Origin of the sequence: Rhodococcoides fascians A25f (assembly GCF_000760935.2) — a bacterium.
Lineage (GTDB): Bacteria > Actinomycetota > Actinomycetes > Mycobacteriales > Mycobacteriaceae > Rhodococcoides.
In genome coordinates this window covers 4,425,695-4,482,164 of sequence record NZ_CP049744.1, presented here as the reverse complement: position 1 = coordinate 4,482,164, position 56,470 = coordinate 4,425,695, and the positions used below count along the sequence as shown (strand labels likewise).

At 64.6% G+C, this 56,470-nt stretch carries 56 protein-coding genes and 1 pseudogene (2 of these 57 cut by a window edge); 33 read left to right on the top strand and 24 right to left on the bottom strand.

Translation table 11 applies throughout. The features are described from left to right. A protein-coding gene (locus BH93_RS21000; protein WP_037176791.1) for an acyl-ACP desaturase crosses the window boundary here: on the top strand, positions 1 to 608 show its 3' portion. It extends 298 nt beyond the left edge of the window; the window shows 608 of its 906 coding nt (coding positions 299-906); its start codon lies off the left edge, out of view; the stop codon is at positions 606 to 608. Positions 609 to 706: 98 nt separating this feature from the next. Next, positions 707 to 1,567, top strand: a complete 861-nt coding sequence (locus BH93_RS20995; protein ID WP_032377352.1) for a universal stress protein — start codon at positions 707 to 709, stop codon at positions 1,565 to 1,567. Here BH93_RS20995 and BH93_RS20990 read toward each other — a convergent pair. The 3 genes from BH93_RS20990 to BH93_RS20980 are packed head-to-tail and all read right to left on the bottom strand — an operon-like array spanning position 1,560 to position 3,247. After that, positions 1,560 to 1,886: a cupin domain-containing protein gene (locus BH93_RS20990; protein WP_032377351.1), complete on the bottom strand. Its 327-nt coding sequence runs from the start codon at positions 1,884 to 1,886 to the stop codon at positions 1,560 to 1,562. The two genes, BH93_RS20995 and BH93_RS20990, sit on opposite strands and share 8 nt — an antisense overlap. 54 nt (positions 1,887 to 1,940) lie before the next feature. Beyond that, a complete protein-coding gene (locus BH93_RS20985; protein WP_037175476.1) occupies positions 1,941 to 2,450 on the bottom strand; it encodes a dihydrofolate reductase in 510 nt (169 codons plus the stop codon). Next, positions 2,447 to 3,247, bottom strand: a complete 801-nt coding sequence (locus BH93_RS20980) for a thymidylate synthase (RefSeq protein WP_037176789.1) — start codon at positions 3,245 to 3,247, stop codon at positions 2,447 to 2,449. The genes BH93_RS20985 and BH93_RS20980 overlap by 4 nt, the downstream gene beginning before the upstream one ends. Before the next feature lie 29 nt (positions 3,248 to 3,276). Here BH93_RS20980 and BH93_RS20975 point away from each other — a divergent pair, with 29 nt between their 5' ends. After that, positions 3,277 to 4,143, top strand: a complete 867-nt coding sequence (locus tag BH93_RS20975; RefSeq protein ID WP_037175475.1) for a DNA-formamidopyrimidine glycosylase family protein — start codon at positions 3,277 to 3,279, stop codon at positions 4,141 to 4,143. Here BH93_RS20975 and BH93_RS20970 read toward each other — a convergent pair. Next, a complete protein-coding gene (locus BH93_RS20970) occupies positions 4,136 to 5,680 on the bottom strand; it encodes a carboxylesterase/lipase family protein (RefSeq protein WP_037175474.1) in 1,545 nt (514 codons plus the stop codon). The two genes, BH93_RS20975 and BH93_RS20970, sit on opposite strands and share 8 nt — an antisense overlap. Positions 5,681 to 5,754: 74 nt before the next feature. Between BH93_RS20970 and BH93_RS20965 the strand changes: the two genes are divergently transcribed. The 5 genes from BH93_RS20965 (at position 5,755) to BH93_RS20945 (ending at position 11,021) form a co-directional block, all read left to right on the top strand. Continuing rightward, complete coding sequence (locus tag BH93_RS20965) at positions 5,755 to 6,315, top strand: MOSC domain-containing protein (protein WP_037175473.1); 561 nt, start codon at positions 5,755 to 5,757, stop codon at positions 6,313 to 6,315. 151 nt (positions 6,316 to 6,466) lie between these two features. Further along, positions 6,467 to 7,858, top strand: a complete 1,392-nt coding sequence (locus BH93_RS20960; RefSeq protein WP_037175472.1) for a GntP family permease — start codon at positions 6,467 to 6,469, stop codon at positions 7,856 to 7,858. A gap of 11 nt (positions 7,859 to 7,869) precedes the next feature. Then, positions 7,870 to 9,111, top strand: coding sequence for a CaiB/BaiF CoA transferase family protein (locus tag BH93_RS20955; protein WP_037175471.1), 1,242 nt, complete (start codon positions 7,870 to 7,872; stop codon positions 9,109 to 9,111). Further along, on the top strand, positions 9,112 to 10,035 hold the full coding sequence (locus BH93_RS20950) for a hydroxymethylglutaryl-CoA lyase (RefSeq protein WP_037175470.1): 924 nt from the start codon (positions 9,112 to 9,114) through the stop codon (positions 10,033 to 10,035). Further along, positions 10,032 to 11,021 (top strand): 2-hydroxyacid dehydrogenase, encoded by a 990-nt coding sequence (locus tag BH93_RS20945; RefSeq protein ID WP_037175469.1) that lies wholly within the window; start codon positions 10,032 to 10,034, stop codon positions 11,019 to 11,021. Before BH93_RS20950 ends, BH93_RS20945 begins: the two co-directional genes overlap by 4 nt. Here BH93_RS20945 and BH93_RS20940 read toward each other — a convergent pair. Both BH93_RS20940 and BH93_RS20935 read right to left on the bottom strand, forming a co-directional pair. Further along, on the bottom strand, positions 11,009 to 11,788 hold the full coding sequence (locus BH93_RS20940; protein WP_037175468.1) for an IclR family transcriptional regulator: 780 nt from the start codon (positions 11,786 to 11,788) through the stop codon (positions 11,009 to 11,011). The genes BH93_RS20945 and BH93_RS20940 overlap by 13 nt on opposite strands. A gap of 6 nt (positions 11,789 to 11,794) precedes the next feature. After that, entirely contained in the window at positions 11,795 to 12,409 is a 615-nt protein-coding gene (locus BH93_RS20935) for a TMEM175 family protein (RefSeq protein ID WP_052065397.1), read from the bottom strand. Positions 12,410 to 12,447: 38 nt separating this feature from the next. Between BH93_RS20935 and BH93_RS20930 the strand changes: the two genes are divergently transcribed. Continuing rightward, positions 12,448 to 13,854 carry an APC family permease gene (locus BH93_RS20930; protein ID WP_037175467.1) on the top strand — a complete coding sequence of 469 codons (1,407 nt, stop codon included), beginning with the start codon at positions 12,448 to 12,450 and terminating at the stop codon, positions 13,852 to 13,854. Here BH93_RS20930 and BH93_RS20925 read toward each other — a convergent pair. After that, positions 13,848 to 15,290: a dihydrolipoyl dehydrogenase family protein gene (locus BH93_RS20925; protein WP_037175464.1), complete on the bottom strand. Its 1,443-nt coding sequence runs from the start codon at positions 15,288 to 15,290 to the stop codon at positions 13,848 to 13,850. The genes BH93_RS20930 and BH93_RS20925 overlap by 7 nt on opposite strands. A 29-nt stretch (positions 15,291 to 15,319) precedes the next feature. On the opposite strand from BH93_RS20925, the gene BH93_RS20920 reads away from it, so the two are divergent. Further along, positions 15,320 to 16,078, top strand: a complete 759-nt coding sequence (locus tag BH93_RS20920; protein WP_032377338.1) for an SDR family oxidoreductase — start codon at positions 15,320 to 15,322, stop codon at positions 16,076 to 16,078. Between the two features lie 37 nt (positions 16,079 to 16,115). Here BH93_RS20920 and BH93_RS20915 read toward each other — a convergent pair whose 3' ends face one another. Genes BH93_RS20915 through BH93_RS20905 form a run of 3 tightly spaced genes read right to left on the bottom strand, consistent with a single transcriptional unit; the run spans position 16,116 to position 18,389 of the window. Further along, a complete protein-coding gene (locus tag BH93_RS20915; protein WP_032378297.1) occupies positions 16,116 to 16,361 on the bottom strand; it encodes a DUF2630 family protein in 246 nt (81 codons plus the stop codon). A gap of 16 nt (positions 16,362 to 16,377) precedes the next feature. Further along, positions 16,378 to 17,628 (bottom strand): hypothetical protein, encoded by a 1,251-nt coding sequence (locus BH93_RS20910; RefSeq protein ID WP_052065395.1) that lies wholly within the window; start codon positions 17,626 to 17,628, stop codon positions 16,378 to 16,380. Continuing rightward, on the bottom strand, positions 17,625 to 18,389 hold the full coding sequence (locus BH93_RS20905) for a crotonase/enoyl-CoA hydratase family protein (protein WP_037175462.1): 765 nt from the start codon (positions 18,387 to 18,389) through the stop codon (positions 17,625 to 17,627). The genes BH93_RS20910 and BH93_RS20905 overlap by 4 nt, the downstream gene beginning before the upstream one ends. Before the next feature lie 62 nt (positions 18,390 to 18,451). Between BH93_RS20905 and BH93_RS20900 the strand changes: the two genes are divergently transcribed. Together BH93_RS20900 and BH93_RS20895 are read left to right on the top strand one after the other, a co-directional pair. Then, positions 18,452 to 19,054, top strand: coding sequence for a TetR/AcrR family transcriptional regulator (locus tag BH93_RS20900; protein WP_032377336.1), 603 nt, complete (start codon positions 18,452 to 18,454; stop codon positions 19,052 to 19,054). After that, complete coding sequence (locus tag BH93_RS20895; protein WP_037175460.1) at positions 19,041 to 20,657, top strand: acyl-CoA dehydrogenase family protein; 1,617 nt, start codon at positions 19,041 to 19,043, stop codon at positions 20,655 to 20,657. The genes BH93_RS20900 and BH93_RS20895 overlap by 14 nt, the downstream gene beginning before the upstream one ends. A 10-nt stretch (positions 20,658 to 20,667) precedes the next feature. Here BH93_RS20895 and BH93_RS20890 read toward each other — a convergent pair whose 3' ends face one another. Continuing rightward, the gene (locus BH93_RS20890; RefSeq protein WP_052065392.1) at positions 20,668 to 21,678 is read right to left on the bottom strand and encodes a hypothetical protein; all 1,011 of its coding nucleotides are present in this window, start codon (positions 21,676 to 21,678) and stop codon (positions 20,668 to 20,670) included. Between the two features lie 124 nt (positions 21,679 to 21,802). After that, positions 21,803 to 23,452, bottom strand: a complete 1,650-nt coding sequence (pgi, locus tag BH93_RS20885) for a glucose-6-phosphate isomerase (RefSeq protein WP_037176783.1) — start codon at positions 23,450 to 23,452, stop codon at positions 21,803 to 21,805. Positions 23,453 to 23,534: 82 nt separating this feature from the next. Here pgi and BH93_RS20880 point away from each other — a divergent pair, with 82 nt between their 5' ends. After that, positions 23,535 to 24,986: an NAD-dependent succinate-semialdehyde dehydrogenase gene (locus tag BH93_RS20880; RefSeq protein ID WP_032378293.1), complete on the top strand. Its 1,452-nt coding sequence runs from the start codon at positions 23,535 to 23,537 to the stop codon at positions 24,984 to 24,986. A 44-nt stretch (positions 24,987 to 25,030) separates the two neighbouring features. Here BH93_RS20880 and BH93_RS20875 read toward each other — a convergent pair whose 3' ends face one another. Then, a complete protein-coding gene (locus BH93_RS20875) occupies positions 25,031 to 25,321 on the bottom strand; it encodes a chorismate mutase (RefSeq protein WP_032378292.1) in 291 nt (96 codons plus the stop codon). Positions 25,322 to 25,652: 331 nt separating this feature from the next. On the opposite strand from BH93_RS20875, the gene pcrA reads away from it, so the two are divergent. Further along, the gene (pcrA, locus tag BH93_RS20870) at positions 25,653 to 28,142 is read left to right on the top strand and encodes a DNA helicase PcrA (RefSeq protein WP_037175459.1); all 2,490 of its coding nucleotides are present in this window, start codon (positions 25,653 to 25,655) and stop codon (positions 28,140 to 28,142) included. An 85-nt stretch (positions 28,143 to 28,227) separates the two neighbouring features. Here the strand turns inward: pcrA and BH93_RS20865 are convergent, their stop codons facing one another. Further along, positions 28,228 to 29,235, bottom strand: a complete 1,008-nt coding sequence (locus tag BH93_RS20865; protein WP_037175458.1) for a M23 family metallopeptidase — start codon at positions 29,233 to 29,235, stop codon at positions 28,228 to 28,230. 232 nt (positions 29,236 to 29,467) lie between these two features. Between BH93_RS20865 and BH93_RS20860 the strand changes: the two genes are divergently transcribed. The 4 genes from BH93_RS20860 (at position 29,468) to BH93_RS20845 (ending at position 34,067) form a co-directional block, all read left to right on the top strand. Continuing rightward, positions 29,468 to 31,333 (top strand): hypothetical protein, encoded by a 1,866-nt coding sequence (locus BH93_RS20860; protein ID WP_037175457.1) that lies wholly within the window; start codon positions 29,468 to 29,470, stop codon positions 31,331 to 31,333. A 146-nt stretch (positions 31,334 to 31,479) separates the two neighbouring features. Next, complete coding sequence (sucC, locus tag BH93_RS20855) at positions 31,480 to 32,643, top strand: ADP-forming succinate--CoA ligase subunit beta (RefSeq protein ID WP_032377331.1); 1,164 nt, start codon at positions 31,480 to 31,482, stop codon at positions 32,641 to 32,643. 8 nt (positions 32,644 to 32,651) lie between these two features. Beyond that, positions 32,652 to 33,563, top strand: coding sequence for a succinate--CoA ligase subunit alpha (gene sucD, locus BH93_RS20850; RefSeq protein WP_032371251.1), 912 nt, complete (start codon positions 32,652 to 32,654; stop codon positions 33,561 to 33,563). A 162-nt stretch (positions 33,564 to 33,725) separates the two neighbouring features. Beyond that, positions 33,726 to 34,067 carry a DUF2200 domain-containing protein gene (locus BH93_RS20845; RefSeq protein WP_032377330.1) on the top strand — a complete coding sequence of 114 codons (342 nt, stop codon included), beginning with the start codon at positions 33,726 to 33,728 and terminating at the stop codon, positions 34,065 to 34,067. A 6-nt stretch (positions 34,068 to 34,073) separates the two neighbouring features. On the opposite strand, the gene BH93_RS20840 is transcribed toward BH93_RS20845, so the two are convergent. The 3 genes from BH93_RS20840 to BH93_RS20830 form a co-directional block, all read right to left on the bottom strand. Beyond that, positions 34,074 to 34,529: a hypothetical protein gene (locus BH93_RS20840; protein WP_032377329.1), complete on the bottom strand. Its 456-nt coding sequence runs from the start codon at positions 34,527 to 34,529 to the stop codon at positions 34,074 to 34,076. A gap of 403 nt (positions 34,530 to 34,932) precedes the next feature. Next, positions 34,933 to 35,943, bottom strand: coding sequence for a hypothetical protein (locus BH93_RS20835; protein ID WP_037175455.1), 1,011 nt, complete (start codon positions 35,941 to 35,943; stop codon positions 34,933 to 34,935). Positions 35,944 to 35,950: 7 nt separating this feature from the next. Then, a complete protein-coding gene (locus BH93_RS20830; protein WP_032377327.1) occupies positions 35,951 to 36,469 on the bottom strand; it encodes a hypothetical protein in 519 nt (172 codons plus the stop codon). Positions 36,470 to 36,770: 301 nt separating this feature from the next. Here BH93_RS20830 and BH93_RS20825 point away from each other — a divergent pair, with 301 nt between their 5' ends. From BH93_RS20825 to BH93_RS20785, 9 genes are all read left to right on the top strand, one after another. Next, positions 36,771 to 37,994 carry an acyl-CoA dehydrogenase family protein gene (locus BH93_RS20825; RefSeq protein ID WP_052058782.1) on the top strand — a complete coding sequence of 408 codons (1,224 nt, stop codon included), beginning with the start codon at positions 36,771 to 36,773 and terminating at the stop codon, positions 37,992 to 37,994. Positions 37,995 to 38,017: 23 nt separating this feature from the next. After that, a complete protein-coding gene (gene sfnG / locus BH93_RS20820) occupies positions 38,018 to 39,142 on the top strand; it encodes a dimethylsulfone monooxygenase SfnG (RefSeq protein ID WP_037175454.1) in 1,125 nt (374 codons plus the stop codon). Positions 39,143 to 39,237: 95 nt separating this feature from the next. Then, on the top strand, positions 39,238 to 40,431 hold the full coding sequence (locus tag BH93_RS20815) for a DUF5336 domain-containing protein (RefSeq protein WP_141215783.1): 1,194 nt from the start codon (positions 39,238 to 39,240) through the stop codon (positions 40,429 to 40,431). Positions 40,432 to 40,502: 71 nt separating this feature from the next. Continuing rightward, complete coding sequence (locus tag BH93_RS20810) at positions 40,503 to 41,939, top strand: cell division protein PerM (protein ID WP_037175453.1); 1,437 nt, start codon at positions 40,503 to 40,505, stop codon at positions 41,937 to 41,939. A gap of 5 nt (positions 41,940 to 41,944) precedes the next feature. Then, positions 41,945 to 42,637 (top strand): phosphoribosylglycinamide formyltransferase, encoded by a 693-nt coding sequence (purN, locus tag BH93_RS20805; RefSeq protein WP_080739152.1) that lies wholly within the window; start codon positions 41,945 to 41,947, stop codon positions 42,635 to 42,637. Further along, positions 42,634 to 44,184 (top strand): bifunctional phosphoribosylaminoimidazolecarboxamide formyltransferase/IMP cyclohydrolase, encoded by a 1,551-nt coding sequence (purH, locus tag BH93_RS20800; RefSeq protein ID WP_037175451.1) that lies wholly within the window; start codon positions 42,634 to 42,636, stop codon positions 44,182 to 44,184. Before purN ends, purH begins: the two co-directional genes overlap by 4 nt. 150 nt (positions 44,185 to 44,334) lie before the next feature. Further along, entirely contained in the window at positions 44,335 to 45,204 is an 870-nt protein-coding gene (locus tag BH93_RS20795) for a hypothetical protein (RefSeq protein WP_037175445.1), read from the top strand. Between the two features lie 116 nt (positions 45,205 to 45,320). After that, on the top strand, positions 45,321 to 46,706 hold the full coding sequence (locus BH93_RS20790; RefSeq protein ID WP_037175444.1) for an ATP-binding protein: 1,386 nt from the start codon (positions 45,321 to 45,323) through the stop codon (positions 46,704 to 46,706). Next, complete coding sequence (locus BH93_RS20785) at positions 46,706 to 48,652, top strand: vWA domain-containing protein (protein ID WP_037175442.1); 1,947 nt, start codon at positions 46,706 to 46,708, stop codon at positions 48,650 to 48,652. Before BH93_RS20790 ends, BH93_RS20785 begins: the two co-directional genes overlap by 1 nt. A gap of 1 nt (position 48,653) precedes the next feature. Here BH93_RS20785 and BH93_RS20780 read toward each other — a convergent pair whose 3' ends face one another. From BH93_RS20780 to rpmB, 7 genes are all read right to left on the bottom strand, one after another. Continuing rightward, the gene (locus BH93_RS20780; RefSeq protein ID WP_037175441.1) at positions 48,654 to 49,226 is read right to left on the bottom strand and encodes a DUF1707 SHOCT-like domain-containing protein; all 573 of its coding nucleotides are present in this window, start codon (positions 49,224 to 49,226) and stop codon (positions 48,654 to 48,656) included. Positions 49,227 to 49,251: 25 nt separating this feature from the next. Next, positions 49,252 to 49,716 carry a hypothetical protein gene (locus tag BH93_RS20775; RefSeq protein WP_037155123.1) on the bottom strand — a complete coding sequence of 155 codons (465 nt, stop codon included), beginning with the start codon at positions 49,714 to 49,716 and terminating at the stop codon, positions 49,252 to 49,254. 46 nt (positions 49,717 to 49,762) lie between these two features. Further along, positions 49,763 to 50,689, bottom strand: coding sequence for an AEC family transporter (locus BH93_RS20770; RefSeq protein ID WP_037175439.1), 927 nt, complete (start codon positions 50,687 to 50,689; stop codon positions 49,763 to 49,765). Positions 50,690 to 50,771: 82 nt separating this feature from the next. After that, on the bottom strand, positions 50,772 to 51,026 hold the full coding sequence (gene rpsR, locus BH93_RS20765) for a 30S ribosomal protein S18 (protein WP_008719028.1): 255 nt from the start codon (positions 51,024 to 51,026) through the stop codon (positions 50,772 to 50,774). A 14-nt stretch (positions 51,027 to 51,040) separates the two neighbouring features. Beyond that, on the bottom strand, positions 51,041 to 51,346 hold the full coding sequence (rpsN, locus tag BH93_RS20760) for a 30S ribosomal protein S14 (RefSeq protein WP_037175437.1): 306 nt from the start codon (positions 51,344 to 51,346) through the stop codon (positions 51,041 to 51,043). A gap of 2 nt (positions 51,347 to 51,348) precedes the next feature. Further along, a complete protein-coding gene (rpmG, locus tag BH93_RS20755) occupies positions 51,349 to 51,519 on the bottom strand; it encodes a 50S ribosomal protein L33 (protein ID WP_170944568.1) in 171 nt (56 codons plus the stop codon). Continuing rightward, positions 51,516 to 51,752, bottom strand: a complete 237-nt coding sequence (rpmB, locus tag BH93_RS20750) for a 50S ribosomal protein L28 (RefSeq protein WP_032395753.1) — start codon at positions 51,750 to 51,752, stop codon at positions 51,516 to 51,518. Before rpmB ends, rpmG begins: the two co-directional genes overlap by 4 nt. 138 nt (positions 51,753 to 51,890) lie before the next feature. Here rpmB and mrf point away from each other — a divergent pair, with 138 nt between their 5' ends. The 6 genes and pseudogenes from mrf to BH93_RS20720 form a co-directional block, all read left to right on the top strand. Then, a complete protein-coding gene (gene mrf / locus BH93_RS20745; protein ID WP_037176782.1) occupies positions 51,891 to 53,123 on the top strand; it encodes a ribosome hibernation factor-recruiting GTPase MRF in 1,233 nt (410 codons plus the stop codon). Further along, positions 53,120 to 53,380, top strand: coding sequence for a type B 50S ribosomal protein L31 (locus tag BH93_RS20740; RefSeq protein WP_037175431.1), 261 nt, complete (start codon positions 53,120 to 53,122; stop codon positions 53,378 to 53,380). Before mrf ends, BH93_RS20740 begins: the two co-directional genes overlap by 4 nt. A gap of 3 nt (positions 53,381 to 53,383) precedes the next feature. Continuing rightward, complete coding sequence (gene rpmF / locus BH93_RS20735; RefSeq protein ID WP_080739151.1) at positions 53,384 to 53,551, top strand: 50S ribosomal protein L32; 168 nt, start codon at positions 53,384 to 53,386, stop codon at positions 53,549 to 53,551. A 78-nt stretch (positions 53,552 to 53,629) separates the two neighbouring features. Then, a complete protein-coding gene (locus BH93_RS20730; protein ID WP_037175430.1) occupies positions 53,630 to 54,694 on the top strand; it encodes a VIT1/CCC1 transporter family protein in 1,065 nt (354 codons plus the stop codon). A gap of 934 nt (positions 54,695 to 55,628) precedes the next feature. Beyond that, positions 55,629 to 55,754, top strand: a pseudogene (locus tag BH93_RS20725) (RtcB family protein); the annotation flags it as partial. Positions 55,755 to 55,918: 164 nt separating this feature from the next. Continuing rightward, a protein-coding gene (locus BH93_RS20720; protein WP_037175429.1) for a metallophosphoesterase family protein crosses the window boundary here: on the top strand, positions 55,919 to 56,470 show its beginning. Its footprint extends 1,167 nt past the window's final position; the window shows 552 of its 1,719 coding nt (coding positions 1-552); its start codon is at positions 55,919 to 55,921; its stop codon lies off the right edge, out of view.

Here is a 56,470-nt window from a genome sequence, read left to right as displayed (position 1 = left end):
CGGCCGTCACCGATTACCTGGTCGCCACCCGCAGCGTCGATCCGGTCGCCCTCGGACGAGCTCGAGCTCAATGTATGGCGGTGGGATTCGACTCCCCGATGAACGGCGCACACCTGCTCCGGTCACTGGTTCAGGTGGCCCTGGACGAGTCGGTCTCGAGCATCAGTCATCGCAACACCGCCGATCAGTGCCACGATCCGGTAGCAGATCGTCTCCTCGGACGCATCGTCGCCGATCAGGAACTGCACGTCCGATTCTTCGAGAACCTGGTTTCGGCAGCGCTCGCCGTAGCACCCGGCCTGACGGTCACCGCCATCACCGAGGTCGTCATGAACTTCCAGCTACCGGGTACCAACCTGCCGGGTTTCGCCCGCAGTGCGATGCTCATCGCGCGCGACGGTATCTACGACCTCGCTCGCCATCTCGACGAGGTTCTGCGACCCATGTTGGCCCAGTGGCGCATCTTCGAGCGGACAGATCTCGGTGCCGGAGCGCGCAAACGCGATCAACTGGCGGACTACTTGGACCATCTCGATGCCCAGGCCGCCACCATCGAGCGCAGCGCCATGCGAACGCAGGAGTACGCAAACGCATTGCGCGCCAGCTGAGACCACTTACCTCGGCGGGGTCCATCGACTAACCTGAACTTCTACGCTTCTGCACGCTTCACACCTCGTACTCGGGGCAACGACCGGAGGCCCCCATCGTGACAGGCTCTCGACCGATCATCGTCGGTATCGACGGATCCGCCGCGGCGGACAAGGCGGTGATATGGGCGGCCCTCTGCGCGCACAAACGCGATCGGCGGTTGCACATCGTCACTGCCGTCGACATGCCGGGAGTTGTCGACCTGAGCGAATTTGCCGGAGAAGCAACGGAATTCGTTGCGACAGCCAAGTCCAGGTTGGTGGCGGCCGAGACTTTGGCCGCGCTGGTCGTAGACGATCCCGCGTTCGAGGTGACGTCGAGTGCCATCGAGGGCGGTGTCATGGACGTTCTCATCGGCGTCTCGGCGCAGGCCGAGATTCTGGTGATCGGTGCCAGTGAAACCGGCGCTGTCACATTGTCTTTGGCGGCTCACAGCGTATCGCCGGTCGCCGTGGTGCGGGGTCGTGACATCGACGGTCGCCCGGTTGCCGAGGGCCCGGTCGTCGTCGGTATCGATGGATCGGACGTCAATCAGGCTGCCGTCGAGTGGGCGTTCGCCGAAGCGTCGGCGCGTGCGGCCGTGTTGATCGCTGTCCACGTGTGGTCCGATGTGGATCTGACGCAATCGTTCGGCCGCGCGCCCAAGGATTGGCACGCCATCGCGGACGGCGAAGAGGCACTACTGGCCGAGAGTCTCGCCGGCTGGCAGGAGCGATTTCCCGAGGTCGAGGTGCAGCGCATCGTGGCTCAGGACCGACCGGTACGAGTTCTCAGTGGCCTGTCCGAAACCGCGGCTTTGATAGTGGTGGGCAACCGGGGACGCGGCGGATTCGGTGGAATGCTGCTGGGGTCCACGAGTTTCGCACTCGTCAACACCGCGGACTGCCCCGTGCTCGTTGTGAGAAAAGCGCTCACATAGCGACGGTCAGCAAAAAGCTCACGTCTTCGATGGCCTCGACGCTGTGGCGGGCGTCGGGGATGACGAGCAAGTCGCCGGTCGAGCCCTTCCACGATCGCTCGCCGCTGATCAGCTCGAGTTTTCCGCTCAGGACCAGGACGGTGGATTCGCCGGACAGATCGTGTTCGGCCAACTTGTTACCGGCGGCCAGGGCGACGACGGTCTGCCTCAGGTGGCGTCGATGACCGCCGTAGACCGTCTGCGAACTGCGGCCACTCGACGCGCCGACGGCAAGCTTGAGTTGTTGACGGGCAAGGGCGGTGAGTGACTTCTTGTCCATGATCGTCAGTATGACGCACTGCCCGCAGTCCTGACGGGGGAATCCTGAACGCGCTCAGGAAGGTTGGGTAGCCTTTCCGTACTCCACGAAGCGAAACCGGGTCTCGTCCACTCGGCTGGTCTGCCACTCGCCGGCCTGCGCGATCCAGCCCTCCGGAATTTCGGGAGCTCTGGTATCGCCGTCGACGTCGAGATCGACCTCGGTGACTTCGAGGTGGGTCGCGATACTCATTGCACTGCGATAGATTTCGCCGCCGCCGATGATCCAGACCGGGTCGTCGCCCACCCTGGCCACGGCGTCGGCGACACTCGATGCGTTCTCGGCACCGTCTTCGGACCACGAGGAGTTGCGGGTGACCACGATGTTGCGACGGCCCGGCAGCGGACGGAACTTCGCGGGCAGTGAGTCCCAGGTCTTGCGGCCCATGATCACCGGATGCTCCGCCGTCGTGGCTTTGAAGTGTGCCATGTCCTCGGGAACGCGCCAGGGGATGCCACCCCCGTCACCGATGGTTCCGGCCCGGCTCTGAGCCCAGATCAGACCGACGAATCGTTCGGCACTCACACCGCGACCGGGGCCTTGATCGCCGGGTGGTGTCGGTAGTCCACTATCTCGATGTCCTCGAAGGTGTAGTCGAAGATCGAATCCCGTTGTGCCAGTTTCAGAGTGGGGTAAGGATATGCCTCTCGGGAGAGCTGCTCGGCAACCTGCTCGCGGTGGTTGTCGTAGATGTGGCAATCGCCGCCGGTCCACACGAAATCGCCCACCTCGAGCCCGGTCTGCGCCGCCACCATGTGCGTGAGCAGCGCGTAGCTGGCGATGTTGAACGGCACGCCGAGGAACATGTCTGCGCTGCGCTGGTACAGCTGGCACGAGAGCTTGCCGTCGGCCACGTAGAACTGGAAGAACGCGTGGCAAGGCGGCAGTGCCATCCGCGGGATCTCGCCGACGTTCCAGGCCGAGACGATCATCCGACGCGAATCCGGATTCGTCTTCAGAGTCTCGATGACCTGGCTGATCTGGTCGATGTGCTCGCCGGACGGGGTGGGCCACGACCGCCACTGCACTCCGTAGACCGGGCCGAGTTCGCCGTCCGGAGCTGCCCACTCGTCCCAGATGCTCACGCCGCGCTCCTGTAGCCACGTGGCGTTGGAATCGCCCCGCAGGAACCACAGCAACTCGTACACGATCGACTTCAGATGGACCTTCTTGGTGGTGATCAACGGGAAGCCTGCAGCCAGATCGAAGCGCATCTGATGCCCGAACACGCTGGTGGTGCCGGTCCCGGTTCGGTCGGACTTCGCCGTCCCGGTGCCCTGGATGTGGCGCAGCAGATCTTCGTACGGAGTCGGAACCATCACGACGGTCATCGTAGCTGCATACTGGACACATGCCGGAATTACCCGAGGTGGAAGCCCTTGCCGGCTTTCTGCGCGAGCATGCCGTCGGTGCCGTGATCGGACGCATCGACATCGCAGCACTCAGTGTTCTCAAGACGTTCGATCCGCCGCTCACCGAGCTGCAGGGCAAGGACGTCACCGATGCTGCCCGTTTCGGCAAACACCTGGCACTGCGCGCGGGTGACCTCTGGCTGATCACGCACCTTTCGCGCGGCGGGTGGCTGCGGTGGGTGGACAATCCCAGCGCCGCGCCGCCCAAGCCCGGCAAGGGCCCGTTGGCACTGCGCATCCATTTCTTCACCCCCGAGGGAGCCACGCCTGCCATCGACCTGACCGAAGCCGGTACCAAGAAGCGACTGGCGGTCTGGGTGGTCCGTGATCCTCAGCAGGTCGCGAGCATCGCGCGCCTCGGGCCCGATGCGCTGACGGTCACCGAGCTCGAGTTCGCCGAGATTCTCGGAAGTACCACTGCGCGACTGAAGACCTCGTTGGTGGACCAGTCCCTGCTGGCCGGCATCGGCAATGCCTACTCGGACGAGATATTGCACGTCGCGAAGCTCTCGCCGTTCGCGTCGTCGAGCAAGCTCGATCCCGAATCCGTCGCCGCGCTCTACGCGGCGATGCGCTCGGTGCTGTCCGACGCGGTGGCGCGCTCGGCCGGACAGGACGCGGCGCGTCTGAAGGGGGAGAAGCGATCGGGCATGCGGGTGCATGCCAGGACCGGACTGCCGTGCCCGGTGTGCGGCGACCCGGTACGCGAAGTCGCGTACGTCGATCGATCGTTTCAGTACTGCGCCACGTGCCAGACGGCCGGCAAGATCCTCGCCGACCGCCGCATGTCCCGTCTGCTCAAATAACGGGTTCGAGCTTCTGGCTGTCGTAGCCGCGGTAGCCGGCCCACGCCTTGCGCCGGTCGCTCCGCGGATCCTTCTGTACCCGGGTGCGGGTGTCGAAGATCAACGTCTTGCGTTCGGCCTCGTCGTACTCCGGCCACGAGTCCAGCGGTTTTCCGTTGGTGGCGAACGCAATCCACTGTGACTGCACCTGCTCGGTGACGTCGGAGAAGGCCTTTCGCCCGCCGGCGAGCGTGAGCGCCTTGCCGAACAGCGTCTTGCTGATGCCGAACACGGCGAACAACTCGAACCCGTGGGTGGCGTCGAGGCCCAGTACCTTCATCGAGCGCGGGGCGAAGTCGAACCGGTAGAAGTACGTCGATGCGTGACGCGAATGCCCCTCGGCCACTTCCAGTGACGGCTTCCAGAAGGTGAAATCGCCACCGAAGTCGATGGCTGAGCGCTCGTTCGGGTAGCCCCGATAGCCTGAAGTGACAACGGCTTCGGCGTCGGGGTCGGTGAGCGAGAACAGCTTGGTGATGCGCTCGGGGTTGGTGGGCAACGCGTCGAGGAACTTCGGAAACAGTGTTCCCTCACGGGCATTGGTGCCGATGATCAGTGGAACGCGGTGCGCGGTGCCGTTCGCGTAGGCCTCGATCGGGCTGACCGGCAGGAAGTCACCGTCGATGACCGGGCCGAACGGGAGCAGGCCCGGAGTGCGGTGCAACGTGGTGAGACCGAGTTTGGTGCCCGCCCGCCCGAGCCGCAGTACCTCGGCGTTCTCCAGCGTCTCGGCAGCGTTGTCGACCGTGCCGCCGAGGTAGCCGACGAATTCGCGTGCCCACTGATCGGCGCGTTCCTTGGTCGTCGTCATGCCCGGGGCGGAGCTCTCGGAAATGGCCTGAGCAAAAAGGCCTTTCGCAGCGGGAACCGCCAGCAGCGTGGTGACTGCGTTTCCGCCCGCGGACTCGCCGAAGACGGTGACGTTGTTCGGATCGCCGCCGAACTCGGCGATATTGCGCTGTACCCATTCCAGGGCCGCAACTTGATCCCGTAAGCCGAGGTTGGAGTCGAACGGCCGCTCGGGAGTGGAGAACTGGGACATGTCGAGGTAGCCCAGAGCGCCGAGTCGGTAGTTGACCGAGACGTAGATGATGCCGTCGCCGTCCTTCAGCGAGCGGCGAACCAGAGAGCCGCCGCCGTACAGCGGGGTGGCCGACGTACCGAGTGTGTACGCGCCGCCGTGAATGAACACCATGACCGGACGCGGATTCGCGCTCGGTGCGTTCGGTGCCAGCACGTTGAGCGTCAGGCAGTCCTCGCTCGACGGCTGATACTTGCCGATCGCGAGCATCGTGCCCCGCTTGTGCTGAATCGAGGCGTTGCCCCACTCGGTGGCGTCGCGCACGCCCTCCCACGGCTCGGTGGGTTGCGGCGCTCGAAATCGAAGCGGGCCGACGGGCGGGGCGGCGTAGGGAATGCCTCGCCAGGTGGTGAGGTCACCGACGGGCTTGCCCTCGATGATGCCGTCGGAGGTGGTCACGCGTGTCGTCACATCCATGTCGCGAGTGTACTGACCGGTCCTTACTCCCGGGTAAGAACCGGCGGGGTTCGGCACCGGGCAGACTCGAATACATGTCTTTCGAATATCGCGCCGAAATCGTGCAGCTGCTGCGAGCGCCGACGCACGCGTACTTCGGGAGATCCAAGGACGGCCCGGCCGAGGTACCGACCGATCTGCCGTCCAGTGTCGAGATCGTGGCCCACAAGGGCATCCGCGGCGATCGCTTCTTCGGCGTCAAGGCGCACACGGAGGCCGCGGTGAGCCTCCTGGCTGTCGAGGCATGGGAGGCGGTGGGAGATGTGCTCGGTGTCGAGGTACCAGATCCGTCCGTGGCCAGGCGCAACCTCGTGGTTCGCGGGCTCGAACTCGACCCGCTGCGAGGGGAGGAGTTTCAGCTGAACTCCGGCGACGGCTGGATCACGTTCCGCGGCGGCCGGCCGGCTCACCCGTGCGCGTGGATGGACCGCATGGTGGCCGACGGTGCGCGCAAGGCGCTGATCGGTCGCGGTGGGCTTCGTGTCGAACCGCTGTCCGACGGCATTCTGCGGGTCGGAGAGTTGGTGGTGCGCTCCCCGGTCGAGCTGGATGCGGCACGTGCAGCACTGTCGGTCAGGCGCGCGCAGCCGATCTGACCTCCTCGTCGTTGCACCTCCGGCGTCGAAGGCGACCCACCTGCTTGCTCACGAAGCAGATCTGTGCCCATAATATGAGTATTGGTGTGACGGATCACACTGAACCGCGCGCCATGGCGTGGGTCACTGAATCCAGCGGGAAGAATTGCCGATGTCCGATATGTGGATCGTGATCAACACCGTCGTTGCCGTGCTGGCGGTGGTGGTCTTCATCGTTCGTTTTCACTTCAACCCGGTGATCTCGCTCGTACTCGGGGCTGCGTACCTGGGTCTGGCGACGAAGCTCGGAGTCGGGGCCACCGTCGACACCATCACGGGCGGCTTCGGCGAGATCATGGCCGAGGTGGGGCTGCTCATCGCCTTCGGTGTGCTGATGGGGTCGGTGCTGCAGGAGATGAGCGCCATCCAGCGTCTAGTCGGCACCCTGCTGAAAACGTTCGGGCCCAAACGGCTTCCGTATGCGCTGTCGCTGACCATCGCGACCGTGTTGCAGTCCATCTTCCTCGACGTGCTGTTGGTGATCTCCGCGCCGCTCGCTCGGAACCTCGCCCCCAAGATCGGCAAATACGGCACAGCGAGAATGGCTACGGCACTGGCCATCTCGCTCGAATGCGGAATCGTGTTCATGGTCCCTGGTGTCGCGACTCTCGCGCTGGCCGGCCTGCTCGGCGTGCCGCTGGGCAAGATGATGATCTACGGACTGATCCTGATCGTTCCGGTCGTCGTGCTTTCGGTGGCCATCATGTCGTTCGTGTTCCGGCACGGTTGGTGGAACGAGGAGAAGGACGAGCAGCAGATCATCGTGGTTCCGGAGCCCGTGGTTCCGGAGCCTGTCGATTCCGACGACGAGCCCCTCGAAACCGGAGGCGGCGTGGCGCAGAAGGTGCGCACCGAGAAGCAGACGTCGCTGGTGGTGTTGCTCTCGCCGCTGCTGCTCGCGCTCGTCCTCATCGCCATCGGTGCCGTACTCGAAGTGGCCGAAATATCGGTTCCGGTGGTCGAATTCATCGCCAGCCCGGTCATCGCGTTGCTCATCGGCTTGGTCGGGACGTGTCTCATCGGCCGCTACCACGTCGGTCAGGCACGAGTGGAGAAAGCACTGGCTCGTGGATTCGCCGAAAGCGGTCAGATTCTGATTCTCACCGGTGTCGGTGGTTCGCTCGCGGCCGTCATCAACGAGGCTGGTCTCGGCGACATCCTCGGCCAATACTTCACGGCCAGCACCGCGGCTCCGCTGTTGATGGTGTGGGTCATCGCTGCCGCGTTGCACATCGCCGTCGGATCGGTGACGATCTCCGCCATCACCTCGGCCGGAATCCTCGCCCCGGTCGCTCCGCTCATCGGCCTCGACCCGGTGTTCATCGCGTTGGCCGCGGGCGCGGGGTCGCTGTTCGCGGTGCACGTCACCAGCAACACCTTCTGGCTGCTGCAGTCCTTGATGGGCCAGTCGACCAGGGGCACACTCAAGACGTGCTCGGTGGGCGTCTCGCTGGCATCGGTCATCGCCATCGCGTTGATCGTGCCGATGAGCTGGATCCTGTGAGCTTGTCTCCTATGAGTATCGAAAGGAACACGATGGCACTGCCGCTCAGCGGAGTTCGAGTGCTCGAACTCGGCAACTACATAGCCGCACCCACCGCGGCACGCATGCTCGCCGATTTCGGTGCCGAGGTGATCAAGGTCGAACGGCCGGGAACCGGAGACGAACTGCGCAACTGGCGGTTGTACTCGGGCACCACGTCGATGCTCTACCGCACGATCAACCGGAACAAGAAGTCGATCGTGCTCGACCTGCGCACCGAGCAGGGGCGTAAGGATGTCGTCGATCTCGCCGCCGAGTGCGACATCGTGCTCGAGAACTTCCGTCCCGGCACTCTGGAGAAATGGGGCATCTCACCGGAGGTGCTCAGCGCAGCCAACCCCGAACTGATCATCACGCGAATCTCGGCCTTCGGACAGACCGGCCCGATGTCGCAACGACCCGGATTCGCTGCTGTCGCAGAGGCATACGGCGGTTTCCGCAACCTCGTCGGTGATCCGGATCGACCACCCGTCCGAGTGGGGGTCTCGATCGGGGACTCCATCGCCGGGCTGTACGCGGCCTTCGGATGTGTCATGGCCCTGTTTCAGCGACAGACTCTGCGGGCGGCGCAGGCACCGGATCAGCAGACTCCGCTCACGCTGGCGCAACGTTCCATCGATGTCGCACTGAACGAGTCGATTCTGTCGATGATGGAATCGCTGATTCCGGACTACCTCGCCTACGGTGTCGAGCGCGAACGGACGGGCGGCCGGATGGAAGGCATCGCACCGTCGAACGCCTACCCGTGCAACGACGGTCACTCGATCATCATCGCCGGCAACGGCGATGCCATCTTCCAGCGCTACATGGAGACCATCGACCGTCCCGATCTGGGAGCCGATCCGGACCTGGCGTCCAACGCCGGCCGATGGCGTCGACGCGACGAGTTGGACGCCGCCATCTCGGCCTGGACCGGATTGCACTCGCGCGAAGAGGCTTTGAAGATCCTCGACGCCGCCGGAGTGCCGTCGGGACCGATCTACACCGCGGCCGATATCGTCGCCGACGAGCAGTATGCCGCCCGCAACATGATCCAACACTTCCAGGTCGACACCGGCGAGGACGAGCCGACCGACGTCGGATTCGTCGGCGTCGTCCCGGTGATCGGTGACGCCTCTCTGCCGATTCGTTCGGTCGGACCGGATCTGGGCGAACACACCCGAGAAGTACTGTCGACCCTGCTCGGCCGCACCGACGAAGAGATGGGCCTGTAGATGTACCAATTCACCCCCGCCGCGCAGCTGCGCGACGTCACCATGCGCGACGGGCTTCAGCTCACCGGCAAGATGCTCTCCACCGAGCGCAAGCTCGAGATCATCAGAGCGCTCATCGAACTCGGTGTACCGTCGCTCGAGATCGGATCGATGGCGCGGGGCGACAAGGTGCCGCCGATGGCCAACACCCTCGAGGTCATCGGTGAATTGACCGCCGAGGAACTCGCGCGATGCTGGGTGTGGGTCGCCACTCCACGTCACGTCGAGAAAGCCGCCGCCGCCGGGGCTCGAAACTTTCAGTACTGCTTCTCCGCGTCGGACTCACACAATCAGGCCAACATCGGGCGTACCACCGAGGTGTCCCTGGCGGCGATGCCCGACGCCGTCGACATCACACGATCGGTGGACGGTGAGATCGAGCTGTGCATCGCGACGTCCTTCACCTGCCCGTTCGAGGGACAGGTGCCGCCGGATCGGGTCATCGAGATCGCCAACGACGAACGAGCAACGGGGGCAACAGATATCGTGATCTGTGACACCCTGGGGCAGGCGGTGCCGGTGCAGGTGCAGTCGCTGATCTCGCGGGTGCGCGCCGAAACTCCGGATCGCAGAGTGGTGTTCCACGGTCACGACACCTGGGGCCTCGGCGTTGCGAACACACTTGCCGCGATTTCCGCCGGAGCAACTATGGTCGACGGTTCGCTCGGCGGACTGGGCGGTTGTCCTTTCGCCCCCGGTGCCAGTGGTAACACCTCGTCGGAGGACATTCTCTTTGCGACGCGGCCGGACTGGTTCGAGCCGAAAACCCTTGCCACCATGGCGACTCTGTCGGAGGAGTTGCTCACCGAATTGGGCGAGCCCATGAGATCGAAAACAGTTCAGGGTGCGCGGTCCGAAGCACGTGCCTTCGAGTGGGTCGTATGAGCCGCATCCTCGTCACCACCGAGATCCCGGCCCCGGGCATGGATATCCTGCGCGCTGCCGGGGACGTGGACCTACGGGAGGTCGATCACGAGCAGTTGGTCGAGGCCTGCGCATCGGGGAACTACTCCGTGGTCGTCTCCCAGCTACGTGATCGGTTCGACGCGGAGCTGCTGGCCTCGGCGTCGATCACCGGGATATCGAATTACGCCGTCGGATTCGACAACATCGACATTGTCGCCGCAACCGAACGCGGCATCACGGTCGCCAATACCCCCGGGGTGCTGACGGATTCGACGGCAGACATCGCGATGCTGCTCATTCTGTCCACGGCCCGCCGCGCCGTCGAGGCCGACGCGTTCGTCCGCTCCGGCTCGTTCACCGGATGGGAGCCGGAACTGCTTCTCGGCAGCGATGTCTCGGGTCGAGTGCTGGGGCTGGCCGGCTTCGGTCGTATTGCCCGCGCCACCGCTCGCCGGGCACTCGGCTTCGGTATGACGGTCAAGTTCTGTCCCCGTCCACCCGGTGATCGCGAGGTCTCCGATGACGAGCTCGGGGAGTTCGCGGGTCGCGTCGAGCATGCGTCCTGGGACGAGATCGTCACGACCAGCGACTTCCTGTCCCTCCATGTGCCGTTGTCGGATTCCACGCACCATCTGGTGAACGCGCAGGTACTCGCAGCGATGAAACCGTCGGCGATCGTGATCAACACTGCGCGGGGTCCGGTGATCGACGAGGCAGCCCTGGTGACCGCGCTTCGCGAGGGCACCGTTGCCGCAGCAGGTTTGGACGTCTACGAGCGCGAGCCGGCCCTCGAACCGGGGCTGGCGTCGCTACCGAACACGGTGTTGCTCCCACACGTGGGGAGCGCAACGGTGTCGGTGCGTTCGGAGATGGCACGGCTGTGCGCCACCAACGCAGCAGCGATGTTCGGTGGTTCGATGCCACCGCATCCGGTGAATCCCGACGCGTGGGGTCACGCGGGGTAGCGTCCGCCCAGGGTTCTCGTGATCTGCTCGGCGTGGGAGATCAGCAGATCCACCCAGGCCTCGCACTGCAATTGCGGCATTCTCAGTGTCGGGCCACTGATCGTGACGGCACCGACGATGTCCGCAGCCGAGTCGAACACCGGAGCGGACAGGCCCGACGCTCCGGTCTCGCGCTCACCGGTAGTGATCGCGTAGCCGTCGGACCTGGTCTGCGCCAACAACGCTCGCATCGTCTCGGCCTCGGTCACCGTCTGCTCGGTCATCGATTCGAGCTCGCGGGAGAGAACACGCTCGGCCAGTTCCGAATCCCACGCCAGCAGGACGCGGCTGGCCGATCCCGCGCTGAGCGGGATGACCTTGCCTACGTACATGTCTCGTCGCAACGCATGCCGCGTCTCGGCGATCGCGACGCACACGCGATAGTTCTGTTCGGGCCGAAAGAAGCACGCCGTTTCGGTCGTCAGATCGCGCATGTCCTTGAGTATCGGGTTGACGACCGACAGTACGTCGAGGTCCTTGGTCGCCGTCGCGGCCCAGTAGGCCATGCGCACCCCGATGCGAATGCGATCGCCGCTCCGGTCCAGAAATCCCTGCTGCACCAAATTGGTGACCAGGCGCTGGACAGTCGAGGTCGGTAGTCCGGTGGTCTGTTGAATCTCACCGAGCGTCAACGAGGGTCGGTCGAACGAGAAGGCGTCGAGTATCTCGGTGATCTTGCCCAGCACCAGAAGCGGCTGTTGCTTCGACGTGCTCTCGGAACTCACCAGTCCAATCTACTCGGTCGTCCGCTTCACCAGGAGATCGATGGGCTTGGTCAGGAACAGGATCATCAGCGACCACAGTCCGAGCGAGGTGAACGCGACACCGAACGCGATCAGGATCAACACCGAACTGATCGCGCCGTTGCGGACGCGCTCGAGGTGTCTGGAATCGGCGGCGACGATGGACGGGTGCCGCGAGACGATGATGTCGGCGACGAACATGGCGATGACGGACACCGCGATATTGGCGACGTAGAGCGTCGAGGAACTCGAGTCGTAGCCGTTCTTCTCGGCGATCAGCTTGGTGGGGAACGGTAGGAAGACGATCGAGAGCAGCCACACGAAGTTCACCCACATCAATGCTCGCGTGTAGCCGATCAGGTTCCTGAAGACTCGATGGTGGCTGAGCCATTGGGTGTAGATCACCAGAAAGCTCAGCACGAACGCGTAGAACTCGACTCCGTGTTCGCGAAAGACGTCGACGAAGCTTTCGCTCTGGCCCGGCTCGGCCAACTCCACGAGCGGAAGCACCAGAAGCGTCGCGGCAATGGCGACCACGGCATCACTGAAGTTGACCAGTCTGTCGAAACCGCGTTGGTATTCTATGTCAGCTCGATCGGTTTGCATGTCAGCATTCTGCTCCCTCTGCGAGTAGCGTCCGGACGATGTCCGATCGACGTACTCTCACCACCGGTCGAGTTGTGTTTCTCGTTGTCGCCGCCGCGGCACCGATGGCGGCCATGATCGGCAACGTACCGTTGGCTCTGATACGCGGAAACGGTGCCGGACTGCCGGCTGCCTATGCGATCAGTGCCGTTGTGCTGCTGTGCTTCTCGGTGGGATTCGCGGCGATCAGTCAGCAGGTGTACAGCACCGGTGCGTTCTACACCTACATCGGTCTGGCGCTGGGGAAGCCGCCCGGTGTTGCTGCCGCATATGTCGCAGTTGTCGCGTATACCTCGCTGGCGTGCGGGCTTTCGGGCGCATTCGGATATTTCACGCATCTGGTATTCGCCGATTCCGGTATCGACATTCCGTGGTACGTCTTCACAGCAGCCGCTGTCGTGATTGTCGCTTTCCTCGGCTTCCGAAATGCCGACCTGTCGGCCAAGGTGTTGGGAACGCTGATGGTGCTCGAGTTCGCTTTTCTGACGGTGTTCAACGTTCTGGTGGTGAGTGACAAGGGAACCGCGGCGGTGCCGTTGGAGTCGTTCACCCCGACGCAGGTGTTCTCCGGATCGCTGGGGATAGCGATGATGTTCGCCTTCTCGAGTTTCATCGGATTCGAGTCTGCGGCACTGTACGGCGAGGAAACCAAGGATCCCAGGCGCAGCATCCCGCGCGCGACGTTCATCGCGGTCACGCTCATCGCCGTCTTCTACGTGCTGACCAGTTGGATCATCGTCGGGGCCGCAGGCGGAGTCGACGCACCGGTGCTGGCCCAGACCGAACTGGGCAATCTTCTGTTCACGCTGGCGCAGCAGTACGGAGGAACCGTGCTGTACGACGGTACCGCGGTGCTGCTGTGCACCAGTGTGCTCGCGTCGTATCTCGCTGTGCACAACGCGGCCAGTCGATATCTGTTCGCCCTCGGGCGCGAGCGCGTACTTCCCGTGCGACTGGGCCGAATTCACCCGCGACACTCGAGCCCGCACATCGGCAGCGTCACCGCCTCGGTCGTTGCTGCCGTGTCGCTGATCGCGTTCGCGGTGACCGGTGCAGACCCGTACCTGATCTACGCCGCCGGTGCCATCGGCCTCGGCACCCTCGGAGTGATTGCCCTCCAAGCCGCTGCGGCGCTGTCGGTGGTGGTGTTCTTCATCGGCCATCCGGATCGCTCCCTGTGGCGCACCGGCATTGCCCCCGGCATCGGCTTCGCCGGGTTCATGACCGGATTGGTACTGGCCGGAACGCATTACAGCATCCTGACCGGTTCCGATTCTGCGGTCGTCAACGCGATCCCAGTGGTGCTGATCCTCGCCGCGATCCTCGGGGTCCTTGTGGCACTGCGCATCAGGCGCGCCGACCCCAAGACCTACGAGGGCATCGCCGCGGCCTACATGCGTCAGTGATCGGTTGTTCGACGAGTCTCGAGGAGCCTGAGCCAGATCTCGCTGACCGTCGGATACGACGGCACCGCGTGCCACAGATCGTCGAGCGAGACCTTACCGACCACCGCGACAGTGGCGGCATGAACGAGCTCGGCGACGCCCGGCCCGACGAACGTCGCGCCTACTATGGTGTCGGTGCCGCGGTCGATCACCAGCTGCGCCCGGCCCGAGTAATCGTCCTGCTGCAGAGACGATCCCGCAACGGCGATGTCCTGCGCCACGATCTCGACGTCGATGCCTTCTTGTCGGGCCTTGGCCTCGGTCAGTCCGACCGACGCCACCTCGACCGGCGTGAACACGACCTGAGGGATCTGTCCGTGGTCCGCCGTCGCGCGGAATCGCTTCTGGTCCAACGGCTTTCCTTCGGCCCTGGCGGCAATGACGTCGCCGGCCACCCGGCCCTGGTACTTCCCCATGTGCGTCAGCGGCGCACGGCCGTTGACGTCACCCACTGCGTACAGCCAGTCGTGACCCGGAACCGACAGGTGATCGTCGACGTCGATGTAGTGGCCCTCGTCGAGTCCGAGGCTCGACAGGCCGAGGTCAGAGCTCGCCGGAGTACGTCCTGCAGCGACGAGAACCTCGTCGGCGACTATCTCGCTACCGTCGACGACGAGGGTGACCGGGCCGCCGTGGATTCGTCCGATGCCGGTGTCGGCAGTGTTCTCTCGTGACACCGACTCGAGGGAGGCGTCGAGCATGATCGCCCCGCCGCGCGTCTTCAGAGCCTCGGCGACCAGTTCGCCGGCGAACGGTTCGGAACCGGCCAGTAGCGACGATCCGCGCACGATCATCGTCACTTTCGCTCCGAGAGAGAGCAACCAGGTGGCCGCCTCCGTCGCGACGACGCCACCGCCGATCACCGCGATGTGCCCGGGCGTCTCGTGAATGTTGGTGGCATCGCGGGAGATCCACGGCTGGGCGTCGCGCAGACCGGGGGTGTTCGGTACCGATGCGGTGGTTCCGGTGGCGAGGACAACGGCGTGACGGGCAGTGAGTGTGCGGCCGTCGACCTCGACGGTCTTGGTCCCGGTGAGTCGCCCATGGCCACGGATCACCGAGATGCCCGCCGACTCGGCCCACGTCACCTGCGAGGAGTCGTCCAGGCTGTGGGTGTAGGACTCGCGTCGGGCCAGAACCGCGTCGGCATCGAGGGGCTGATCACCGACCAATTCTTTGACTCCCGGCATGTTTCGCGCGGTGTCGAGAACCTCGCTCGGACGTAGCAGTGCCTTGCTGGGCATGCAGGCCCAATAGGAGCATTCACCGCCGAGCAGTTCGTGCTCGACGATCACTGCGGTGCGATCGCTGCCCTGTATTGCGTACTGTGCGGCGTTCTCGCCGACCGGGCCACCGCCGATAACGATGACATCGAATTCCGAGCTCTCTGGGGCCATCACTCCACAGTGACATAGGCTCGCCGTTTATGGCGACCACTCGGAACAAGATTCTGATCACCGGAGCGAGCTCGGGGCTCGGTGAGGAAATGGCCCGACGGTTCGCCGCCATGGGCCGCGATCTGGCGCTGTGTGCCAGGCGGGTGGAGCGACTCGACGAACTTCGCGTCGAGTTGATGCACCAGAACCCGAACATCACCGTCTCGGTCCGTGCCCTCGACGTCACCGATCACGACGCAGTGGGCGAGGTGTTCGGTACGTTGCGAGACGAACTGGGCGGACTCGATCGCGTCATCGTCAATGCCGGGCTCGGCAAGGGCGCGAAGATCGGCACCGGGCGGGCCGAGGCCAACCTGGAGACCGCGCGCACCAACTTCGTCGGGGCCCTGTCGCAGGCCGAGGCCGCACTCTCGATCTTCCGAGAGCAGAAGCGCGGGCACCTGGTGTTCGTCTCGTCCATCAGCGCAGACCGGGGACTGCCGGGAGCCAAAGCGGCCTACTCGGCGAGCAAGGCTGCCGTGGCCTCGCTGGGCGAATCGCTGGCGACCGAACTGGCGCGAACCGACATTGCCGTCACCACGTTGCTGCCGGGCTTCATCGCCACCGACATGTCTGCCAAGGCGGGCGACAGTGCCGCTCTCACAGCCACTCTGGACCAGGGGGTGACCGCCATGGTCGACGCGATCGAGAGCGAAACCCGCCGCGCCGCGCTGCCCGGCCTCAAGTGGCGAGGCATCGACGCGGCGCTGCGGTTCCTGCCGAACGTGCTGACGGATCGAATGGTGTAATTACTGGCGGGAGTGGAGCCTGCAGGAACGACCAGATCTATTGCAGGTAGCCCTCGACCTGGTTGACGCTGTTGGCGGTTGCGGTATCGGGATCCTTACCGGCGTCGATGCGTGCGCGGCGCTGGCGCAGCAGGTCCCAGCACTGATCGAGGGCGTGCTCGAGGGAGGCCAATTCGGCCTTCTCGGTAGTCGGGTCGATGTCGCCGGCCTGGGTCTCGCTGCGGAGCTTGTGCTCGGTGGCGATGAGCTGCTGGATCTTGGTGTGAATATCGTGCTCGTTCATGGCGACCACGGTAGACCTACCAGGGTTTACCGGCCAGGTTTCGCGTGGCGAGAGCTCGTTGTACCGCTGAGGTGAGCTCGGCCGACGAACCGACCAGGGCGTCGTCGGTGCACACGAGAGAGAGTGTGTAGTTGCCGTTCATTCGAGAGATGTAGGTCGACATTCTGATGGTGGACACCGCGCCCGACGGATTCGGGTGGATCGCACGGGTGGCCAGCCCACCCGATCGGTGGGGTCCGAGGGTGGTGACGGCACTCGGGATGTCGCCGATGTTGGAGCACAACACTTCTCCGCGTCCCGGTGTCGATGTCAGTTTCGCGGCGATGCGGTGGGGGAGCAGCTGAACGATCTCCGGTGGATAGCCGGCCGGCGCTCCGACGGGAGCTCCGAATGCGGCCTTGCAGGCGATTCGGATGTCCGCAGGCGAGTCGTTTCCACGGACGGCGACGGTGGCCATCCCGATCGAGTTGGCATCACCGGATCCGGTGCGGAAGGGGATGTCGACGGTGACGGCGGGTGAGCCGAGTTCGCTCATCGTGGCGGCCACAACGGAGACGAACAAGGAATTGGCCGAACCGCCGACACGCTCTGCCGTCGAATCCCATTCTGCGGCATCGATATCGACGATCACCGCGTGCATCTGCCGCGCCCGGTGCGGTGTGACGCCACCGGTGTCGGCGGTGGTGAACGCACGCAGTTCGGCTCGGGCCTTCTTGCTGACCCACAACCTCGCCGTCGCTGCGATGGATCGAGCGAGGACGGTCAGGATCATCGCGATCGCGTCTCGGGCGTCCGAGCCCGGATGCGGGACGGGCACGGGCCTTGTGTCACCGGAGAATGCCTGTGCGGCAGCATCTATGAGACCCCGCGCATCGGCCAACGCGTGTGAGCAGACCAACGACACCACGGTGCCGCCGTGTGTGAGGGGAGCGGCCGTCAATCGCCAACCGGGACCGTACTGCGGGTCGAGTGGAACGTCGGCCTGGGTATCGGCCCATCCGATGACGTCGTCGACGGCATCGGTGCCGTACTCGAGCGGCAGCGACTCAGGTGAGATGTCCCAGCGGAGTCGGGCACCGGGTATCCGGGGCTTGCCGACTCTGCGGCCGAGTTGCCCGACGGCCAATTCTTGATGTACCCGGCCGAGTTCTTGCCTCGTCACCGTCTCGGTGGTACGCCAGATGCCCTGCAGTGCAATCGGAATGCCATATCCGCGATGGGTGCGGAGGAAGATCTCGTCGATCACCGACAGGCGCGTCGAGATCACGGACTCGGGGTGCCGTGGCGTCCCGCGCCCGAGACGAACTTGCTCGCGCCGGAGAGCGCGTCGGCGGTGATCGAGATGGCACCGTGTCGAAACTCGTTCTTCAGCGCGGACTCCTCGTCGAGGCCGTCCTGCTCGAGAACGGACAATCGATCCTCACGCATGCACGTCTGGGGTAGCAGAGCGAGTTCGGCGGCCAAGGCCTCCGCTTCGGAGCGGGCACGCCCGACCGGAACGACTCGGGTGATCAGTCCGATGTTCAGAGCTTCCTGGGCATCGACGGCGCGACCGGTGAGGATCATGTCCATCGCTCGACCGGTACCGATGATGCGCGGCAATCGCACTGTGCCGCCGTCGATCAACGGAACGCCCCACCGGCGGCAGAACACGCCGAACGTGGCGTCGTCCTCGGCGATGCGTAGGTCGCACCACAGTGCCAGCTCGAGTCCGCCCGCGACGGCGTACCCGGAGACCGCCGCGATGACCGGCTTGGACAACCGCATTCGCGTCGGACCCATCGGGCCGTCACCGTGTTCGGTCGCGTGGTTCGAGCGGGATGTGCCGAGCGCCTCGAGGTCGGCTCCCGAGCAGAACGTGCCACCCTCGCCCCACAGCACCGCCACCGATGCGGCCTCGTCGGCGTCGAACTCTTCGAATGCCTGAGTCAGCTCTTGGGCCGTGGGGCCGTCGACGGCGTTCCGCACCTCCGGGCGCGACAGAACGATCGTGGTGACGGGGCCTGATCGTTCGATCCGTACCGGCATGTCTGTGAACCCTACTCGAGTTCTCTTGCGTGAAGCAATGAATCAGTGCTTCAATCCTTGGCATGCCCTATCGCCGAACCCCCGCGGTGCAAGCCAGGCTCGACGCCGGCCGCGAGAAGCTGTTCGCTGCCGCCATCGAGGTGCTCTCGACGCAGGGTTACGCAGGACTGTCGATCGCCTCGGTCGCCGCGGCCGCGGGAGTGTCCGCGGGCAGCGTCTACACCCACTTCGAGGGCAAGGCGGACCTGGTGGTCGCCATCTTCCGCGAGGTCTGCGGCCGCGAGGTTGCCGCTGTGGTCGCCGTTGCCGGGCACGGAAGCACCGCCGAGCGGGTGACGGCAGTGGTGGAGACCTTCGCCGGACGAGCCCTGAAGAACCGAACGATGGCGTACGCGCTGCTCGCCGAACCGGTGGACCCCGCCGTCGACGCCGAGCGGTTGGTCTTCCGGCGAAAATTCACCGAGGCATTCGCCGACGCGATCGCGGCAGGCATCGCAGCCGGAGAGATTCCCGAGCAGGACGCGGCGATTTCGGCAGCAGGTCTGGTCGGTGCCGTCGGCGAAGTGCTGGTCGGTCCGTTGTCTTCACACGAATCCAAGGATCCGGTGCCGGGTCTGGTGGCATTGTCATTGCGCGCGTTAGGAGTTCGAGATGGACACGCATGAGGTATTCAATCAGTCGGTCGACCTGAGTCCGTACGACACATCCGCGGACGGGTCGTTGCTCGACGGCCTGGCGCGGGCCGGCGGCGGCTGGGCGCTCGACGAGGTTCGGCAGCTGGGAGCCCTCGCCGGCGGAGCTGACGCGCAGGAATGGGGGCGGCTCGCCAACGAGAACCCACCGGTGCTGAAGACGCACGATCGCTACGGTCATCGCATCGACGAGGTCGAATTCCACCCGCACTGGCACGATTTGATGACCGTCGCCGTCGAGCACGGACTGCATGCCAGCCCCTGGACCGACGATCGTGTGGGTGCGCACGTTGCCCGCGCTGCGAAGTTCTACGTCTGGGGTCAGACCGAGGCGGGTCATATGTGTCCCATCTCGATGACCTATGCCGTCGTTCCGGCTCTGCGGCACAACCCCTCTCTGGCAGCACAATACGAGCCACTGTTGGCCTCACGGGAATACGACTTCGGGCTGCGTGTTCCGTCCGAGAAGCGTGGACTGATCGCCGGCATGTCGATGACCGAGAAGCAGGGCGGATCCGATGTCCGCGCCAACACCACCACCGCTACTCCGACGTCGGATGGTACGTATTCGATTGTCGGCCACAAGTGGTTCACCTCTGCGCCGATGTCGGACATGTTCCTCACGTTGGCGCAGGCACCGGGCGGACTGTCGTGTTTCATGCTGCCGCGCGTCTTGCCCGACGGCACTCGTAACCGAATGATGCTGCAGCGCTTGAAGGACAAGCTGGGCAACAAGTCGAATGCATCCGGCGAGCTCGAGTACCACGGGGCGACCGGTTGGCTCGTGGGTGAAGAGGGTCGCGGAGTGCGCACCATCATCGAGATGGTGAACATGACCAGGCTGGACTGCGTCATCGGATCTGCGGCGGGAATTCGCAACGCCACCGTCCGCGCGGTTCATCATGCCCGCCACCGAGCAGCGTTCGGCGCGCAGCTGATCGATCAACCACTGATGCGAAACGTGCTGGCAGACTTGACCATCGAATCCGAGGCCGCGACTGCCGCCATGATTCGTCTGGCGCAGGCCACCGACGGATCGGCTCGCGGTGACGAGCAGGAGAGCGCACTACGCCGAATCGCGTTGGCCATCACCAAGTACTGGGTATGCAAGCGGGCACCGGCACATGCCGCCGAGGCCCTCGAATGTCTCGGTGGCAACGGCTATGTGGAGGAATCGGGTATGCCTCGGCTGTTCCGCGAATCGCCGTTGATGTCGATCTGGGAAGGCTCCGGGAACGTCGCCGCACTCGATTCCCTGCGTGCGTTGGCGCGGCAGCCGGACAGCGTCGAGGCCTTCTTCGGTGAGATCGGCCAGGCGTCGGGCGTGGATTCTCGACTGGACGACGCCATCGCGCGTGTCGGCAAAGAGCTCTCCGACACCTCCGACATGGAGTACCGGGCCAGACGAGTCGTCGAACTGATGGCTCTGACCTTCCAGGGTGCGCAGCTGGTGATGCACGGGAATCCCGCTGTGGCCGATGCGTTCTGCGCCACTCGACTCGACCGCGATTGGGGCATCGCCTTCGGCACCCTGCCGACGGGTGTCGATACCTCAGCGGTGTTGGCGCGGGTGTGATGCCGCGGATCTACGCCCCTCGTGGGAATTCGCACCGCCTGTAGGGTGCGCATATTCCTACGAGCGCCGTAGATGTGGGGAGGGGTAGCTCGGCGTACCGTCCGCTCGGCGGGCCGAGGACCACTGCGCGCCGATGGGCAGCATGAAGCCGGTCGATGATGACGTGCGGAGTCGACAAGTCCCGCCAGTCGAATCTGAATACGGTTCTGCCCTGCTCAGCGAGTCGGTTGTGGCGATTCTTCTCTGCGATGATGGCTTTCCGTGGCTGCGGACCATACTTCTCTTCCCCGTCGAACTCGGCGATCACCTCGGCCAGGTTGGGAAACAGGAAGTCGGTACGGGCGATGCGTCGACCGCCTTCGTCGAAGATCGTCTGATTGGTCAGCGGAGTCGACACCGTCTGCAGGATCAGTCGCGATCGACTCTCGCCGACACTGTCGCTGCGCGCACTCATCGTGCTGACGGCACGTCTGGCGCGTCCGGCACCACTTCGGTGTTGCGCTGCTTCGCAATACTTCTCGAGTTCCTCGATCGTGGTGAGGCCGTGGCGCAATGCCCGATCACCGAGGCACACTGCGACGTCGAGTGGATGAGTCCTGGCAATGTCGACGACTGTGCGCGCTGGGCGTGTGACGCGCATATCGTCGATATGGAGCCACTCGTCGTCGAGTAATTCGGTGCCGTGGAGGAACCGGCGTCGACTGCGCTTGCCCGAGTGGCCGCGAGTCGTGGTCATCGTCACCGTGTGGAGCGGCAAGTTCCACACGTCGAGTCCGAGAACCACCGCTGCGGACACATGGCTGAGCACGACGTCGTCGCCGGAATCGGTATAGGTCGCCTGAGCCAGGAGGGCATGCTGCTGCGCAGAGTTCAGTGTCGCGAAAACGTCCCCTCGAACGAACCAGCCTCTACGGATTGCAACGATGGACCTGTGTGCGCGTGCCCGGCGAAGGTCGTCATCGGTGAAGCCCGACGCGAGCGCATCGGCACGGGTGAAGAGCCCACGTTGGTCGAAGTCCATGCTCGATTGGACGCACGGCTGGTCTGTTTGGATCCGCCGAGCGGCAATCTACGGCCCGTCCAGAATCTACACCGCCTACAGGGTGCGCAGATTCCTACCAGGGCCGTAGATCCACCGACCGACCTCAGGCCGAACGACCCCGCTGCGCCCGGTACCAGCGCACCAGGGAATCGGTCGATGAATCCGACTGTGCAGCAGGAGCTTCGGAGTCGGTGAGCACCGGAGTCAGCTCCAGGGCCTGGGTCTTGCCCAGTTCGACGCCCCACTGGTCGTAGGAGTCGACGCCCCAGATGACGCCTTCGACGAAGACCTGATGTTCGTACAGGGCTATCAATTGGCCGACCACCGAGGGCGTGAGCTTCGACGCGAGAATCGAGGTGGACGGACGATTGCCGGGCATCACCTTGTGCGGCACCACATCTGCCGGTGTGTCCTCGGCGGCGATCTCCTCGGCAGTTTTGCCGAAGGCGAGAACCTTGGTCTGGGCGAAGAAGTTGCTCATCAGCAGGTCGTGCATCGAGCCGGTGCCGTCGCGGGTGGGTAGATCGTCGGTGGGCTCGGCGAATCCGATGAAGTCCGCAGGCACCAAACGTGTTCCCTGGTGTAGCAATTGGTAGAAGGCATGCTGGCCGTTGGTGCCCGGCTCGCCCCAGAAGATCTCGCCGGTGGGTGTGGTGACGGGGGAGCCGTCGGCCTTGACGGACTTGCCGTTGGATTCCATCGTCAACTGCTGCAGGTACGCCGCGAAGCGGGAGAGGTCATTCGAATACGGCAGCACTGCACGGGTTTCCGCGCCGAAGAACGAGCTGTACCACAGGCCGATGAGGCCGAGCAGAACCGGCGCATTCTCGGCGAGCGGGGTGGTGCGGAAGTGCTCGTCGATGCGATGAAAGCCGTCCAGGAATTCGCCGAACGCGTCTTTGCCGACAACGGCCATGACCGACAGACCGATTGCCGAATCGACGGAGTAGCGTCCGCCGACCCAGTCCCAGAAGCCGAACATGTTGGCGGTGTCGATGCCGAAGTCCGCGACGCGCTCGGCGTTGGTGGACACGGCGACGAAGTGCTTGGCGACGGCGTCTTCACCGAGTGCGTCGACGAGCCAGCGACGGGCCGCGGTCGCGTTGGTCAATGTTTCGAGGGTGGAGAACGTCTTGGACGCGATGATGAACAGCGTTGACGCCGGGTCGAGTCCGTCGAGTGCACCGACGAGATCGGCTGGGTCGACGTTGGAGACGAACTTTGCGGAAATCCCCGCGTCGGCGTAGTGACGGAGCGCGTTGTAGACCATGACCGGTCCGAGGTCGGATCCGCCGATGCCGATGTTGACGACTGTGGAGATTTTTTCGCCGGTGGCACCGACCCATTCGCCGGAACGCACTCGGTCGGTGAATTCGCCCATAGCAGTGAGGACTTCGTGTACATCGGCGACGACGTCCTGGCCGTCGACGGTCAACGACGCGTCGGCCGGTAGGCGCAACGCGGTGTGCAGAACGGCGCGGTCCTCGGAGGTGTTGATGTGCGCGCCCGAGAACATCGCGTCGCGCTTGCCTTCGACATCGGCGGTGCGGGCGAGTTCGACGAGCAACTCGACGGTCTCGCGAGTGATCCGGTGCTTGCTGTAGTCGATATGAAGATCGGCGGCATCGAGGGTGAATGTCTGCGCTCGGTCGGAGTCCTCGGCGAACAGGGTCCGAAGATGAGTATCGGCGATCGTGGAGTGGTGATCGGTCAGCTTCTGCCAGGCATCCGTGCCGGTGATATCGACGCTCATACGAACCAACAGTAATCCCGTGCCGAGTCGCGCGCGCGTCGTTTCCGTTTGCGTCAGCCGCTGCGGAGGCATCATGGACGGTATGGACCAACGTGCATTGATCGAATCGATTCCGGCAAAACTGTGGATCGGCGGCAAGGCCGTCGACGCAGAGGGAGGCAAGACGTTCGCGGTGAACGATCCGGCGACCGGCAAGCCCCTGACCGAGGTGGCGGACGCATCGCCCGCCGACGCGATGAAGGCGCTCGACGCCGCCGCTGCAGCGCAGAAGAGCTGGGCGGCAACGCCTGCGCGCGAGCGCAGCGAGATTCTGCGAGCGGCCTTCGAGAAGGTCACCGAACGCGCCGACGACATCGCGCTGCTGATGACCCTCGAGATGGGTAAGGCCCTTGCAGAGTCGAAGGCCGAAGTGAAGTACGGTGCCGAGTTCTTCCGCTGGTTCGCCGAGGAAGCCGTGCGCATCGGTGGTCGCTACACCCCGGCTCCGGCGGGCAACGGTCGGATTCTCGTCACGAAGGCTCCCGTGGGCCCGGTGTTGGCGATCACCCCGTGGAACTTCCCTCTCGCTATGGGTACCAGGAAGATCGGGCCTGCTCTGGCCGCCGGCTGCACCATCGTCGTCAAGCCCGCCCGCGAGACTCCGCTGACGATGCTGCTGCTCGCGCAGATCTTCGACGAGGTCGGCCTGCCCGAAGGTGTGCTCTCGGTACTGACGACGTCGAAGTCCGGCGACGTCACCGGTCCACTGATCGAAGACCCACGCTTGCGGAAGCTCACGTTCACCGGCTCGACGGGAGTGGGTAAATCGCTCGTCGAGAAATCTGCGACGAGGTTGCTGCGGACGTCGATGGAACTCGGTGGCAATGCCCCGTTCGTGGTGTTCGACGACGCGAACATAGACGACGCGGTGGACGGCGCGATGCTGGCGAAGATGCGCAACGGCGGAGAGGCCTGCACCGCGGCGAACCGGCTGCACGTGCACAACAGCGTTCGGGAGGAGTTCACCACCAAGTTGGTGGCGAAGATGTCCGAGATGAAGCTCGGACCCGGCGTCGACCCCGACACCAAGCTCGGCCCGCTGATCAACGCAGATCAGCTCGACACCGTTCAAGAGCTCGTCGACGATGCAGTGGAGAAGGGAGCAACAGTCGCGCTCGGCGGTACCGCACCGGGCGGAGATGGGTACTTCTACCCGGCGACCGTGCTCACCGACGTTCCAGCGAAGGCCAGGATCCTGAAAGAGGAAGTGTTCGGGCCTGTCGCTCCCATCGTCGGCTTCGACACCGAGCAGGAAGGTATCGACGCAGCCAACGCCACCGAGTACGGCCTGGCGTCGTACATCTACACGGAGAACCTGGACCGCGCGCTACGGGTGGCCGACGCCATCGACAGCGGAATGGTGGGCGTCAACCGCGGAGTGATCTCGGACGCGGCTGCGCCGTTCGGTGGAGTCAAGGAATCGGGATTCGGCCGTGAGGGCGGATCCGAGGGCATCGAGGAATACCTCGAGACCAAGTACATCGCTTTGAAGTAGAACGTCGGTTGGGCGTGCATCCGCGCGCCCAACCGAGGGGTCTATCAGTGTCCGAGGCGACCGCGACCGAGGCGGAGCAGGAGCATGGCCAACGTGTGGCCTTCCTGACCGAGGCTGCTGAAACGCTCGAGGACCTTCATCTCACGGCTGTGCACCAGGCGCGGACCACCGGAGGCCATGCGGGTGCGGCCGATGATCTGCGAGACCTCGGAGCGACGCTTGATGGCCGTCAGGATCTCGGCATCGAGGCGGTCGATTTCCTGGCGCAAATCGTTGATCTCGGCCTCGCTGGAAGGCACTGCAATCTCTGAGTCGATCTTCGTCGTCATGGCCATCGTCTCTCCTCGGGTCACATCTTGGATCGCTGCGTCGTCCGTCACCGTTACGCCTTTCGTATTCGGAGCTGCATCGCTCGGCGGCTCGGTTCCCGGCTCGAATTTCCTGCCCGGACCTTCGAGCCCCCGCCTGGAACCAGGGGCGTTGCGTCTATCGACAGGCTCCCGTACGTGTGGCAGAGGAGCGGCCGACCCGACGCAGGCGATGACGTACGGTTTTTTCGATCACCGATCCAGTGTGCCACGGGCCGACCGTCCTGAAAAGTCATCCGTCGGGGCCGGGACCACGCGATGTGGGTTTGTCGGTACGCGCCGGTAACCTGACCTGACGATGAACACATTCCTCCAAGGCCTCGCGTCCCGTAAGAATGCTGCGTCCGACGCGTTGTTGGAAGGGCTCAATCCCCAGCAACGTGAGGCCGTTGTGCACACCGGATCGCCGCTGCTCATCGTGGCTGGAGCCGGTTCGGGCAAGACAGCGGTGCTGACGCGTCGTATCGCGTATCTGCTCGCCGAGCGCGGGGTGTCCCCAGGTCAGATTCTGGCCATCACGTTCACCAACAAGGCCGCCGCGGAGATGCGCGAGCGAGTCGCCGGTCTGGTGGGACCGCGAGCGAATGCGATGTGGGTATCGACGTTCCACTCGAGTTGTGTGCGAATTCTGCGGGCCCAGGCAGCGCTGCTGCCCGGGCTGAACTCGAACTTCTCGATCTACGACGCCGACGACTCGCGCCGATTGCTGACGATGATTTCCAAGGATCTGCAGATCGACACCAAGAAGTTCTCGGCGCGGCTGCTCTCGACGGCGATCTCCAACCTCAAGAACGAACTGATCGGCCCGGACAAGGCCACCGAGGACGCCGACGGCGACCCTGCCGAGCTGCCGCGGCTCGTCGCGAAGGTCTATCGCATCTATCAGCAGCGTCTGCGCGCGGCCAACGCCATGGACTTCGACGACCTCATCGGCGAGACAGTGGGAATTCTGCAGGCCTTCCCGCAGGTGGCCCAGTACTACCGCCGCAGATTCCGGCACGTGCTGGTCGACGAGTATCAGGACACCAACCACGCTCAGTACATGCTGGTGCGAGAGCTGGTGGGCACTCCCGATGCCGACGGAGCGCTCGAGGGCACCGTCGCTCCGGGAGAGCTGTGTGTGGTGGGCGATGCCGATCAGTCCATCTACGCCTTCCGCGGCGCGACCATCCGCAACATCGAGGAATTCGAGCGCGACTACCCCGACGCTCGCACTATCTTGCTCGAGCAGAACTACCGGTCGACGCAGAACATTCTCTCGGCCGCCAATGCCGTGATCTCTCGCAACATCGGTCGCCGCGAGAAGAAGTTGTGGACCGACACCGGCGAGGGCGAGCTGATCGTCGGCTACGTCGCAGACAACGAGCACGACGAGGCGTCGTTCGTGGCCTCGGAGATCGACCGGCTCGTCGACGGCGGAGATGTGCGCTTCGACGAGGTAGCGGTGTTCTATCGCACCAACAACTCCTCGCGTGCGCTCGAAGAGATCTTCATTCGACTCGGTCTGCCGTACAAGGTCGTCGGCGGCGTCCGGTTCTACGAGCGCAAGGAAGTACGGGACCTGGTCGCGTATCTGCGGGTGCTGTCCAACGAGGACGACACCGTCAGCATGCGACGCATCCTGAACACCCCGCGCCGAGGTATCGGCGATCGTGCCGAGGCGTGTGTCGCCGTCCACGCGGAGCAACGTGACATCAGCTTCTCGCGCGCCCTGCACGACGCGGCCGCGGGCAAGGTGGCGTTGCTCAACTCGCGGCAGCAGAAGCTGATCGCACAGTTCATGGAATTGCTCGACGAACTGCGCGCAGTACTCACCGCGACCGACGGCGACGGAAACGACATCGCCGATATCGGTGATGTCGTCGAAGCCGTTCTCGACCGCACGGGCTACCGCGCCGAACTCGAAGCCAGCAGTGATCCGCAGGACGGCGCACGCCTGGACAACCTCAACGAACTTGTCAGCGTGGCAAGGGAGTTCACGTCCGAGGCGCGAAACCAAGCCGCGGTGGCGGAGGAAGCGCTCGAGACAGGCGACGACCGAAGCGAGGACGACGGTGGCGTCGACGGGCTGGCCGAACCGGGTTCGCTCGCGGCATTCCTCGAACGGGTCTCCCTGGTAGCCGATACCGATCAGATTCCCGACTCGGGCACCGGAGTCGTCACCTTGATGACGCTGCACACCGCGAAGGGCCTGGAGTTTCCGGTCGTCTTCGTGACCGGCTGGGAGGACGGCCAATTCCCGCACATGCGAGCACTGGGTGACCCCAACGAACTGTCCGAGGAGCGACGCCTGGCATACGTGGGTATCACGCGCGCACGGCAGCGGCTCTATCTCACGCGCGCGATCATGCGGTCGGCGTGGGGCCAGCCCATTGCGAACCCGGAATCACGTTTCCTGCAGGAAGTCCCGCAACACCTGATCGATTGGCGACGTGAGGATCCCGGCACCGGCGGCGGCCGCGCGATCGGCGGTGGCAGATCCGGGAGCTACGGCTCGAACAGTTACGGCTCGGGCGGTGGTTACGGCTCGAACAGCTATGGCTCGGGTGGTTCCGGCGGCTCCTCGTCACGCGGCCAGAGCTCGTCGCCCAGCTTCGGTGCCGCCAAGGGGCGCAACTCCAATCTTGTTCTCGCCGTCGGTGATCGAGTCAGTCACGACAAGTACGGCCTGGGTACGGTGCTGGAATCGACCGGTGCCGGCGTCAAGGCGATGGTCCTGATCGACTTCGGCTCGGCCGGCCGCGTCAAGATGATGCTCATCGGCGGCGTCCCGATGACCAAGCTGTAGAGACCAAGCTGTAAAGCCCCCGACAACGCGAAAGCCGGGCCCTGCGAGAGCGGGGTCCGGCTTGTTGTGCAGTAGTGGAAGAGGCTCAGTCCATTTCGGGTCCGAGGGAGATTCCTCGGGAGGCGAGCCAGGGCAGCGGGTCGATCTTGACCTCGCCCGGGAGGTGGACCTCGAAGTGCAGGTGCGGTCCGGTGGAGAAGCCGCGGTTGCCCATACGTGCGATCTGATCGCCGGCCATGACATCCTGGCCGACGGTGACGAGCGTGCTGTCGATGTGGCCGTACACGGTGATCGTGCCGTCGGCGTGCTGCAGTCGAACCCACATGCCGAAGCCTGCAGCCGGACCGGAGTCGATGACCTTGCCGTCGGCGACGGCGTAGATCGGAGTTCCGATGGCGTTGGCAACGTCGACACCGGCGTGGAGAACGCCCCAGCGAGTACCGAAGTTGGAGGTGTAGGTGCCCTGCGCGGGGAGGGCAAACAGGGGCCGGCGGGCGGCTGCTTCACGTGCAGCACGCTCTTCGCTGAAGCGCTGACCCTTGGCGAGCAAGTCGTTGAACTGGCTCAGATCGGCCGGTGCCGCGACGCTGAGAATCTGCGGTGCCTGCGACGGCGTTGCGCTCGACGAATCTGCGTCGAGTTCGGCAGTTTGCGGGGCGGTGGTGGCCGCGACTGCGGCGGCGGGTGCTTCACCGGCGGCGAGCGCGTACTCGGAGGTGGCGACCGTAGCGGGCGAGTCGTCGTTGATGACGGCCTGGCCTGCAGCCACGACAGCGCCGGCAGCCACGGCGAGTACAGCAGCGCGGCCTTTGAGGGCGGTGGGGGGAAGCGGGATTCGGTGTGCTCCGCCGCGACGGGCCACGGGGGTGGCGTCTGCGGTGGTCGCGAACGTCGTGACGACGGTCGGTGCTTCGTCGGGTGCGACGTAGGCGGTGTCGACGTACTCGGCCTCGGCGTACTGGTACGCCGGGTAGGAGTACGCGTCGTACGCGCCGTTGTCGTCGGCAGGCTCGTAGCTGTAGACCGTGGTCGCTTCTTCAGCGGCGGGTCGAGTGAACCGGCTGGAGGTGAAGGACGCACGGTGTTGCTGCAAGACCTACAACCTCCGTTATCCGTGACCTGGCCGTTACTGAAAGACTCGGCAGACGGTAACGAAATGATTGCGGGGCGCGCAAGTTAACAGCCCAAACTGGGAGGATATGTGAGATGGCTCACAGCCCGACCAGTGTTTATGTCGTGACGAGCCACATCCGTAATCGGACACCCGGAGTGCATGCAGCAACAGTAACGGTGTCCACGCCCGTCGAGCCGATACCGTGATCCGAATGCCGACTCCCACCTTCGACGACTCGTCCGCCCGCGGTTCCGAGCGTGCGGAACCGCAACGAATCGAGCCGCTCGACGGGCCGGGCGACAGAGCGGACGATCCGTCACCCACGTCGCGCGTCGCGGTTGCACTCGTCTTCGCTCTGATCGCAGCAGCTGCCGCGGCGGCGGCCCCACTCGTCGGCGTCGTCCGAAGCGTCGACGGTTCGCCGGTGGGAAGCGGCGCCGCGTCGGCCGCGGTTGTCGCCGTCGCTCTTCCTGTCCTGGTTGCCGTCGCAGCGGCGGTGGGTGCGGCCACGAGGCGTATCGAGTTCGCCGCGGCACTTCTCGCCGGGTACGGCGCGGTGGCACTCGGCATCGCACTACTGGACATCGCTCTGCTGTCGGACCCGATCGATGCGAATCGGCTCGAGCTCTTTCGTCCCCTGAGCGCCGCCATGCTCGACGCCACCGCCGGTGCCCGGATTCTGCTCGTCGGTCACGCAGCGTCCGTGCTGGCGGGCGTTGCGGGGTGGTCCGCGGTGCATCGCGCCGGGCTCGGTGACGGGTACGGCCACTCGGTCTATTCCGAGCACGTGGGGCGCGCGTCGGCGGGTCGGGTCGGTTCGTTGCTGGGGGCGTTGCTCGGCGCGTTCGGTGTACTCGCGGCCGTCGCGGCGTTCTCGTCGCTGTACCGCTCGGAGGACCCGGTGGTGATCGTCACCGCCGTCGTGGAATCGCCGGTGTTCGTCGCCGTTGGATCCGGGGTCGTCGGCGTCGCGGCACTCGTGGTGGTGGCGTCGGCGCTGGCCTCGCTGTCGCCGCTGGTGGCCTCGGGCGCGTCCGTCGGAGCCGGACTCGGCGTGTTGGGGTTCGCGGGCGTCGGTCTGCTCGCCGGACTGAGCACCGGGGCTCGGGTGAGCGCCGGGCCCGGGGCCTATCTGGGGACGGCGGCCGGAATCGGATTGCTGGTCTGCGGCGCAGCGCTCGCACCCGTCGCCGCTGCCCGAGACCGGCGCGCGCTGCAGAGAGCGCAGGAACGCGAGGCGGGTGCGCGAAGTGCCCGCGGCGTCGCCGGTCCAGGAGCGACCAGATGGCATGCCGCAGCAGGCAGTGCAGGCGTTCTCGCCGGCGCGCTGTTCGTCGTCGGTTCGCTACTGCCGATTCTCGAGACCGACTCGGGCATCGCCGTGCCGCAGATCCTGGCCACCCGGGTCGTGTTGGTTGCCGGCTTCGTGATGATTCTGGGTTCGGTGCCGCTGCTGTTCTCCGAGTTCGCCTCTGCTGCACGCCCGTTCGTGGCCTTGTTCTGGCTCGGCGCGGTGTCGGCGGCGGCTTCGGTGTTGCAATCGGTCGTGCTCGCCGAGGACGTGGACGGAGTCGGCACAGGCATCGGCGCTCTGGCGATCATCGCGGGCGTCGTCGCAGCGGCAGTCACCGGACTGCTGGCTCTGTTCGCCGGATCGGCCGAACGCGACGATGTCGACACATCCGCGGACGTGTCGACGGACGGCGTCGTGCTGGGCGTCGGTTTGTTCGGTGCCGCACTTCTCGCGATCGGCCTGGCGCTGCCGCTGTATCGGGGCAGCGACGTCACCGCCGCAACCGTCACAGAATTTCCGTGGGGTTGGGATACCTGGGGGCAGATGGTGCTCGCCGTCGGCATCGTCGTCGCAGCCCTCGTTGCCGCGCGAGCTCGGGCCGCTCGCGGCAGCGTTCTGCTCGCAGCAGCAGCGGTCGCCGGCATCGTTCATCTCGCGTCGTGGCCGCTGACATCTGCCCGGGCAACGGATCCGGTGATGGGGCCCGCCGTTCTGCCGTTGGTGGTGGGAATCGTCGTTCTCGGTGTCGCTGCGGCACTTTCGGCCCGCCGCGCCGATCGGTGACGGCCATTTCATCGCGCCCTCGGCGGTGAGATAGGCCACATAGCATGCATGCGCCCGATGCGCCGTCGGGGCACCTGGATAAAGTCCATGCTCAGACCCGCTCACACCCCTGGAGCGGGCGTCAACGTAGACGAGACGGTGAGCTGATGGATCTCTTCGAATACCAGGCGAAGGAATTGTTCGCCAAGCATGGCGTACCCACCTCCGCCGGTCGTGTCACCGACACGGTCGCCGGAGCAACACAGATTGCCGAAGAAATCGGCAAGCCAGTAATGGTCAAGGCACAGGTCAAGGTCGGCGGCCGCGGCAAGGCCGGCGGAGTCAAGTACTCCAAGGACGTCGCAGCAGCCACCGAGAACGCAGAAGCGATTCTCGGACTCGACATCAAGGGTCATGTCGTCAAGAAGCTTCTCGTTGCAGAAGCCTCCGACATCGCCGAGGAGTACTACATCTCCTTCCTGCTCGATCGCACCAACCGCACCTACCTCGCGATGTGTTCGGTCGAGGGTGGAGTGGAGATCGAGGTGACGGCGGAGGAGAACCCCGACGCACTCGCACGTATCCCGGTCGACGCAGTCAAGGGCGTAGACCTCGCTTTCGCTCGTGAGATCGCCGAGAAGGGCAAGCTGCCCGCCGAGGTGCTCGACGCCGCTGCGGTGACCATCCAGAAGCTGTGGGAGGTCTTCATCAACGAAGACGCTCTCCTGGTCGAGGTCAACCCGCTGGTTCGCACCCCCGACGATCAGATCCTGGCCCTCGACGGCAAGGTGACGCTCGACGCCAACGCAGACTTCCGCCAGGCCGGCCACGCCGAGTTCGAGGACAAGGACGCAGCCGATCCCCTCGAGGCCAAGGCCAAGGAGAACGACCTCAACTACGTCAAGCTCGACGGACAGGTCGGAATCATCGGAAACGGTGCAGGACTTGTCATGTCGACCCTCGACGTCGTCGCCTACGCAGGCGAGGCACACGGCGGCGTCAAGCCTGCCAACTTCCTCGACATCGGCGGCGGAGCGTCGGCCGAGGTCATGGCCGCAGGCCTCGACGTCATCCTCGGTGACGAGCAGGTCAAGAGCGTGTTCGTCAACGTCTTCGGTGGCATCACCGCTTGTGACGCAGTCGCCAACGGCATCGTCGGCGCGCTGAAGAAGCTGGGCGACGACGCCAACAAGCCGCTGGTCGTCCGTCTCGACGGCAACAAGGTCGAAGAGGGCCGCAAGATTCTCGCCGACGCCGCGCACCCGCTGGTGACGCTCGCCGGAACCATGGACGAGGGCGCCGACAAGGCCGCCGAGCTGGCAGCGAAGTAGAGGAAACAATGTCTATCTTTCTGAACAAGGACAACAAGGTCATCGTCCAGGGCATCACCGGCGGCGAAGGCACCAAGCACACCGCCCTGATGCTCAAGGCCGGCACCCAGGTCGTCGGCGGCGTCAACGCACGCAAGGCCGGAACCACGGTCAAGCACGTCGACGCTCAGGGCAACGACATCGAATTGCCGGTGTTCGCTTCGGTTTCCGAGGCCATGGAGAAGACCGGAGCCGACGTGTCCATCGCGTTCGTGCCGCCGGCATTCTCCAAGGACGCCATCGTCGAGGCCATCGACGCGGAGATCCCGCTGCTCGTCGTCATCACCGAGGGTATCCCCGTGCAGGACTCCGCGTACGCGTGGGCCTACAACGTGGAGAAGGGCAAGAAGACCCGCATCATCGGCCCGAACTGCCCCGGAATCATCACTCCCGGTGAGGCATTGGTCGGCATCACGCCCGCCAACATCTCGGGAACCGGCCCCATCGGCCTGGTCTCCAAGAGTGGCACGCTGACCTACCAGATGATGTTCGAGCTCCGCGACTTCGGATTCTCGACGGCCATCGGCATCGGCGGCGACCCGGTCATCGGAACCACCCACATCGACGCCATCGAGGCGTTCGAGGCGGACCCCGAGACCAAGATCATCGTCATGATCGGTGAGATCGGCGGCGACGCCGAAGAGCGTGCAGCCGATTACATCAAGGCCAACGTGACCAAGCCGGTCGTCGGTTACGTCGCAGGCTTCACTGCTCCCGAGGGCAAGACCATGGGCCACGCCGGCGCCATCGTCTCCGGCTCGCTGGGAACGGCGCAGGCGAAGAAGGACGCACTCGAGGCCGCAGGCGTCAAGGTCGGCAAGACGCCGTCCGAGACCGCTGCCCTCGCGCGCGAAATCCTGGAATCGCTTTCTGTGAAGTAAGTTTCACATCGTAAGAAGCCCGCCACCGAATCCGGTGGCGGGCTTTTTCGTGCCCCATCCCTTGTGCGCGTTTTGCGTACCTCTGCCTACGCAAAACGCGCACAAGGAGTGAGCCCGGCTACGCCATGTCACGTCGACACGAAGGGGTCTAGATTGTGGGGCGTGCACAACATCTTCACCACCGCCTTCGTGACGGTCCATCGGCTCTACATCAAGAAGGTGGAGCGAAAGGGTCGCACCGCAGCGGAGGTCGACGAGATCATTCGGTGGCTCACCGGATTCGATCAACAGACTCTCCAGCACCATCTCGACGCCGAAACTACGTTCGAGGACTTCTTCGCGGCGGCGAACCTGAATCCGAACGCGACACTGATCACCGGAGTCGTCTGCGGCATTCGCGTCGAGAATGTCGAGGACCCGTTGATGAAGAAAATCCGGTTGCTGGACAAGCTGATCGACGAACTCGCCAAGGGCAAGGCGATGGAGAAGATTCTGCGCAGCTGACCGTGATCAGTAAATCGAATGAGTGAGGGTTGCGGTGTAGGTGTCGGCGATGACGCCAGATGATGGGACGTCCACCGACACTGTCGATGTCCAGCTCGTCAGACAGAGCGCCCCGCCTGTTTTGGCGAGGGTGGGCTGAGCGGTCAATCCGACATTGACTGCACTGGAGTTGCCGGTTACACCGGCCGTGCAGTTCGACTGGGGCGCACGGTAGGTCGCCGACGTCGGAGCCAGAATGCGACCGGTGTTGGATCCGACAAAGTTCGACAGACTGACATCGGACTTCCAGCCGGCCAATCCGACGCCCAACACCGTCAGGCTCATGGTTCCCGTCCACGTCGTTCCCGGTATGACGGTCGATGATCCGGTCATCGTCGATGGCACCGAAATGTTCAGCAGATTGTCCGCTGCGGCTGCGGCCGGTGCTGCGGCCCTCGCGGCCGGGCGGGGGGCAGTGGTCATCGGCGTCGCCGCGGGCGGGGGCGATGTTGCGGTGGTTGTCGGCGTCACGGCTGACACTGACGCCGGAACCTCGAAAGTCGGTACGACGCTCGATGTTTCGGTCGGCGTGCTCGCTGCAGAATCGGTTGTTGTTGTTGTGGTCGCTGTTGTTGCGGGTGGTGCCGGAGCGTCAGTGGTAGCGATCTGCACCGGAGGGGTCGAGGCGGTCGTGTCGGTGGTCGTACACGCCGGTGTCGGAACCGCCGTGGAGGTGGTCGGGACGGGACTTGTGGTTGTCGCAGGTGCGACGACGCAATTCTGTTCGGCTGCAGGGGGGTCTGCCAATTGTTGCGCAGACACCGCCGGGTTGGCGGTGGCTGCAAGAACCACCACCACCCCGACAGCTACCGCGAGACGTCGCATCTCAACCGACCTTTCGCCGCCGCATCAGCACAACGACCGCAGCTGCGATCGCGAAGACGACCAGCGCGGCGAGTCCCCAGATCCACACAGGAACACCGGAATCCGACGATGTTTCCGCCGCCGTGACCGAGCCCTGATCAGGGAACGTCACTTCGACGGCCGATGTCTTGCTCACCAATCCGCTCGTGATGGTGAGTGCCGCCTGCCACGGGCCCGCCGGGAGCGCAGGGTCGAGCGTGAAGGTAACACTTCCCGATTGCCCTGGCGCGATAGATCCGCCCGAACCCTTGACCGGTGCAGTCGAAATCCCGCCGGGACCGCCCGACAACTCCACGGTTCCGCTCGGGTCGAGGGCGCGCCCACCGGTGTTGGAGATGGTGGCAACGATCTCCGGCGCACCCGATTCGTTCCGTGACGCCGCGACATCGCCGATTTCCAGATCGGCGGCCGGTCCGTTCCCGGCTCCGACCGAGAGATAAGTGCGAATACCGACGCGGCTGACGTTCTGAATTCCGGTTCCGGTTGGGGCGCCGGCAGTTTGAGCCCATACGACGGCATACTGCTCGCCCTCGGGGGCGTCGGGTGGAACTGCGATGGTCACCACCGCTTCGGCCGCCGAGTTCGGAGCCAGCGTGAGGTCTGTCGGCGTCACCGACATCCACGTCGTGAGCTCGTTGACGGCGCGGTCGTCACCTACCTCGAAGCCGGAGTCGTCGGCTCCGATCGATGCAGCAGCGGGGTACAGAGTGACCGGCTGCTGTTGATCGGTGCTGTTGCTGACCTCGATGCGCCTGGTGATGGTGGTGCCGGGCGGCAGGTTGTCGATGATGTAGGCCAGTGCCCGCGGATCGTCCTGTAGCGATACGGGCGCTTCGAGCAGGCGAATACCCACGCTGCCCACCGGTGCCGATTCGGTTGGTTGTTGAGCGGCGGCCGGAGCCTGCGCGACGAACGCCGAAGCGAACATCAGCACGGTCAGGACTCCGGCCGCCAATCCCCGATGAAGTGACATGTACAGATCAGGCCACCGAATGCGTGACAACGCCCGTGTACGTACCTGCCACGACGTCACTGGGCAGTGCGACGGAGACGGTGCCGGTCCAGGTGGCGGTGTTCGCTCCGATGACCGCTGTCGCGACCACGACAGGCTTGGTGGAGTCGATGGTCTGAGGAACCAATACTCCGGCTACCGTCGAGACGCCCGTGCGCGCAGGTAGGAGCGGCGCCGAGTAGGTTACTGCGGTCGCTGGGATGGACGCGGGGTCCGGCGCGGGCTTGTCGAATGCGGTGCTGATCGCCGACGCAGTCCAGCCGTTGATTCCGAGTCGCTGGTCGGACACGACGACGGGGGTGATGCCTCCGCTCGCTGTATTGCCGGTCACGGTCAGCGCCTGGGATGTCGGGGCTGTGATGGTGAGCGCACCGCCCGCGACCGTGAAGGTCACGTTGGTGGGTACGGCGTTGGACACGGCGGGCGAGATGACGGCAGCGGCGAATGCGCCGGCTACGGCGACAGTGGCGAAGAGTGACTTGCGCATGAGGGGCGTCCTAGGGGAGGGCGAGTGTTCGGACCCGCCGGTTTGTGGTGAGCACAACATTAATCGCCGCAGGTTGTGACACGTTACAGATTGACGGTATCTGTCACGAAGTACTTTTCGACCCTGGATAACGGGTCGAACGACGGTCTTGTTTGAGTACAGCAACACCGACCCGTGGGCTCGAAGGCCTCCGATATCCGTCTCGCGGTGACCGACATGCTGAGAAACCGGCCATCTCTTCTCAGAATCACGCTGAGTCGAAGTGTGGTCACGGGCTCGGAGCGAGACTTCACTGTGCGTCATGACAACCACAGAAAACCGTGTTCTCACCAAGGACTGGCCCGACGCTCCCACCACCGCTGCCGGGTGGATCTCGCGCGCCGGTGAGGTAGCTCAGCTCCTCGCCGTCGACGCGGTCGCCCGCGACAAGGGGCGTGAGGCTCCCACCGCCGAAGTTCAGCTACTCAAGGACGCCGGTCTCGTCACGCTGCTGGGCCCCGTCGAACATGGCGGTGCAGGGCAGGATTGGCCGACGGCGTACCAGGTGATCCGTACCGTCGCCGCCGCCGATGGTTCCATCGGTCAGCTGTTGGGCTATCACCTGTTGTGGTTCTGGGCCGCCCGACTCGTCGGCACACCCGAGCAGATCGAGGCCGTCGAAGCCGACGCAACGAAGAACAAGTGGTTCTTCGGCGGTGCCGTCAACCCTCGGGACAACGACGTTGCCGTCACCGACGAGGGTGACACCATCGTGTTCGACGGTTCCAAGACCTTCTCCACCGGCAGCCGCGTCTCGGACGTGACCGTGCTCGAAGGTGCGCTCGAGGGCAGTACCGATCACGTGTTCGCGATCGTGCCGTCCAACATCGAGGGCTTGTCCTTCCATGACGACTGGGACAACATCGGCCAGCGTCAGACCGAGAGCGGCAGCGTGACCATCGACAAGGTTCGCGTCGACTGGGCCAGCGCAGCAGGATTCGTGGACAAAGCTTTTCAGCCTCGTGTCTACAACACGCTCAACGTTCCGACCATCCAACTGGTGTTCGTCAACTTCTACCTCGGAATCGCGAGGGGTGCCCTGGAGGAGGCGGCGTCGTACACCAAGGACAAGACTCGCGCCTGGCTGCACAGCACCGTGGACAAGGCCGTCGACGAGCCGTACATCATCGACATCTACGGCGACCTGACCGCCAAGCTGTGGGCCGTCGAAGCCCTTGCCGACGCAGTGGCGTTGGAAGGCAAAAAGATTCACGACAATGCCTGGAACGTCACCGCCGAGGAGCGCGGTGATCACGAGGTACGGGTGGCTGCAGTCAAGGCTCGCGCCACCGAGGTGTCGCTCGAGATCACGTCGACGGTGTTCGAGGCCCTCGGTGCGCGTGCGACGGCCAGCAAGTACGGCTTCGACCGCTTCTGGCGCAACGTGCGTACCCACACCCTGCACGATCCGGTCGCGTACAAGCGGCGCGAGGTAGGGCGCTGGGTTCTCACCGGCGAGCTGCCCGAGCCCACCTGGTATTCGTAGAACATGTTCGGAGGAGAAGAGCTGTGAGCACCGAAAAGATTTCCGACGCAATCAAATTCGCGTACTGGGTACCCAACGTTTCGGGTGGTCTGGTCACCAGCACCATCGAGCAACGCACCAGCTGGGATTACGAGTACAACAAGAAGCTGGCGCAGACCGCCGAGAACAACGGCTTCGAGTACGCGCTGAGTCAGGTTCGGTACGAGGCCAGCTACGGGGCCGAGTTCCAGCACGAATCCACCAGCTTCTCGCTCGCTCTCCTGCTGGCCACCGAGAGGCTCAAAGTCATTGCGGCGGTGCATCCAGGGCTGTGGCAGCCGGCCGTTCTGGCCAAGCTGGGCGCTACCGCGGATCACCTGTCCAACGGCCGCTTCGCGGTGAACGTCGTCAGTGGTTGGTTCAAGGACGAGTTCACCCACCTGGGTGAACCGTGGCTCGAGCACGACGAAAGATACCGTCGCAGCGCCGAATTCCTGCAGGTGCTGCGACGGATCTGGACCGAGGACGACGTCGACTTCCGGGGCGACTTCTATCGGATCCACGATTTCACCCTCAAGCCGAAACCGCTCAACACCCCGGAGCGGCCCAATCCCGAGCTGTTCCAGGGCGGGAATTCTTCTGCGGCGCAGGAGAATGCCGGTCGGTACTCGGATTGGTACTTCAGCAACGGCAAGGATTTCGACGGCGTCACCGAGCAACTCGACAATCTTCGACGCATCGCGCGTGATCATCAGCGCGAGGTCAAGTTCGGCCTCAATGGCTTCATCATTGCCCGCGACACCGAGAAGGAAGCGCGAGACACGCTGCGCGAGATCATCGAGAAGGCGAACAAGCCCGCCGTCGAAGGCTTCAAGAGAGCGGTGCAGCAGGCCGGGAATTCGACGGGTGACAAGAAGGGTATGTGGGCCGACTCGTCGTTCGAGGATCTCGTCCAGTACAACGACGGCTTCAAGACCCAGTTGATCGGGACGCCGGAGCAAGTGGCCGAGCGGATCGTTGCCTACCGACGCCGCGGCGTCGACCTGATTCTCGGTGGCTTCCTGCACTTCCAGGAGGAGATCGAGTACTTCGGAGCCAAGGTGCTTCCGCTGGTTCGGGAACTCGAGGCCGCCGAAGTCGACGACCAGGAGCTCGTCGGGGCCCGTTGACCTGGAGTGCCTGGATCGGTCGGGTCCGTGCAGTAGCGTGAGTCGAAAGGACCCGACCGACCCTGGGTACGTAACTATCAGGATGAGGAGACGCGATGACCTACTCGCCCGGCGGCCCTGAATCAGGGGGCAGCTCCAACTCTGGTGGCTACGGCGGAGGCGGACCGTCCTACGGTCAGTCCTCCTCGCCGAATCAGCCTCCGTCACCTGCGCAGGGCCACGGTCAGGGTCAGCCGTTCCATCAACCGTCGGTATCCAATCCTTTCGGGCCTCCGGTGCCGGGCACCTCGGCACCCGGCGCGCCCGGGACGTCAGCGCCCGGATCCCCTGCACCCGAACGTAAGTCGCCCGGATCGGGATTGACGAACCTGCCGAGGATTCTCACGTTCGTGGTGCTCGGGCTCGGCATCGTGAACTTCCTGCTCGGTTTGCTCGATCTCGTCACTGCCGAAGTCAGCTCGGCGCAGGAACTGCCGAGCAGCATCCAGACGTCGTTCAGCACCACGTTCTTCGCTTCCGGTGGCAGCGCGGTGTCGGTGGCGCTGCTGCTGGCCGCCGGCCTGATCGCCGGTGCGTCGCTGCTGCAGAAGGATGCCAAGAACCAGGCCGTGGTTGCCGCCTTGGCGATCACCGGATTCCTGGTGCTGGTCTTCCAGTCGTTCAGTCTGCCGAGCGCCGAGGGCAACGAGTTCGCCAGCACCACCAGTTCGCTCGGTATCGGCGCAATCCTGGTGCTGGTCCTCGGCTTCGTACAAGCTGCGGCCGCTGTGGTGGCATTGCTGTTCGACGCGGGCATCGTCAAGGCACCTGCCCCCAAGCCCGCAGGCTACGGCAGTCAGAATCAGCAGGCCGGATACGGACAGCAGAACCCGTACAACGCGCCCACGACATCGTTCGGTGGGCCGTCGCAGCCCCAGAACTACAGCAATCCGCCGTCGTACGGACAGGCTCCGGGAGCTCCGTCGAACTACGGTCAGGCTCCGAGCGGACAGTCGTCGGGTCAGCATTCGTACAACCCGGGTGGGCAGCCGTCGTACGGCGGTCAATCTGCGCCCAACACGTCGCCGCAGGGTGGCTACTCACCGCCGCCCTACACCGGTCCGAGTACCCCCGCCGCGGGGCAGGCGTACCCACCGAATCAGTATCAGTACGGTCAGCCGTCGGGCTACGGCCAGCCCCCGGTGAAGCCCGAGGAGCCCACATCGGGCGATCAGTCGACGCCCTACGGCGCGCCCACGCAGTCGTTCGGTGCCACGCCCGCCGTGGACGACGAGAAGAAGCACGACTGATTCAGGCATCACATCCCACTTCGCGGCGCGCCTGACCGGCGTGCCGCGAAGTTGATGCGACTCTCGTTGCAATGAGCGATCTATTGAACCGAGACACTCGACGCGCGGCTGCGAGGACTGCCCGGGTCGGCACCGGGCCTACCCCGGACCAGTCGCGCATGCTCGCCGCCGTGGCGTTCAAGACCTCCGGGCTGGTCGTGGTGATCGCCACCACCCTCGTTCTGGTCACTCTCGTCTCGGTGAACAGCGATCTCACCGGAACTCTCGGAGCGATCGCCGGCACGTGGTTCGCCGTGCATCTGGTTCCCCTGACCATCGGCGGTACGTCCCTCGGCGTCGCACCTCTACTGCCCACCCTGATCATCGGCTGGTCCGTCGCTCGTACCGTCCACCGCGCGGTGGATCCGGACACCGACCGTCGCATGGTTCGGTGGGTGTTCGCCGCCTCCCTGGCCGGTCCGCTCGCCGTCACAGCTATCGCCTTGGCCGTTGCCGGGGACGCGTCCACCGTCATCGGCCTGTCGAGCCCCAATGCTCTCGCGGCCTTCTCCTGGGTAGCCGGCGTTCATGCGGCCGCGTCCGGAACGGGGTTGATCCTGGCGCGCTGGGATTCCCTTGTGCTTCGCCGCGGTCTCCCGGAATGGGTTCGTGCCCTCGTCGCACCGCTCGTGCGCGCACTGTCGATCCTCGTCGCAGGTGGCGCGGCCGTGGTGCTGCTCGCTCTGCTCGCCTCCTGGGAAACCGCCGGTGCACTGGTCGAGAGCGGCCGCGACGTCGTCGGCATGCTCGGCCTGACCGCTCTGTCGGTGCTCTACCTCCCCAACGTCCTGATCGGCGCGCTCGCCGTGGCGATCGGGTCCACAGCTGGTTTCGGCGACGCATCGGTGAGTCTCTTCGCGACGACGGGTGGCCCGCTTCCGCCGTTGCCGATCCTGGCCGTCCTTCCAGAAGGCCCTGCGCAGACGATCTGGGTCGTCATGCTCGCCGTCCCGATCGGCGCGGGGCTGCTGCTCGGCCGTGACTGCGCCATCCGCAGCGCCGACATCCAGGTCGCTGTGTCCTCGGTGTGGGTGGTGGCAGCTGCAGCCGGAGTACTCGCAGCCCTGTTCGGATACGCCGCAGGTGGAAGCCTCGGCACCTTCGGAACCGTCGAGGTCACCGTCTGGAGCTTCGGACTGTTGACATTTGCCTGGCTGGCCGTCGCCGGCACGATATCCGCGGCCATCGTCGTGTGGCGTCGAGCAGAACCCGAAGCCGAACCCGAACACGACGAACCGGCCTCGGCTGTGGTGCCCGCCGCCGAGGTGGCGATCGAAGCTGCTCCCGCCGCCGAGCCGAAGGACGGGCCGGACGTCGAAGACGTCGTCGAGGCGGAGGTCGTGGACGAACTTCCGGCCGAGCCTGCCCAGGAACCGGTCGCCGAGCCGGCGGTCGATGCCGATACCGACGAGCCGCTGGACGCCGAGATCGTCGCCCCGCCCGCGGACTCGGACGGACCTGCCCGGTAGTCGGTGTGTGGGGCGCAGCGACTAGGCTTTCTGCTGGCTCGAACGTTCCCCCTCGATACCTCAGGAGTAGTGCGCTGACTGCCTTGCGTGAGACACCCGCGCGGGTCGTCGTCCTCGCGTCGGGGACCGGCTCGCTGCTGCATTCGATCATCGCGGCGACAGCGTCCGAGAACTATCCGGCGCGCATCGTCGCCGTCGGAGTCGATCGCGACTGCGACGCCGCTCGGCGTGCGGACGAGGCCGGGATACCGCACTTTCGGATCGGGCTGCGGGACTATGCCGATCGTGCCGAGTGGGATGTTGCGCTCACCGATGCCGTCCTGGGTCACGAGCCGGATCTGGTGGTCACCGCCGGCTTCATGAAAATCCTCGGTGGACGATTTCTCGACGCTTTTGCCGGACGCATCGTCAACACTCACCCCGCGCTCCTGCCGTCGTTTCCGGGTGCGCACGCCGTTCGGGATGCACTCGATCACGGCGTCAAATTGACCGGTTCGACGGTTCATCTGGTCGATTCCGGCGTCGATACCGGGCCGATCCTGGCGCAGGAAGCCGTTCCGGTTCTCGACGACGACGACGAGGCCGCGTTGCACGAACGCATCAAGACTGTCGAGCGACGGTTGCTGGTCGACGTGATCGCAGCCGTGGCCACCACAGGTGTCACCTCCGATGGACGAAAGGCTCAGATAATCCGATGAGTGAACGTAAAGCAGTGCGCCGCGCACTGGTCAGCGTCTACGACAAGACCGGACTGATCGAACTGGCGACGGGCTTGCACGGCGCGGGCGTCGCTCTGGTGTCCACCGGATCGACGGCGAGCAAGATCGCCGACGCCGGAATCCCGGTGACCAAGGTCGAGGACCTCACCGGATTCCCCGAGACCCTCGAGGGACGCGTCAAGACGCTGCATCCTCGGGTACACGCCGGAGTGCTCGCCGATACCCGTAAGCCCGAACATCTTTCGCAGCTGGAAGAGCTGGGCATCGAGGCATTCGAGCTCGTTGTGGTGAACCTGTATCCGTTCACCGAGACCGTCGCCAGTGGTGCGACGCCCGACGAATGTGTCGAGCAGATCGATATCGGCGGACCCTCGATGGTCCGCGCCGCGGCCAAGAACCACCCGTCGGTTGCCGTGGTGGTCGACCCCAACCGTTACGAGGACGTGCTGACTGCCGTCGCAGGTGGCGGATTCACCCTCGCCGAGCGGACTTCGCTTGCAGCGCAGGCATTTCAGCACACCGCGGCCTACGACGTCGCGGTGGCGTCGTGGATGAGCAATGTGCTGGTCGAGTCCGAGTCCTCGTTTCCCGAATGGATCGGCGTAACCTGGGACCGCGCGGCCGTGCTTCGCTACGGCGAGAACCCGCACCAAGCTGCCGCGCTGTACGTCGACCCTGCGGGCACGGGCATCGCGCAGGCGGAGCAGCTGCACGGTAAAGAGATGTCGTACAACAACTTCACCGACTCCGACGCGGCGTGGCGGGCGGCCTTCGATCATGCCGAGCCCACCGTCGCGATCATCAAGCACGCCAACCCGTGTGGCATCGCCGTCGGCAAGGACATCGCCGAGGCGCACCGCAAGGCGCACGCCTGTGATCCGGTGAGCGCCTACGGCGGCGTCATCGCAGCCAATCGTGAGATCACCGTCGAGATGGCCGAGCAGGTGGCCGAGATCTTCACCGAGGTCATCATCGCGCCGGCTTACGCCGACGGGGCCCTCGGAGTGTTGCAGCGCAAGAAGAACATTCGCGTCCTGTTGGCGGAGGCGCCGCCCACGTCCGGCGTCGAGCTCAAGCCGATTTCCGGCGGCACATTGCTGCAGCAGCGCGACGTACTCGACGCAGACGGCGACAATCCGGCCAACTGGACTCTCGCGGCCGGCGAACCCGCCGACGAGCAGACGTTGAAGGATCTCGAATTCGCTTGGCGCGCAGGAAGAGCCGTCAAGTCCAACGCGATTCTGCTCGCTCACGACGGTGCGTCGGTCGGCGTCGGAATGGGGCAGGTCAACCGCGTCGACGCCGCCCACCTCGCCGTCCAGCGGGCAGGGGATCGCGCGGCCGGTTCGGTCGCGTCCTCCGATGCCTTCTTCCCGTTCCCCGACGGTCTGCAGGTTCTGATGAGCGCGGGCGTCAAAGCCGTTGTACAGCCAGGTGGTTCGGTTCGTGACAACGAAGTGATCGCTGCCGCACAGGACGCAGGCGTGACGCTGTACCTGACGGGTTCGCGGCACTTCGCTCACTAGTGCGAGACGCCGAGCTCGCAGTTATGCAGGCCTTTACCCCATTTTCGGCCGCATAACTGCGAACTCGGCGATCTGTGGATGGATAGAAAGTTATCCACAGATGGCTGAGCAGGCCCTTTTCGGGGTGTCGAGCCTGCCAAGGTTGAAGCCATGGGGATTCAGGTCGGGCCGTTTCGGGGTTCGCAGGCGATACGCTCGGGCGCTCTCAGCAGGTACGAGCTGAGCCGCAACTACGTGAGGGTCTTTCGCGACACGTATGTCTGCGACGGGACCATTATCGATGCGCGAACCATGGCCTTCGCCGCATCGATCTGCGTCGGCCACGGTGCCGTCATCGCAGGTATTTCTGCAGCAGCGGTTCATGGCGCGAAATGGATCGATTCGACTGCGCCTCCGAGTGTGCTTGCAGCAGGTCGTTCCCATCAGCTGCCCGGGCTTCGAATCCACCACGACGCGTTCGATACCGACGATGTGACGATCACCCAAGGGTTCGCGGTGTCCACTCCCGTGCGCACTGGATTCGATATCGGGCGCTGGGTCGTGCCGCCACTGTCCGTGGTAATTCTCGACTCACTGTTGGCTGCAACCGGGGTAGACGGGGACGCCATACGTGCGTATGCGCAGCAGCGACCGGGCGCACGAGGCATTCGGCGCCTGTTCGGTGCCCTCGATGTCGTCGATTGTGGTGCGGAATCGCCACAAGAAACGAGGACACGGCTCTTGCTGGTCGAGGCGGGGTTGCCGAAACCCGAGACACAAATCGAAATTCGTGACAGTTCGGGCAGGTTCGTGGCACGCATCGATTTGGGGTGGCGTCGTTGGCAGGTAGGGGTGGAGTACGAAGGCGTTCACCACTGGCTCGATGAACGTCAGCGGACACGTGACATCGAGCGGTTCGAGGATCTCGACCGAGCCGAGTGGCAGATCGTGCGCGTCAATTCCGAGCAGATGCGGCTGCGACCTGACGACGTGGTTGCACGGGTGAGGGCAAAGCTCCGGGCCGCGGGTGCCCCGGTGTAGCGAGGTCGCACTTATGCGGGCGATTTGTCCAGTTCAAGTGGCATAGGTGCGAACTCGGCGGCAGCGCTCTTCCGCTCTCGATGGCAGCAATTGCCAAACGCTCGTAGCGTGGAGAAGTGACCTCTACCAAACCTGGCATCTCCACTCTCGGCGAACTCAAGGCATCCGGACATCGGCAGCGGTCGATCAAGGAAGAGTTGCGGGAGAATCTTCTGAAGGCATTGCGTGACGGCGAAGATCCGTGGCCGGGGATCGTGGGATTCGGCTCGACGGTGTTGCCGCAGTTCGAGCGTGCAATTCTGGCCGGTCATGACGTGGTTCTGCTCGGCGAGCGTGGTCAGGGCAAGACGCGTCTGCTGCGCACTCTGAATCTGCTGCTCGACGAGTGGGTGCCGGTGATCGCGGGCGCGGAATTCGGCGAGCACCCGTACGAGCCGATCACGCCCGCCAGCATTCGCAAAGCCGGGGAACTCGGCGACGACCTACCCATCGAGTGGCGGCACCGCAGCGAGCGATACGCGGAGAAGCTCGCCACTCCGGATACGTCGGTGGCCGACCTCGTTGGTGACGTCGATCCAGTCAAGGTGGCCGAGGGTCGCAGCCTCGGTGACCCGGAGACCATTCACTTCGGGCTCGTTCCGCGCAGCCATCGCGGCATCGTGGCGATCAACGAGCTGCCCGACCTCGCCGAGCGCATCCAGGTCTCGCTGCTCAACGTCATGGAGGAGCGCGACATCCAGGTGCGCGGCTACACCCTGCGTCTGCCGCTCGACGTCATGCTGGTGGCGAGCGCGAACCCCGAGGACTACACCAATCGCGGACGCATCATCACCCCGCTCAAGGACCGCTTCGGTGCCGAGATCAGGACGCACTACCCCCTCGAGCTCGACGACGAAGTAGCCGTCATCGATCAGGAAGCAGATCTGCAGGCCGCAGTTCCGACCTACCTACTCGAGGTGCTCGCTCGGTTCACCCGACTGCTGCGTGAGTCGCCGTCGGTCGATCAGCGCTCCGGCGTCTCCGCTCGATTCGCGATCGCAGCTGCCGAAACCATTGCTGCCGCAGCCGTTCACCGAGCAGCGATTCTCGGTGAGGCCGAGCCCGTGGCCCGGCCGGTCGACCTCGGCACCATCATCGAGGTGCTGCGCGGCAAGGTGGAATTCGAGTCGGGTGAGGAAGGACGCGAAATCGAGGTACTCGAGCACATGCTGCGCCGCGCGACCGCCGATACCGTCCGGGCACATCTCGGCGGCATCAACCTGGCCGCGCTGGTGACCGCAGTCGAGACCGGCGAGCCGATCGTCACCGGCGACCGGATCACTGCTAAGGCTCTGCTCGACGAGCTACCCGACGTCGAGGTCATCGGCGACATCCACGAGCGGCTGAACGCGACCTCGGACGGCGAGAAAGCAGCCGCGGTCGAACTTGCACTCGAAGGTCTCTACCTCGCACGTCGGATCTCCAAGGACCCCGACGACGACGGTCAGACGGTGTACAGCTGATGCGTCGCTCCAGATACGGGCGGTATCACGACGGGCCGGATCCCCTTGCGCCACCGGTGGATCTGCGCGAGGCGCTCGACGCCATCGGCGAGGATGTACTCGAGGGGGCGTCGCCGCGTCGGGCATTGCAGGAGATGCTGCGGCGTGGGACGAAGAACATGCGTGGGCTCGACGACCTCGCCGCTCAGGCGGCCAAGCGTCGGCGAGACCTGTTGAAGAAGAACAACCTCGACGGCACTCTGGAAGAAGTGCGTGAGCTGCTGGACAAGGCGGTGCTCGAGGAGCGCAAGGCCTTGGCGCGTGCGCTCGACGACGACGCGCGATTCCAGGAGATGCAGATCGGCGACCTCTCACCGTCCACTGCCCAAGCGGTGCAGGAGCTTTCGGACTACAACTGGCGCTCGTCGGAGGGTCGCGAGAACTACGAGAAGATCAAGGACTTGCTCGGACGCGAAATGCTCGATCAGCGTTTCGCCGGCATGAAGCAAGCCCTCGAGGGTGCGACCGACGAGGACCGCCAGGCCATCAGCGAGATGCTGAAGGACCTCAACGAATTGCTCGACGCCCACAACAAAGGTGAGAACACCGACGAGCAGTTCGACCAGTTCATGAACAAGCACGGTCAGCACTTCCCGGAGAACCCGAAGAACGTCGACGAGTTGTTGGATTCGCTCGCGCAGCGGGCCGCGGCGGCGCAGCGGCTGCGTAACTCGTTGACTCCCGAGCAGCGGGCCGAGTTGGATGCATTGGCGCAGCAGGCTTTCGGTGACTCGAACCTGTTGAATCAGCTCGATCAACTCGATCAGAACCTGCAGCAGGCCAGGCCCGGTGAGGACTGGGACGGTTCGCAGAACTTCCGCGGCGAGAACGGCATGGGTCTGGGCGACGGCACCGGTGCACTACAGGACATCGCGGATCTCGAGAACCTGGGAAACCAGCTCTCGCAGCAGTACAACGGTGCCGCACTCGACGACATCGATGCCGATGCTCTGTTGAAGCAACTCGGACCCGAGGCGGCGGCCGACGCGCGGATGCTCTCGGAGCTCGAAAAGGCGCTGCAGCAGCAGGGTTTCATGGACAAGGGTGCCGACGGGCAATGGCGACTGTCACCCAAGGCCATGCGTCAGCTGGGGCAGTCCGCGCTGAAGGATGTCGCGGGAAAACTGTCTCGACGTGGCGGCGAGCGGGACACTCGCAAGGCGGGTGCGATGGGCGAGCCCACGGGGGCGTCGAGGGCGTGGGAGTTCGGCGATACCGAACCGTGGGACGTGACCCGCACGGTCAACAATGCGGTACTGCGTTCAGCGGCAACAGGATCGAGCTTTCCGGTGCAGCTGCAGGTGACCGATGTGGAGATCAGCGAGACCGAGACTCGGACGCAGGCCGCGGTTGCATTGTTGGTCGACACGTCGTTCTCGATGGTGATGGACGGCCGCTGGGTGCCGATGAAGCGCACTGCACTGGCTCTCAATCATCTGGTCAGCACTCGATTCCGCGGGGACGATCTGCAGCTGATCGGATTCGGCAGGCATGCACAGACATTGACGGCGTCGGAGCTGGCGGGGTTGGACGGTGCCTACGATCAGGGCACGAATCTGCACCACGCACTGATGCTCGCAGTGCGTCATCTGCGGCGTCATCCCAACGCGCAGCCGGTGGTGTTGATCGTCACCGACGGTGAGCCGACTGCGCATCTCGAGCCGGACGGTCATGCGTATTTCGACTACCCGCCGTCGTCGAAGACTCTGGGCCTGACCGTGCGGGAACTCGATACCGTCGCGAAACTCGGTGCGCAGGTGACGATCTTCCGGCTCGGCGACGATCCCGGCCTGGCCAGAGTCGTCGACAAGATGGCCGAGCGGGTGGGTGGACGAGTCATCGCGCCGGATCTGGACGGGCTGGGTGCTGCGGTGGTGAGCGACTACCTCAAGCGTCGGCGGTCCTAGCTCACTTGTCGGGAGCCTTGATGTCGACGCTGACGCCGCCCCAGAACGCAAAGCCGGTGATGATCACCCGCGGCGCGCCGGGGTGGGACGCGCTGACGTGCTCGAAGCCGCCCATGATGCCCATGCCGCGGACCTCGACGCTCACTCCGGGCGGCACGGTCACCTCGATGCCGCCCATGATGGCGACGCAGTTGATGGTGGTTTCCTCGGTGGAGAACGAGGCCCGTCGTAGGTCGAGTTCGATTCCGCCCCAGAAGGCGACGGCGTCGATCCGCGAGGCGGCGGTCCACTCACCTTTGCGCACGGCACCACTCATGATGGCGATCACGCGGTCGTTCGAGGAACCACCCGACGGTGCAGACGCGGGAGGCGGAGACAGTGCCAGATCGCCGGTCAGCAGATCGAGTTCGCCGTAGGTTTTGGCCTCATACACCGCGGCAGTGCGCTCGTCGTACTCGCTCACGGTGAGCTGGCCGTTCGCGAACGCATCGCTGAGCAACTGCGCGACGAGGTTCCTGTCTGCGTCGGCGGCCCGTACTCGGCTTCGATCTCGGTCGGGGAGTTGATCGCTCACCGCTCGGACCCTACCTGCGTAGCGGTCAGGCCGCATTCAGGATTGTGCGGCTTCCGAGAGGCGATGCCAACGTCATCTGCATGGTGGCGTAGACGGCAACCATGATGCAGGACTTGTCGGCGGCGTCGGGCCTGGTGCCGGTACGCAGCTCGACGGTGACCGTCGAGTCGGTCTCGGTCACCGTGGCGTCGGCCCCGTAGCACTCCGGAGTGCCGGTCACGAAGTGCACGGCGATGGTGTTGGGGGAAACCTGGCTCCACGACTCGAACGGAGTGGTGGTGGCTCGGATCAGGTCAGGAGTCGGCTCGAACATCGTGCCGACGTCGCCGACGGGAACCTCGTGTGGAACCGGAGGGGCGCTCGGCTGCTGGATGTGGCCGACGGGTGTGGTGGAACCGACCGTGGGCGTTGTGTCCTCGTCGCCACCGGAGACCGTACTGCAGCCCGCCAGCAGCAGGCACAACATGACACCTGCAGCGAGAAACCTCATGCATCCAAACTAGCGCCGAGAGCTGAGGAGAACCTTTGTGTTCGGCTCACGCCAGGAACACCGTCACGAGTGCGATGACGGGTATCGATACGAGCGTGGTCACGAACGCAGTGTCACGGGCGGGTACCACTCCGCGCTGGTAGCGGCTGGCGAAGACGAACACGTTCTGCGCGGTGGGCAATGCCGAAACGACGACGATGGCGAACAGGTCGTGACCGTCCAGACCGAAGACGAACCGGGCCATGAGGTAGCCGAGCAGTGGCTGCAGCGCCATTTTGAACACCGTTGCCAGGGCGACGTCCCGCCGCGGACTGATGCCCTTCTGCAGCACTCGGGCACCGTAGAGGGACAGACCGAAAGCGAGCAATGCGCCGGGTACGGAGGCATTTCCGACGAGTTGGAACGGCTGCATCAATGCCTCGGGCAGCTCGAATCCCGTGATCGACAGAACGAGTCCCGCGGCTCCGGCCAGCACGATCGGGTTTCGGAACGGCGTCGTGACGGTCTTGAACAGCGAGACCTCGTCGATCTTGGTGGAGATGTCGAGGATGGTCACGGCGATCGGTGTGTAGATCATGATCTGGAAGAGCAGCAGGGGAGCGACGAAGTTGGCGTCGCCCAGTACGAACACGGCGATCGGGATGCCCAGGTTGGCGGCGTTGACGTACGAACTCGCCAGCGCACCGACGGTCGCGTCGGGCACGGCCCGTTTCAGCGCGAGCTTCGCTATGACGAAATAGATTGCTCCGACGAGCAGTGCCGTAGAGCCGGCGACGGCCAGCACGGGCGAGAGGATGACCGACAGGTCCGAGTTCGCCAGTGTGACGAACAGCAGTGACGGTGTCGCGACGAAGAACACGAGTCGGCTGAGGACGAATTGGCCGTGCTCACCGAGCACTTTCAGGTGGGCGAGCAGGTAACCCAGTGCGATGACGACGAAGATGACGGTGAAGCCCTCGAGAACGCCGGACATCGTCGAAGTGCTCATCTCTTGCTAGGGAACGACAGAAAGGCCACGTAGCCGGATGGCTACGTGGCCTTTCTCGAAAGCTGATTCAGCGGCTGGTGAACGGCAGCAATGCCATTTCACGAGCGTTCTTCACTGCGACAGCGACCTGGCGCTGCTGCTGCGGGGTGAGCCCGGTGACCCGACGGCTGCGGATCTTGCCGCGATCGGAAATGAACTGACGAAGAAGGTTGATGTCCTTGTAGTCCACCGTGGTGACCTTGGCGGCGTTCAACGGGTTCTTCTTCGGTCGACGACCCGCCTCTGCGCGGACCTTCTTCGACGGTGCTCTCTTGACTGCCATCTCTACCTTTTCCCTTACCAGCTCGACTTGTGGACGCCTGGCAGCTCCCCACGGTGTGCCATCTCGCGCATTTTCACGCGGGACAGCCCGAATTTCCGTAGGTAACCGCGCGGACGTCCATCCGCAGCGTCACGATTGCGCAATCGTACCGGACTCGAATCGCGTGGCAGACGCTGCAGTGCTGCTTGGGCCTGTGCGCGCTCGGAATCGCTGCTCGAGGGCTTGCGAATGATCTCCTTGAGCTCCGCGCGACGCGTTGCCCAGCGGGCGACGATGACCTTGCGCTGCTCGTTCTTCTCTATCTTGGACTTCTTCGCCATGGCTAACGCTCTTCCCGAAAATCGACGTGCTTGCGCACCACCGGGTCGTATTTCTTCATCACCAGTCGGTCGGGGTCGTTGCGACGGTTCTTCCGGGTGACGTAGGTGTAACCGGTACCGGCGGTCGATTTGAGTTTGACGATCGGCCTGACGTCGGTGCTCTTGCCCATCAGATCTTCTCCCCACGTGCCCGGATTTTGGCGACCACGGCGTCGATGCCGTCGCGGTCGATGGTCTTGATGCCCTTGGTCGAGAGCGTGAGGGTGACGCGGCGGCCGAGGCTCGGTGCGTAGTAGGTCTTGCGCTGGATATTGGGGTCCCACCTGCGGCTGGTGCGCACGTGGGAGTGCGAGACGGACTTTCCGAAGCCGGGGGTGCGGCCGGTGACTTGGCAGTGCGCAGACATTGAGCACTCCTTTCTTGCCGTTATGACAATCGTTTTCGACAAAGCGTGTTCACGAATGTAGCGTGCATCCACAGGTAATGACAATCGTTGTCGAGAAGAAGGGCGCTCGTGAACAACTCACCGGACGATCGAACCCCGATGGTCCTCGTGTCCGGCTGGACCGGAGCCATGGACGCGGTCGTGACATCACTGCTGGCACCCGGGACGGTCGCAGTCCGCCACGACCTCGGCCGCGTCACCGAGGGCGTCGTGCGTCGCACGCTCTACGTGCTGGGCGAGAACCCTCGCGAAACCATCCTGGAACTGGCGCACGGCTGCGTGTCCTGCACGCTCCGCGAGGACCTGCTGCCGCTGCTGCGTGCACTGTCGACGCGCAGCAATGTCGATCGCATCGTGCTCGCGATGGACCCCGCTCTCGAACCCGAGGCGCTGTGCTGGGCCGTCGAAAATGTCGTCGTGGCGGGCGTCGTCGGGCAGATCGACGGCCCGGCGTCGCGGGATGTGCGCATCGAGGCCGTGATCGGCTGCCTCGACGCCGCAACCTGGTTGGCCGACGCCACCGGCGACGACGCATTGGCCGACCGCGGCGTGGTTGCCAGCGGAGACGACGATCGAACCGTCGCGCAATTGGTGGTGGGACAGGTCGATTATGCCGACGCTCTTGTCGTCACCGCCGGTCCCGAGGTCGATGCGTGGGAACGTGCTCGGCTTTCTGCTGTCCTCGCGCGGTTGGCACCGAACGCACCTGTGGTCTGGGTCGACCGGGACGTAATGGTCGACGCCCCAGCACTTCTCGCGTGTGTCCCTGCCGATGCGCGACGCGGTGCGATCACCGATGCGCACTCACCGCTGTTGCGTGGTGAGCCGCCGTTGACCGTCGACTGCGGAGTCACGCTCGTGGAATTCACTGCGACGCGGCCGTTCCACTCCGAGCGTTTGCACGAGGCCATCGACGTGCTGCTCGACGGTGTCGTCACCGCGCGGGGCCGGGCGTGGGTTGCCACGCAGCCCGACGAGGCGCTGTGGATCGAATCGGCCGGCGGCGGGCTGCGGGTGGCCAGTGCCGGAAAGTGGCTTGTCGCAATGACTCCGGAGCAACAGGACCGCGTCGACACCACTCGACGGGCGATGGCGGCACTGCGGTGGGACGACGAGTTCGGCGATCGAGACACCTCGCTGGTGATCCTCGTTCACGAGGCCCACCCCACCGAGATCGACCGAACGCTCCAGTGGGCGTTGGTCTCCGACGACGAAATGACGGACCCATCGGCATGGTCCGGCTGGACCGATCCGTTCGGCCAATGGCACGAAGACCCCTGCGAGAGCAGCGAATCCCCGTACGCAGAACAATCACGAGAGGCAACAGAATGAAACCAGGCATTCATCCCGACTACCACCCGGTCGTGTTTCAGGACTCGAGCACCGGAAACAAGTTCCTCACCAGATCGACCGTGACGTCCGCGCGCGAGACCGAGTGGGAGGACGGCAACACCTACCCGTTGGTCGTCGTCGACGTCTCGTCCGAATCGCACCCCTTCTGGACCGGAGCCGCGCGCGTGATGGACACCCAGGGACGCGTCGAGAAGTTCGAGAAGCGATACGGCCGCCGAAGCCGAAAGGACGTCTGAGTCATGGCTGTTCCGAAGAGAAAGATGTCGCGCTCCAACACGCGGAGTAGGCGAGCGCAGTGGAAGGCCGTCGCCCCGGATCTGGTGACGGTGCGCTTTCGAGGTCGGGAGTTCCGAGTGCCCCGCAGACTGGTCAAAGCAGTGCAGTCCGGGGTGTATGACCCGAGTTGATCTCCGTTGTCGTGCGCGTTTTGCGTAGTTGCAGGTACGCAAAACGCGCACGAGGGCGGAGCCCGGTACGTTTGTTCGATGAGTCGAACGGAACCCTCTGCGAAGGACGTCAAGCGTTGGCGGCAGTACCTCGCCGACGAGAGGGCCGAGGCTGCCGTCTATCGCGATCTGGCAGGCCGACGCACCGGCGAGGAGCGCGAGATACTCCTGGACCTCGCCGATGCGGAAGGCCGCCACGAGCAGCATTGGCGAAATCTGCTGGGTGAACGGGTCGGTAAGCCGTTGAAGGGCGACATCCGCACTCGCATCCTCGGTGTCCTGGCGCGCCGTTTCGGTTCGGTATTCGTACTCGCGTTGGCGCAGCGAGCCGAGACTCGCTCGCCGTACGCCACCGAAGCCGATGCAACGGAGGCGATGACCGCCGACGAGCAGATCCACGCCGAGGTCATCAGGGCGCTGGCAGCTCGCGGTCGCAATCGACTGTCCGGAACCTTCCGGGCCGCGGTGTTCGGTGCCAACGATGGGCTGGTGAGCAACCTGGCTCTCGTTCTGGGCATCAGCGGCTCCGGGGTGTCCAACCACATCGTTCTTGTCACCGGACTCGCGGGCCTGCTCGCCGGTGCGCTGTCGATGGGTGCGGGCGAATACGTCTCCGTCCGTTCGCAACGCGAGTTGCTCGAGGCGTCGTCCCCCGACAGTGCGGCGCGCGATGCCGTCCAACACCTCGACGTCGACGCCAACGAACTGGCGCTGGTGTACCGAGCCAGGGGAATGACCCACGAGGAGGCCGACGCCAAAGCCTCGGAAGTGTTGCGGCTGTTGCCCACCGACGACGAGATGGCTCCCGACGTCGACGAGCACGAGTCCATCGGAACAGGCCTCGGTGCGGCCGGAGCCAGCTTCTGCTTCTTCGCCTCCGGGGCGGTCATTCCGGTGTTGCCGTACTTCTTCGGTCTCGAAGGCTATGTGGCCCTTGCCGTTGCCGCCGTCCTCGTCGGAATTGCCTTGATCTGCACCGGTCTGGTGGTGGGCCTCCTCAGCGGTGGACCGCCCGTCAAACGCGCTCTGCGACAGCTGGCCATCGGCTACGGCGCGGCTGGGGCGACATATCTACTCGGACTCGCATTCGGCGGGGGAGTGTAGGTTCTGGCTAAAGGTAGAGGATCCCGACAACCTCTCCTTGTCGGTGGGTCGGCCGACAATGTCGATATGCCCATCATCGATTTGACTCGCGAGGATCACGCCTACTTCATCGGACTGTTTCAAACCGACGGTCATCTCGAAAGCGGGAAAGGGCAAAGAGGGAAAGCAACCATCGAACTATCGGCTGTCGACGTCGACTTGCTGACGCGGCTTCCACAACTTTTCGATGGTGTCAGATCTTCCGTATCCACGAGAACGCGCACGACGAACTTTTCTTCTGAGTACACAAGTGCCACCTGGCGTGTCTGCAACCTCGCATTCCGACGCGAACTGGAATTGTGCGGAGTTCCGGCCGGTCGCAAGTCCAACCAGGTGGCTCCGCCTGTCGGCCCGTTTCATCAGCGGGGATACTTCCGAGGATTGCTCGATGGCGATGGCAGTGTCGGATTCACTCGGACGGGTGTGCCTTTCGTAGGTTTCGTTACGGCCTCGTCTAGCTTGGCGGACTTCTTCTGCTCGACGGTACGCACAGTTAGCGGGGCTCTTCGCACGGCAAAACGCAACACTCGCGACGACGTGTTCTCGTTGATTGTCGCCAACGACCCAGCGGCGCGTCTGGCTGAGTGGGCCTACCCTCCAGGTTGTTTCGCGCTGGATCGAAAGCGATTGGCGGCAGAGTCAGTCGCCGCTTGGATGAGGCCACCGGGAATGCGTGCTCGCCCACTCCTGGGAAAAAGGTCGTGGTCGGCGGAGGAGGACGCTATTGCGTTGTCATCGACTGTGAAGGAGGCAGCCAGAGTGCTCGGCCGAACGGAGAGCGCCGTAGTCATCCGTCGCTGGAGACTGCGGAATGCGGACGGCACCGATGTATGAGGGGACTGCGGCCGCGGCGCACTTCTCGGTTAAAAAGTACGGCATGTGCTTGGGATGCCCCGGTTCCGACTTCATCGACGAGATTCCCGATGCCTACAAGCCGATCGATGTCGTGATGGAAGATGCCCGCGACCTGGTGAGCATCGAGCACGAGCTGCGGCAGATCCTCAACGTCAAGGGGACCTGAATCGGCCTCCCGTCGTGCATGGAAACTCGGAGTGGGTCACGAGGTTCCATGCACGACGGGATTGTCCTCGTTCGTCCCGTTGTGCATCGCTGTTCTCTGTCTGTTCACTTCGAGTGTTCCGTTCTGTTCAGCGCTCGAGGGGGCTCTGCCGTCACGATCGATGCATGACGCTCAATCCCGCAGGCGAGACCGTCGCGACCGGAATCCCGGGCACTCTCGCCGAGAACATGACCATGGCCGAACAGCACGATTGGCACCGGTCGTTCCTGCGGCGACACCCGGTCAGCCGGCGGAACTTCCTGGTCGGGGCGGCTGCGACGGCCGCCGCGGTAGGCGTCGGGAATTCGGTGTTCGCTCGCACTGCCTACGCGCAGGATGCTCCCTTGGCTGTGGCCGGCCGGCACATGGGATTCGGAAACGACCCGGCGACGCAGCTGCGGTTCTCGGCTCAGCTTTCGCGTAATCCCGGGCTTACCGGAGTGTTTCTCGACCACGGCCCCACGCCTGCACTGGGCGCGACGACGTCCGCCGAGGTGCGCAATCTGATCAGCCAGGTGCCGCAGACCGACGGTGGGATTCTCTCGGCCGAGCAGTACTACGTGCACGTGCCCGTCGACAATCTCACGCCGACGCTGCCGCACTACTACCGCTGGCGCACCGCAGACGGGTTCGTCAGCGACATCCGCAGCGCGTCCCCGGCGCTGCCGACCGGTCGT

Bases quoted from the DNA above. Each gene is read 5' to 3' on its own strand.
- BH93_RS20990 (WP_032377351.1), bottom strand. From the start codon at position 1,886: ATGGACAAGAAGTCACTCACCGCCCTTGCCCGTCAACAACTCAAGCTT.
- BH93_RS20975 (WP_037175475.1), top strand. From the start codon at position 3,277: ATGCCGGAATTACCCGAGGTGGAAGCCCTTGCCGGCTTTCTGCGCGAG.
- BH93_RS20970 (WP_037175474.1), bottom strand. From the start codon at position 5,680: ATGGATGTGACGACACGCGTGACCACCTCCGACGGCATCATCGAGGGC.
- BH93_RS20965 (WP_037175473.1), top strand. From the start codon at position 5,755: ATGTCTTTCGAATATCGCGCCGAAATCGTGCAGCTGCTGCGAGCGCCG.
- BH93_RS20960 (WP_037175472.1), top strand. From the start codon at position 6,467: ATGTCCGATATGTGGATCGTGATCAACACCGTCGTTGCCGTGCTGGCG.
- BH93_RS20955 (WP_037175471.1), top strand. From the start codon at position 7,870: ATGAGTATCGAAAGGAACACGATGGCACTGCCGCTCAGCGGAGTTCGA.
- BH93_RS20950 (WP_037175470.1), top strand. From the start codon at position 9,112: ATGTACCAATTCACCCCCGCCGCGCAGCTGCGCGACGTCACCATGCGC.
- BH93_RS20945 (WP_037175469.1), top strand. From the start codon at position 10,032: ATGAGCCGCATCCTCGTCACCACCGAGATCCCGGCCCCGGGCATGGAT.
- BH93_RS20935 (WP_052065397.1), bottom strand. From the start codon at position 12,409: ATGCAAACCGATCGAGCTGACATAGAATACCAACGCGGTTTCGACAGA.
- BH93_RS20930 (WP_037175467.1), top strand. From the start codon at position 12,448: ATGTCCGATCGACGTACTCTCACCACCGGTCGAGTTGTGTTTCTCGTT.
- BH93_RS20925 (WP_037175464.1), bottom strand. From the start codon at position 15,290: ATGGCCCCAGAGAGCTCGGAATTCGATGTCATCGTTATCGGCGGTGGC.
- BH93_RS20920 (WP_032377338.1), top strand. From the start codon at position 15,320: ATGGCGACCACTCGGAACAAGATTCTGATCACCGGAGCGAGCTCGGGG.
- BH93_RS20915 (WP_032378297.1), bottom strand. From the start codon at position 16,361: ATGAACGAGCACGATATTCACACCAAGATCCAGCAGCTCATCGCCACC.
- BH93_RS20905 (WP_037175462.1), bottom strand. From the start codon at position 18,389: ATGCCGGTACGGATCGAACGATCAGGCCCCGTCACCACGATCGTTCTG.
- BH93_RS20900 (WP_032377336.1), top strand. From the start codon at position 18,452: ATGCCCTATCGCCGAACCCCCGCGGTGCAAGCCAGGCTCGACGCCGGC.
- BH93_RS20895 (WP_037175460.1), top strand. From the start codon at position 19,041: ATGGACACGCATGAGGTATTCAATCAGTCGGTCGACCTGAGTCCGTAC.
- BH93_RS20890 (WP_052065392.1), bottom strand. From the start codon at position 21,678: ATGGACTTCGACCAACGTGGGCTCTTCACCCGTGCCGATGCGCTCGCG.
- pgi (WP_037176783.1), bottom strand. From the start codon at position 23,452: ATGAGCGTCGATATCACCGGCACGGATGCCTGGCAGAAGCTGACCGAT.
- BH93_RS20880 (WP_032378293.1), top strand. From the start codon at position 23,535: ATGGACCAACGTGCATTGATCGAATCGATTCCGGCAAAACTGTGGATC.
- BH93_RS20875 (WP_032378292.1), bottom strand. From the start codon at position 25,321: ATGGCCATGACGACGAAGATCGACTCAGAGATTGCAGTGCCTTCCAGC.
- pcrA (WP_037175459.1), top strand. From the start codon at position 25,653: ATGAACACATTCCTCCAAGGCCTCGCGTCCCGTAAGAATGCTGCGTCC.
- BH93_RS20860 (WP_037175457.1), top strand. From the start codon at position 29,468: ATGCCGACTCCCACCTTCGACGACTCGTCCGCCCGCGGTTCCGAGCGT.
- sucC (WP_032377331.1), top strand. From the start codon at position 31,480: ATGGATCTCTTCGAATACCAGGCGAAGGAATTGTTCGCCAAGCATGGC.
- sucD (WP_032371251.1), top strand. From the start codon at position 32,652: ATGTCTATCTTTCTGAACAAGGACAACAAGGTCATCGTCCAGGGCATC.
- BH93_RS20840 (WP_032377329.1), bottom strand. From the start codon at position 34,529: ATGACCACTGCCCCCCGCCCGGCCGCGAGGGCCGCAGCACCGGCCGCA.
- BH93_RS20835 (WP_037175455.1), bottom strand. From the start codon at position 35,943: ATGTCACTTCATCGGGGATTGGCGGCCGGAGTCCTGACCGTGCTGATG.
- BH93_RS20830 (WP_032377327.1), bottom strand. From the start codon at position 36,469: ATGCGCAAGTCACTCTTCGCCACTGTCGCCGTAGCCGGCGCATTCGCC.
- BH93_RS20825 (WP_052058782.1), top strand. From the start codon at position 36,771: ATGACAACCACAGAAAACCGTGTTCTCACCAAGGACTGGCCCGACGCT.
- BH93_RS20815 (WP_141215783.1), top strand. From the start codon at position 39,238: ATGACCTACTCGCCCGGCGGCCCTGAATCAGGGGGCAGCTCCAACTCT.
- BH93_RS20810 (WP_037175453.1), top strand. From the start codon at position 40,503: ATGAGCGATCTATTGAACCGAGACACTCGACGCGCGGCTGCGAGGACT.
- purH (WP_037175451.1), top strand. From the start codon at position 42,634: ATGAGTGAACGTAAAGCAGTGCGCCGCGCACTGGTCAGCGTCTACGAC.
- BH93_RS20795 (WP_037175445.1), top strand. From the start codon at position 44,335: ATGGGGATTCAGGTCGGGCCGTTTCGGGGTTCGCAGGCGATACGCTCG.
- BH93_RS20785 (WP_037175442.1), top strand. From the start codon at position 46,706: ATGCGTCGCTCCAGATACGGGCGGTATCACGACGGGCCGGATCCCCTT.
- BH93_RS20775 (WP_037155123.1), bottom strand. From the start codon at position 49,716: ATGAGGTTTCTCGCTGCAGGTGTCATGTTGTGCCTGCTGCTGGCGGGC.
- BH93_RS20770 (WP_037175439.1), bottom strand. From the start codon at position 50,689: ATGTCCGGCGTTCTCGAGGGCTTCACCGTCATCTTCGTCGTCATCGCA.
- rpsR (WP_008719028.1), bottom strand. From the start codon at position 51,026: ATGGCAGTCAAGAGAGCACCGTCGAAGAAGGTCCGCGCAGAGGCGGGT.
- rpsN (WP_037175437.1), bottom strand. From the start codon at position 51,346: ATGGCGAAGAAGTCCAAGATAGAGAAGAACGAGCAGCGCAAGGTCATC.
- rpmB (WP_032395753.1), bottom strand. From the start codon at position 51,752: ATGTCTGCGCACTGCCAAGTCACCGGCCGCACCCCCGGCTTCGGAAAG.
- mrf (WP_037176782.1), top strand. From the start codon at position 51,891: ATGGTCCTCGTGTCCGGCTGGACCGGAGCCATGGACGCGGTCGTGACA.
- BH93_RS20740 (WP_037175431.1), top strand. From the start codon at position 53,120: ATGAAACCAGGCATTCATCCCGACTACCACCCGGTCGTGTTTCAGGAC.
- rpmF (WP_080739151.1), top strand. From the start codon at position 53,384: ATGGCTGTTCCGAAGAGAAAGATGTCGCGCTCCAACACGCGGAGTAGG.
- BH93_RS20730 (WP_037175430.1), top strand. From the start codon at position 53,630: ATGAGTCGAACGGAACCCTCTGCGAAGGACGTCAAGCGTTGGCGGCAG.